General features: G+C 63.4%; 32 protein-coding genes (1 of these 32 running past the window's edge). 27 read left to right on the plus strand and 5 right to left on the minus strand.

All coding sequences use genetic code 11. From position 1 onward, the window contains the following. The 13 genes from larC to ssb form a co-directional block, all read left to right on the plus strand. The coding region (gene larC / locus BV106_RS08135) for a nickel pincer cofactor biosynthesis protein LarC (protein ID WP_038163199.1) at positions 1-1042 on the plus strand (1042 nt) is incomplete at its 5' end. After that, positions 1026-2441, plus strand: coding sequence for a DUF362 domain-containing protein (locus BV106_RS08140; RefSeq protein ID WP_265595440.1), 1416 nt, complete (start codon positions 1026-1028; stop codon positions 2439-2441). The genes larC and BV106_RS08140, both read left to right, overlap by 17 nt. A gap of 17 nt (positions 2442-2458) precedes the next feature. Then, positions 2459-3865, plus strand: a complete 1407-nt coding sequence (locus tag BV106_RS08145) for a phenylacetate--CoA ligase family protein (RefSeq protein ID WP_038163200.1) — start codon at positions 2459-2461, stop codon at positions 3863-3865. A gap of 699 nt (positions 3866-4564) precedes the next feature. Further along, a complete protein-coding gene (locus tag BV106_RS08150) occupies positions 4565-6730 on the plus strand; it encodes a bi-domain-containing oxidoreductase (protein WP_265595441.1) in 2166 nt (721 codons plus the stop codon). Positions 6731-6745: 15 nt separating this feature from the next. Continuing rightward, on the plus strand, positions 6746-8569 hold the full coding sequence (locus BV106_RS08155; protein ID WP_265595442.1) for a heparinase II/III-family protein: 1824 nt from the start codon (positions 6746-6748) through the stop codon (positions 8567-8569). A 35-nt stretch (positions 8570-8604) separates the two neighbouring features. Beyond that, a complete protein-coding gene (locus tag BV106_RS08160; RefSeq protein ID WP_038163204.1) occupies positions 8605-9906 on the plus strand; it encodes a nucleotide sugar dehydrogenase in 1302 nt (433 codons plus the stop codon). A gap of 5 nt (positions 9907-9911) precedes the next feature. Next, on the plus strand, positions 9912-11102 hold the full coding sequence (locus BV106_RS08165; protein ID WP_038163206.1) for a glycosyltransferase family 4 protein: 1191 nt from the start codon (positions 9912-9914) through the stop codon (positions 11100-11102). 17 nt (positions 11103-11119) lie between these two features. Continuing rightward, entirely contained in the window at positions 11120-13015 is a 1896-nt protein-coding gene (locus tag BV106_RS08170) for an O-antigen ligase family protein (RefSeq protein WP_038163208.1), read from the plus strand. Positions 13016-13131: 116 nt separating this feature from the next. Next, complete coding sequence (locus BV106_RS08175) at positions 13132-14070, plus strand: ribose-phosphate pyrophosphokinase (protein WP_038163211.1); 939 nt, start codon at positions 13132-13134, stop codon at positions 14068-14070. A 69-nt stretch (positions 14071-14139) separates the two neighbouring features. Further along, entirely contained in the window at positions 14140-14814 is a 675-nt protein-coding gene (locus BV106_RS08180) for a 50S ribosomal protein L25 (protein WP_038163213.1), read from the plus strand. Between the two features lie 20 nt (positions 14815-14834). After that, positions 14835-15464 carry an aminoacyl-tRNA hydrolase gene (pth, locus tag BV106_RS08185; RefSeq protein ID WP_081891599.1) on the plus strand — a complete coding sequence of 210 codons (630 nt, stop codon included), beginning with the start codon at positions 14835-14837 and terminating at the stop codon, positions 15462-15464. Continuing rightward, a complete protein-coding gene (gene rpsF / locus BV106_RS08190) occupies positions 15461-15745 on the plus strand; it encodes a 30S ribosomal protein S6 (RefSeq protein WP_038163216.1) in 285 nt (94 codons plus the stop codon). Before pth ends, rpsF begins: the two co-directional genes overlap by 4 nt. A gap of 235 nt (positions 15746-15980) precedes the next feature. Next, the gene (ssb, locus tag BV106_RS08195) at positions 15981-16589 is read left to right on the plus strand and encodes a single-stranded DNA-binding protein (protein WP_038163218.1); all 609 of its coding nucleotides are present in this window, start codon (positions 15981-15983) and stop codon (positions 16587-16589) included. A 357-nt stretch (positions 16590-16946) separates the two neighbouring features. Here the strand turns inward: ssb and BV106_RS08200 are convergent, their stop codons facing one another. The 3 genes from BV106_RS08200 to zwf form a co-directional block, all read right to left on the minus strand. Beyond that, on the minus strand, positions 16947-17858 hold the full coding sequence (locus tag BV106_RS08200; protein WP_051945405.1) for a methyltransferase domain-containing protein: 912 nt from the start codon (positions 17856-17858) through the stop codon (positions 16947-16949). Between the two features lie 285 nt (positions 17859-18143). Further along, positions 18144-19199, minus strand: coding sequence for a glucose-6-phosphate dehydrogenase assembly protein OpcA (locus tag BV106_RS08205; protein WP_038163224.1), 1056 nt, complete (start codon positions 19197-19199; stop codon positions 18144-18146). A gap of 52 nt (positions 19200-19251) precedes the next feature. Further along, a complete protein-coding gene (gene zwf, locus BV106_RS08210) occupies positions 19252-20793 on the minus strand; it encodes a glucose-6-phosphate dehydrogenase (RefSeq protein WP_038163284.1) in 1542 nt (513 codons plus the stop codon). A gap of 284 nt (positions 20794-21077) precedes the next feature. On the opposite strand from zwf, the gene BV106_RS08215 reads away from it, so the two are divergent. The 8 genes from BV106_RS08215 (at position 21078) to BV106_RS08250 (ending at position 40622) form a co-directional block, all read left to right on the plus strand. Beyond that, positions 21078-22169 carry a winged helix DNA-binding domain-containing protein gene (locus BV106_RS08215; RefSeq protein ID WP_038163228.1) on the plus strand — a complete coding sequence of 364 codons (1092 nt, stop codon included), beginning with the start codon at positions 21078-21080 and terminating at the stop codon, positions 22167-22169. A 96-nt stretch (positions 22170-22265) separates the two neighbouring features. Continuing rightward, positions 22266-24767 carry a M64 family metallopeptidase gene (locus tag BV106_RS08220; protein WP_038163231.1) on the plus strand — a complete coding sequence of 834 codons (2502 nt, stop codon included), beginning with the start codon at positions 22266-22268 and terminating at the stop codon, positions 24765-24767. Between the two features lie 73 nt (positions 24768-24840). Next, positions 24841-25311, plus strand: coding sequence for a hypothetical protein (locus tag BV106_RS35265; protein ID WP_051945407.1), 471 nt, complete (start codon positions 24841-24843; stop codon positions 25309-25311). Between the two features lie 239 nt (positions 25312-25550). Further along, positions 25551-28151 (plus strand): M64 family metallopeptidase, encoded by a 2601-nt coding sequence (locus BV106_RS08230; protein ID WP_038163233.1) that lies wholly within the window; start codon positions 25551-25553, stop codon positions 28149-28151. Positions 28152-28172: 21 nt separating this feature from the next. Then, positions 28173-31619 (plus strand): DUF6603 domain-containing protein, encoded by a 3447-nt coding sequence (locus BV106_RS08235; RefSeq protein ID WP_038163234.1) that lies wholly within the window; start codon positions 28173-28175, stop codon positions 31617-31619. Next, on the plus strand, positions 31616-34411 hold the full coding sequence (locus tag BV106_RS35270; RefSeq protein WP_051945409.1) for a hypothetical protein: 2796 nt from the start codon (positions 31616-31618) through the stop codon (positions 34409-34411). Before BV106_RS08235 ends, BV106_RS35270 begins: the two co-directional genes overlap by 4 nt. Positions 34412-34442: 31 nt before the next feature. Next, the gene (locus BV106_RS08245; RefSeq protein WP_038163241.1) at positions 34443-38891 is read left to right on the plus strand and encodes a hypothetical protein; all 4449 of its coding nucleotides are present in this window, start codon (positions 34443-34445) and stop codon (positions 38889-38891) included. An 18-nt stretch (positions 38892-38909) separates the two neighbouring features. Further along, positions 38910-40622 (plus strand): hypothetical protein, encoded by a 1713-nt coding sequence (locus tag BV106_RS08250; protein ID WP_038163244.1) that lies wholly within the window; start codon positions 38910-38912, stop codon positions 40620-40622. Positions 40623-40658: 36 nt separating this feature from the next. On the opposite strand, the gene BV106_RS08255 is transcribed toward BV106_RS08250, so the two are convergent. Continuing rightward, positions 40659-41486 carry a DeoR/GlpR family DNA-binding transcription regulator gene (locus BV106_RS08255; RefSeq protein ID WP_265595443.1) on the minus strand — a complete coding sequence of 276 codons (828 nt, stop codon included), beginning with the start codon at positions 41484-41486 and terminating at the stop codon, positions 40659-40661. 129 nt (positions 41487-41615) lie between these two features. On the opposite strand from BV106_RS08255, the gene BV106_RS08260 reads away from it, so the two are divergent. From BV106_RS08260 to glpX, 5 genes are all read left to right on the plus strand, one after another. Next, on the plus strand, positions 41616-43367 hold the full coding sequence (locus BV106_RS08260; protein ID WP_038163246.1) for a PTS fructose-like transporter subunit IIB: 1752 nt from the start codon (positions 41616-41618) through the stop codon (positions 43365-43367). Then, on the plus strand, positions 43364-45895 hold the full coding sequence (gene ptsP / locus BV106_RS08265; protein WP_265595444.1) for a phosphoenolpyruvate--protein phosphotransferase: 2532 nt from the start codon (positions 43364-43366) through the stop codon (positions 45893-45895). The genes BV106_RS08260 and ptsP overlap by 4 nt, the downstream gene beginning before the upstream one ends. A gap of 33 nt (positions 45896-45928) precedes the next feature. After that, positions 45929-46858 carry a 1-phosphofructokinase gene (gene pfkB, locus BV106_RS08270; protein ID WP_038163249.1) on the plus strand — a complete coding sequence of 310 codons (930 nt, stop codon included), beginning with the start codon at positions 45929-45931 and terminating at the stop codon, positions 46856-46858. 185 nt (positions 46859-47043) lie between these two features. After that, positions 47044-48342, plus strand: a complete 1299-nt coding sequence (locus BV106_RS08275) for a carbohydrate porin (protein ID WP_051945410.1) — start codon at positions 47044-47046, stop codon at positions 48340-48342. 35 nt (positions 48343-48377) lie between these two features. Beyond that, the gene (glpX, locus tag BV106_RS08280; RefSeq protein WP_265595445.1) at positions 48378-49454 is read left to right on the plus strand and encodes a class II fructose-bisphosphatase; all 1077 of its coding nucleotides are present in this window, start codon (positions 48378-48380) and stop codon (positions 49452-49454) included. 715 nt (positions 49455-50169) lie between these two features. Here the strand turns inward: glpX and BV106_RS08285 are convergent. Beyond that, complete coding sequence (locus tag BV106_RS08285) at positions 50170-51333, minus strand: prenyltransferase/squalene oxidase repeat-containing protein (RefSeq protein ID WP_038163251.1); 1164 nt, start codon at positions 51331-51333, stop codon at positions 50170-50172. Positions 51334-53642: 2309 nt separating this feature from the next. Between BV106_RS08285 and BV106_RS08290 the strand changes: the two genes are divergently transcribed. Then, on the plus strand, positions 53643-57671 hold the 5' portion of the coding sequence (locus tag BV106_RS08290; RefSeq protein WP_038163257.1) for an autotransporter-associated beta strand repeat-containing protein. 828 nt of this gene lie beyond the right edge of the window; 4029 of the gene's 4857 nt are visible here — the first part of the coding sequence; the start codon lies at positions 53643-53645; the stop codon falls past the right edge of the window.

Genomic DNA, 57671 nt, shown 5'->3' on the forward strand with positions numbered 1-57671 from the left:
GAATTGCTTCACCGCCACCAAGGTGGACGTGCTCGTGAGCCCCCAGCCTCACTCACGCCCCCTGCCTGAGATCGAGCGGGTGGTGCGGGAGAGCACGCTGAGCGACACGGTCAAACAGCAGGCCTTGCAGGTGATCCGCATCATCGCTGCCGAGGAGGCTCGCATTCACGGCATGCCGGTGGAGGAGGTGCATCTGCATGAGGTAAGTGGTGAAGACGCGATCATTGACATCGTGGGCACCATCGCGGGCATCGAACTCCTGGGGATTGATCGCGTGCACTGCAGTCCGCTGCCCTTGGGACGTGGCTTCATTCAGGGGGCTCATGGATCCATTCCACTGCCCTCACCGGCGACGGTGGGCATCTTGAAAGGCGTGCCCATTGTGGGATCGCCCATTCAAGCAGAACTGGTGACGCCTACGGGAGCGGCTCTGCTGAAACATCTGTCCTCGCGGTTTGGAGAGTTGCCCGCCATGCGTCTGGATGCGGTGGGCTATGGCGCGGGCACATGGGATCTTACCATCCCCAATCTCTGCCGCGTGTTCATCGGCGAAGGCTCCGGTGATTTGAAGTTCGACACGGACACGGTCGCGGTGTTGGAGACCAACATTGATGACCAGACGGCTGAGGAACATGGCCACATCATGGAGCGGCTGCTGGAAGCGGGAGCCCTGGATGTGACCATGACGCCCACGCACATGAAGAAGAACCGCCCGGGCGTGATCTTGAACGTGATCGCGAAGCCGGAGGATCAGCCAGCCATGCGGGATTTGATTCTCACGGAGACGAGCTCGCTGGGCGTACGTGAGCAGAACATGCAGCGCAGTACCCTGCCGCGCGACTGCATCCGGGTGAAGACCCAGTTTGGCGAGGCCATCGTCAAGGTCTCCCACCTGCCGGGCGGAGCGCACAAGTATGCGCCGGAGTTCGAGGAATGTCGCATCCTGGCCCGCAAGGCAGGGGTGCCTCTGCGTGATGTGTATGTCGCGGCTGAGGCTGCGGCCCGGTCCGTGCATGAAGGAGCACATGGACACAAACACTGACATGGGCACTCCCACTGAGTTGATTCCTGGTTTCGGTGTGCCTCTGGTCTCGGTAGAGCAGGGGGGCGCCAGCTATGCGGACGGGCCTGAAGTGGTGGCCATGACGCGACGGGCGCTGGAGGCGCTTGATCTGGCTCCGGACTTCATCCGGCCTGGCGAGAAGGTCGTGCTCAAACCCAACTGGGTGAAGGAGCATGACGAACGTCATCCCGGCCCGGATCAATGGGAGCATGTCGTGACTCATCCTTCGGTGATCGAAGGGGTCATCCGTTGGGTGGCACCGTTGTTGCGCGAGAGCGGCTCCATCATCATCTGCGATGCCCCTCAGACCGACTCCTCCTTCGCCACGCTGCGCAAATACTGCCGCCTGGATGAGATGGTGGCTCGCTGCCAGCAGGATTTCCCGGGGGTAAAGATCGCCCTGCTTGACCTGCGGCCAGAAGAATGGCACGCGGTGGACGGCGTGACCGTCAGCAAGACGGAGCTTCCTGGTGATCCTCTGGGCTCCACCCATGTGCGATTGAATGCGGACAGCGAGTTTGTCCGCTTTCACGGGCTCGGGAAGCTCTACGGAGCCTCCTACAACATGGCAGAGACCAATGAACGCCATCAGGAGGAGACGCACGAGTACATGCTCTGCCGCACGCCGATGGATGCGGACGTGCTCATCAACATCCCCAAGCTCAAGTGCCACAAGAAGGTGGGGCTCACTTGTGCGCTGAAAAACCTGGTGGGCATCAATGCCAACAAGAACTGGCTGCCGCACCATACCGAGGGCACGCCCGATCAAGGCGGCGACCAGTTCCCTGCAGCGACGGTGAAGGCGAAGCTGGAGCATTCGCTGATGGGCAAGATCAAGAAGGTGCTCTTTGGCAAACACCTCCTGAGCAAGCTTTTTGTCCCGTTGAAGAAAGTGGGACGTCTTATTTTCGGTGATACCCAGAAGGTGGTTCGATCCGGCAACTGGCATGGCAACGACACCTGCTGGCGCATGGTGGTGGACCTGAACAAATGCCTCTTTTATTTCGACGGCTCCGGCGCGCCTCGCACGAGCCCCCGTCGCTATCTCGCGGTAGTGGACGGCATCGTGGGCGGGGAGGGGAACGGGCCGATGGCTCCTGATCCCAAAGCCTGTGGCGTGATCGTGGCCGGGCAGAATCCGCTGGCCGTGGATACCGTGTGCGCCGGGTTGATGGGCTTCGACTGGCAGAAGGTGCGCATGCTGGCCGGAGCGTTTGATGTGAATCGCAAGCCGGTTTCCGGATTCAAGTTCGATGACATCACCGTGCGGTCCAATGATCCTCGCTGGAGCCGCTCCCTGAACCGGTTCGAGGCGGCGGACACGTATCATTTCAAGCCGCACTTTGGCTGGGTGAACCATGTGGAGCGCAAGTCGTAGCGTTCCAGATTGATTTCATGTCCCTGGAAGACAAGCTCTATCCACTTCTGCGGGTGTACGAGGCGGCCCCCCAACCGGTGAAGTCGCTGGTGGGACGGGCCTACCGGGCCATTCCGGCGCGCCTGCGTCACGGCAAGGAGTATGAGCGCTTCCAGCGCGAGGCTGCGGCGTCCGAAAGCTGGTCGCCTGAGGAGATCGCGACGTACCAGTTGAAGGAGCTGCGGGAGACGTTGCTCGCGGCTGGTGAGTCGTCCTTCTATCGGGAGCGATTCCAGGCAGTTGGCGTGGATCCTCGCGAGCTGGAATCGCTGGAGCAGTTGAAGGACTATCCGCTGCTCACCAAACAGGATTTGATTGCGAGCCGCGAGGAGATGGCAAACCCACGTTATGGTGCGGCGGACCGCCTCCACATCACTACAGGCGGCAGCAGCGGCGTGCCGGTCGGTTTCTACCTGCAAAAGGGAGTCAGCCGGCCCAAGGAGCAGGCCTATCTGGAGGCGCAATGGTCACGGCGCGGCTACCGGGTGGGCGACAAGGTGGCAGTGGTGCGGGGGATGGTGACCTCATCCAAGGCTCGTGGCGGCATCAGCTACTATGACGCCACGCGGAACTGGCTGGTACTTTCATCGTACCATCTTACCCCGGAGCGCATGGATGAGTATGTGACAGCCCTGAACCGGTTTCAGCCGCGCCATCTTCACATGTATCCTTCGGCCGCGCTGATCCTGGCGAGGTTGCTGGAGCAGAAAGGGCTGCAGCTTGCATTCAAGCCGGTGTCGCTGCTCTGTGGTTCTGAAAAGCTGACGCTGGAAACGCAGCAGTATCTGGAACGGGTGTTTGGTGCTCCGGTGTTCCATTGGTATGGGCACAGTGAGCGGGCGGTGCTGGCGGGCCAGGGGCGGCAGTCCAACCTGCTGCATTTCTGGCCGGGCTACGGCTACGTGGAATTCGGAGCGCCCACTGAAGAAGGATTTCAGGAGGTCATTGGCACCACGTTCCACAACCACGTGATGCCCTTGGTGCGCTATCGCACCGGTGACTACGTGAAGCTGGCGCCCCAAGGTGCAGGCGAGTGGCCGTGGCCCGCCGTGGAAGCCGTGGCTGGCCGGGAGTATGAGTTTCTCGTCAGTGCCACGGGCCGACAGATTTCATTGACCGCCATCAACATGCACGACCGGATCTTCGACGGCCTGTGCGCCGTGCAGTTTTATCAGGCAGAACCCGGGAAGGTGGAGCTACGGTATCAAGCCGGCCCGGGGTGGGGCGGTGCGACTCAAGGCATCCAGGATGGTCTTTTGCGGAAGTTAGGAGATGATTTTGATCTGGCTCTGCGGGAAGTGAAGGAAGTGGAAAAGACCACCGCGGGAAAGCACAAGTGGCTGGTGAAGGGGGAGGGGCTGGGAAAATTAGGAATTAGGAATTAGGAATTAGGAATTAGGAATGCGGGAATGCGGGAATGCGGGAATGCGGGAATGCGGGAATGCGGGAATGCGGGAATGCGGGAATGTTACGCTGTGTTTTGCCTTGAACCCGGAGGGTTCGCCATGAATAGCCATGGGTCGGCCGAGCATAGCGAGGACTACCCATGGTAGAGGTAGAGCAACTTGAACCGCGGAGCGGTTCGCCCATCGCAGCCAACCACCCCTGATGTCCATCTACACCCAGATCTTGTGCCACGTGGTGTTCCCGACCAAGGACCGGGAACGGGTTCTCGCCAAAACCGTCGGACACGGCGCAGCGGCCTCAGGGATGAAATGGAACGGTATCGGTGCATGTTCGTTTGGCCTTGATGCGAAAGTCAATGAAATGAGGACGTCACCCCAGGGGACGGTGTGCGCGATGGGCGAACCGCTCCGCGGTTCAATGCTCGCTACGCCAACCATAGGTAGTCCTCGTTTCACTCGGCCGACCTATGGCTATTCATGGTGAACCCTCCGGGTTCGAGTTTCGCGGTGCCATATAGGTTGACGCTAGCCAAATGATTTCTGCCGAGTTGAACTGAGCTGACTTGATATAGTCTCTGTCCCGTCCTCACCCTCTCCGCCCCAATCCTGTTAATCTTTTAAAATCTTGTTAATCCTGTCTGAAATACCGTCCACTACCCCCTCCACTTTCTCCCTACCTTGAAACAACTCGCACAATACCAGGACGGTCGGCTTGAACTGCAAGAGGTGCCGACACCGACTCCACCGCCCGGGGGCATCCTGGTGAGGGTCACGCATTCGGTGATCAGCCCGGGCACGGAAAAGATGAAGGTGGAGCAGGCGCGCATGTCGCTCCTGCAAAAGGCGAAGGCGCGGCCGGACCAGGTGAAGAAGGTGCTGGACACGGCCCGCACGCTGGGCTGGAAGGCGGCGATGGAGAAGGTGAAGAACCGGCTCGAATCGCCTTCACCTCTCGGCTACAGCGCGGCCGGGGAAGTCATTGCGGTGGACGAAGGCAACGCGAGGTTTCGTGTGGGAGATCGTGTGGCTTGTGGCGGCGCAGAGTGTGCGTTTCACGCCGAACTGGTGGCGGTGCCAGATCTGCTGGCGGCCCCAGTGCCGGATGGCGTTGCGGGCTGGCAGGCGGCCTACACAACACTGACCTCCATCTCCCTGCAGGCGGTTCGCCAAGCGGACGTGAAATTGGGGGATAGGGTGCTGGTCATGGGGCAGGGGTTGGTGGGGCAACTGGCCACCTCTCTCCTCGCTGCGAGCGGCGCGCGCGTCATGGGCGTGGACTTTGTGTCGTCACGTCTGGAGGTGGCCCGGCAGATGGGGGCCGAGCGAGTGGCGCATCCCGGTCAGACGAAGGTCGAAGATGCCGTGCGCGAGTGGACAGAAGGACTGGGTGTGGATGCGGTGCTGCTGTGCGTGGGGGGCAAGTCTCCGGCTCCGGCAGAGCAGGCTATCACCTGTCTGCGGGATCGTGGTACGATGGTGATCGTCGGCATCTATGACGCCACGCTGGAGTGGAAGACCGCGTACATGAAGGACATCCAGGTGCGCTACTCCCGCAGCTATGGCCCAGGGCGCTATGATCCCCAGTATGAATGGGGCGGGCGGGACTACCCGGTGGGTTATGTGCGGTGGACCGAGAACCGCAACTTCGAGGCGGCGCTGCACTTGATGAAGTCCGGCGGATTGAATCTTGCTCCGGTGACGACCCGTCGGGCCGCCTTTCATGATGCCGTCTCGGTGTACAATGATCTGATGGCTTCAGACAACGCGGACATTGGCGTGGTTCTGGAGTACGCATCATCTTCCTCGGGATCGGGCGAGATCGTGCCAACGATCAACACCCGCCCGGCACCGGAGGTTCGAGGAGAGAAGAGACTGACGGGGTCCGTGCCCGCGCTTCACGTCATTGGGGCGGGCAACTTTGCCCGCACCATGCTGCTGCCACATCTGAAAGGGCGGGTGCCCTTCGGAACCATCGTCAATCAGACCAGCCTGAGTGCCCGGCATGTAAAGGAGAAGTTCGGCTTTGCCGAGGCGGCGACGGATGCCGCATCCGTGCTGGCCGCCTCACCGCAGAACGCGGGGGTTGTCATTGCCACCCGACACCATCTGCACGCGCCTCTGGTGCTCCAGGCGCTGGCGAAGCAGGCACACGTCTTCGTGGAGAAGCCGTTGTGTCTCACGCGTCAGGAACTCACGGAGATCGATGCGGCCATGGCCTCTTCCTCCGGCAGTGTGCTGGTGGGTTTTAATCGTCGTTTTGCCCCGGCGACGGCGGAAGTGAAAAAGGCTCTCTCTGGCATTCCTGGACCGAAGACGCTGGCCTTTCACGTCTTCGCGGGCAAGCTGGCTCCGGATCATTGGTACGCGAACTTGGATGAAAGCGGCGGGCGGGTGCTGGGGGAGGCGTGCCATTTCTTTGACTTTGCGTGCCATCTGCTGGGACGTCCCATTCAGGTCTCGGCGCAGACGGTGTGGCCGGTACGAGGAAGTCACAGTTTCCCGGACTCTGTCACAGCGCAGATCGCCTTCGAGGACGGCTCCTGTGCCCAGATCATCTACACGGCGGAAGGCGACTACGCGTTCCCCAAGGAGACGTTCCGCGTCTTTGCCTCGGGTCTGGTGGCGGAGTGTGAGAACTTCCAAAAGCTGACGCTGTACAAGGGCCGCAAGGCGGTGACACACAAGTATGGCTCCAAGGGGCACGCTGAAGAGATGCAACAGTGGGCGGCCTTCCTGAGCGGCGGCGGACCGCATCCGCTGCCGTATGCGGACGCCCGTCAGAGCATGTTGCTGACCTTTGGCGTGCTGGAGAGCCTCCAGCAGAATGCTCCGGTCAAGCTGTAGGTCTGGTTTCAAATCATGTCGATAGGATGGTATCTGCATCGCCTCCGGGCGATGAGCGCCCCGGAGCTTTGGCACCGAGTGACGGAGCGCTGGAAACACCGGTCGGATGCGGGCTTCGCGGAGCGTGTTCGCCCGGTGAAAACAGGCGCACGCGCGCCGGGTGTTCCTCATTTGCCAGAGGCCACCCAGGCTCCGGCATCGCTGAAACAACGGCTTGCTGAAGATGCCGCTGGTCTTCAGGCAGGCCGATGGCATCTCTTTGGCTGGCGGGAGGTGCAACTGGCCTGTCCGCCTTCATGGCATCGCGATCCCCTGGGCGAACATGTGACGTCCAAGGACAGGCTGGCGCATCGATTGAATCACCGATCGTTGCCCGCGGGGGTGGATGTGCGCACCCTGTGGGAGATCAGCCGGTGGTCCGAAATGGTGCGTCTGGCCATGCACGGCTGGCTGAACCAAGATGCTGCGGCCATCTCGACTGCCCGGGATTGGCTGGAGGACTGGGTTCAGGAAAATCCGGCAGGCTATGGCATTCACTGGACGAGCCCGCTTGAGGTGGGGTTACGGCTCATCAACTTCACGTGGTTCGATGCTCTGGTTGAGGCCACGGGAGACGCGACCCTCCAGGAGCGGCAATCCCGTCTGACCCAGCTGGTGGTGGTGCCCCACGCCCTCTGGGTGTGGCGATACTTGTCCTTTGGCTCCTCTGCCAACAATCACCTGCTGGGGGAGCTGGCGGGGCTGTTGCATGCGGTGAAACGCTGGCCGGTGCTGGAGACGGTGGTCTGCCCGGCCGGACGGTTGTGGTCCGAGGTGGAGCGTTGTGTCCTCGAACAGTTCGCGCCGGACGGGGGCAATCGTGAGCAGGCGCTGCACTACCACCTCTTTGCCTGGGAGATGGCGTGGCACTGTGCCCGCCTCATGAAAGTGGAGCGTGGTGAGGCCTGGCAGCGTTTGTTGCGGGCGGCGACATTCTTTACCCATGCCGTGCAAGCCACCGAGCCCTGGCACTATGGCGACTCCGACGACGCCGAGGTGGTGCCGCTTTGCCTGGACCGACATCTGGCGGAGGGGGAGTGGCAGGCCTGGCTGATGGGTCGGACGTCTGGGGAATCCCTGCGCTTCTGGTTGGGAACTCCGCCGAAGGCCGCCATGGCGACCTCCGGCTGGTGGGTGGCACCCGACAGCGGGATGGCGGTCTATGAAAATCACGGGTGGAAGCTCCGGGTGGATGCCTCGCCGCTCGGATACGGGGCCATGGCCGCCCACGGGCATGGGGACGCGCTGCATCTCTCGGTATGGGATGGTGATCTCGCGTTGCTCATTGATCCGGGGACCGGCGGCTACTACGGGATGAAAGAGCAGCGCAATGCCCTGGCCGCCTGGGAGGCTCACAATGGCCCCCAACCAACGGACGGCTTCCAAACCCCGCGTCGCCTTGGCACCTTTCTGCTTCTGGACCATCATGGGGTGCCCCGGTTGGAGGATGAAGGCGGCAGGTTGACCGCCAGTCTCCAGCACGAGGGCAGGGACTGGAAACGGTCTGTGACCCTGGTCGGGGATGACCAGATCACCATTGAAGACACCGTGACGGGAGGGGCCGCCTTTGACCTGCGCACCCGCTGGCACTTTGCTCCTGAGGTGGAGGTGACTCCGGCCGGTCAGGCGGAGTTCCTGTTGCAACGGAATGGCAGGCGCTGGCGGGTTGTGTTCGAGAATGCCACCTCCTGCGCCTTGATGACCGGACTGGCCTCCCGTCGTTATGGCAGCTTTGAGGACTGCCCTGTGATTGAGGTGGTCGGAGAATTGAACGTAAAAAGTGTTTGGACGCGGGAGTGATCTCGTGATGGTGGGCGCGAGCACTTCACAGCACTATGCAGGTTAGCATTTTTGGACTCGGATATGTCGGCGCCGTCACCGCAGCCTGTCTTGCGGACAAAGGTCATGGAGTCATCGGAGCCGATGTGCAGCAGGCCAAGGTGGACGCCTTCAATGCCGGGGAGTCGCCGATTGTCGAACCCGGTCTGGATGCCCTGATGCAGGCAGCCCGGCAGGCCGGACGCCTGCGGGCCACCACGGATGTGACGGAGGCCGTCTCGGAGTCGGAGGTTTCGATCGTCTGTGTGGGCACGCCCTCGCTGGAGTCCGGGCGGTTGAATCTGGACTTTGTGCGGAAGGTCTCCCAGCAACTGGTGGACGCCGTGAAGGAGAAGGACGGGGCGCATACCATCATCTTCCGCAGCACCATGCTGCCCGGGAGCACCCGCTCCATGGTGCACGATTTCTTCCAGCCGCTGCTCGATGCCGGGCTGGTGACCATCTACTACTGCCCGGAGTTCCTGCGGGAAGGCACGGCGGTGCGCGATTTCCGTGAACCCTCGCTCTGTGTGGTGGGCACGCATGATGGCAGTCCTCCCGCCGGCACTGAGCCGCTGGAGCTTCTCGGGGAGAACGCGGAGATCCTTGCCTGGGAAGGGGCGGAGACCATCAAGTATGCCTGCAACTACTTCCACGCGCTCAAGGTGGGGTTTGCCAACGAGATCGGCCGCGTCAGCAAGCACCTGGGGGTGGACGGCAGCCGCATCATGGATGTGGTCTGTCGGGATGAGAAGCTGAACATCTCCCGTTATTACATGAAGCCCGGCAACCCCTTTGGCGGCTCCTGCCTGCCGAAGGATGTCAGCGCCTTGAGCTCCTTCGCCCGCATGGAAGGGGTGAGCCTGCCGGTGCTGGACAGCGTGCTGAGCAGCAACCAGTCTCACCTGGATGCGCTGCTGAAGCTCATCACCAGCAAAGGTTCCCGGAAAGTGGGCATCCTGGGCCTGGCCTTCAAATCGGACACGGATGACCTCCGAGGCAGCCCCATGGTGGCGGTGGCGGAGACGCTGCTGGGCCGGGGCTACCAGTTGAGCGTGTATGATCCGCAGCTCAATCTCTCCCGCCTGATGGGGGCGAATGAAGCGGAGATGCAACGTCGCATGCCTCACCTGGCGCAACTGCTGCGGCCGACGGCGGCCGAGGTGGTGGCGCAGAGCGAGGTGGTGATTGCCGCGCAGAAGTGCGCTCCTCTGGAGGAGCTGGCCACTGCGGCCACGCCAGACCATTGGGTCATCGACGTCAACGGATGGCGGGACCTCCAATCGCTGTCCTGGAAGTACGAGGGAAGCTGCTGGTAGAGCCCATGTCGAAGCCCTTGCGCATCCTCATTGTTGTCGAGAACCTGCCGGTGCCTCTGGACCGGCGGGTGTGGCAGGAGGCCTGCGCGCTGCGGGATGCCGGGCACGATGTCACCGTGATCTGTCCGCAGATGCGGGGCTACACCACGCCGGAGGAGGTGCTGGATGGCATCCAGATCTACCGCCACTGGATCACTGAGGAGGCCAAGGGCATCAAGGGGTTCCTGGGCGAGTACGCCAGCGCTCTGTGGGGCGAGTTCTTCTGCGCGATCAAAGCCTGGCGACGCAAGGGGTTCGATGTGGTGCATCTGTGCAACCCGCCAGATCTGTTGTTTCTCGTGGCGCTGCCCTTCAAGTTGATCGGGGGCGTGAAGGTCATCTTCGATGTGCATGACCTTTGGCCGGAGATGTTTGAGGCCAAATTTGGCCGCCGGGGGCTGCTCTACTGGGCGGTCCGGATCGCGGAGCGATGCACCCTGGCCCTGGCCGATGTGGTGATGGCCACGAACCAGAGCGTGCTGGCGGCAGTGAAGCAGCGTGGCGGGAAACAGGACGATGACGTGTTCGTTGTTCGTACAGCCCCGAACCGCCTCAACACTTCCCTGCCTGTGGACGAAGGCCTCAAGAAGGGGCGCAAGCACCTGGTGGGCTACATCGGGGTGATGGGCAATGCCGATGGCGTAAACTACCTGGTGGATGCCGCCCGCTACATTGTGCGGAACCGCAAGCGGGACGATGTGCAGTTTCTGCTGATGGGCTCAGGCCCTGAGCATGCGGATTTGGTGAAACAACGGGATGCCCTGGGGCTGCAGGATCATGTGGACATGCCGGGCCGGGTCAGCAACGAGTTCCTGTTCACTGGGCTGAAGACGATGGACCTGGGCGTGGCGTGCGATCCCATCAATGACTACAACGACCACTGCACCATGAACAAGACGCTGGAGTACATGGCGTTTGGCAAGGCGCAGGTCATGTTTGGCACGCGGGAGGGACGCTATTCCGCCGGGGAAGCGGCCCGCTACGTCATGGAGAACTCCGCCGAAAAGCTCGGGGATGCGATCTTGGAAATGCTGGATGATCCCGCTGCCCGGGAACAGCTGGGACGCACGGGTTACGAGCGTCTGACCAGGGAGCTGAGCTGGGAAAAGTCCGTCGAGCAGTTGCTGGCGGCTTATGAGCGGGCCGTCCAGCCCTGAGATTCACAAAAGACACGATGGCTGCACGATTCATCACTGCTGTCATAGTAGGGCTCTTCCTTCTGGGCCTGCTGCTGACGGGTGTGTTGGGCACGGAGACGCGCCTGCTTTTCTACTGGCCTGCGTGCGTGGCGTTGGGCCTCGCGGCCGTGGGAGCTTCCTTGAGGTGGCGCTGGCGGCTGAAGTTCGCTCCGGCTGATCTCTGTCTGGCATCGGTGCTGGTGCTCGGGGCCTATTTGGTCGGGCGGCAGCTGACTTCGCCGGTGGTGGCGCATGCCCGGGAGGATCTTTTCATTCTGCTGGGCTGTCTGGTGACCTACACGCTCTCGGCCACCGTGCTGAGTCATCCGGGGGCCCGGCTGTGGGTTCTAGGAGTACTGCTCTTCACCACGCTGGGAAATCTGGTGGTGGGGTTCATCCATTTCTCCGGTCGGTGGTCGTTTCACGTGGTGCCCAGCTACATGCGGGCCTTTGGCGACGAACAACGCATCGGTGGGTTCTACAACAACCCCAACCACCTCGCGGCTTTCCTGACGATGATGTCCCTGGTGCTGGCCGGTATGGCGCTGTTCGGCCGCGGTGGGGCGGCGCGGAAGCTCCTGCTTGGGTTTGTGGCGCTGGCCGCGGCGATCGGCGTGGCGCTGACGGTGAGCCGGGGCGCGCTGGTGGGGCTGGCTGCCGGTGGGGTGGTGCTGGCCGCGCTGAGTCTTTTCATCTTGTGGAAGACCTATCCGCATCTGGTGGGAAAGCTGCTGATCGCGACGGCGGTGGTGCTGACCATGGGGGGCATGGTGCTCTTTGGTGTGTTTTCGGAGCAGTTGCAGCGCCGCTTCGGCATGTCGGTGTTCTCGGAAGGAGAGCCCCGGATGCAGATCTGGAAGGCAGCGCTGGAGCAGCATCAGACGCATCCCCTGATCGGCGCGGGCGCCCGCATGTTCTATGAAGGTTGTGTGACCTACCGCCAGGCCATTGCCCCGCTCTGGCTGCAGGAGGCGGAGTTTGTGCACAACGAATGGCTCCAGATGCTGGCGGACTACGGCTGGGTGGGGCTGGTGCTGCTGCTCGTGGTTCTAGGCATGCACTTGCGCAATGCGGCCGGATTTTTCCGGTGGTTTGTCACGGACAAGTTCGATCGCACGGCCACGCTCATGAGCAACGGGCTGGGACTCGCCGTCGGTGCCACGGCCGCCATCGTGGCCACCATGGCGCATGCGGGGTTCGAGTTTCATTTTCATGTGGCGGCGCCGGCCCTGCTTGCCGCCTACCTGTTGGGAGTGCTGGCCAACCCCGGCTTCTCTCCGGTGGGGCAGAAGCCGCTGCGGGTGCCTGGATGCCGGCCGTTGCTGAAGTTCGCCCTCCTCGCGGCCGGGGTGGTCATGCTCTTCGGTTCTTGGAAATATGGTCGTGCCGAATTCTACGCGGAAAAGGCCTCGCTGCTTGAGAAGGACAAGAGCCCCGAGGTGACGATGGAGCGGCTCGACTGGCTGACCCGTGCCCTGGAACTGGATCCCGATAACGGCGACTACTGGTACCAGCGAGGACTGGTGAGGCTCGAGACCGCAGCCGGGCAGCCCGTGACGTTGGCGAAGAGTCTGTTGAAAAGGGGCGCTGAAGATCTGGAGCGCGCCCACCAGATCAATCCCTACAGCATGTACCCCTCCCTGGCTCTGGCGGATGCGTGTGACGCCCTTGATGAACCCGTGCAGGCGCTGCAGGCCATCGATGATGCGCTCCGCGTCGCGCCGTTGTATGAGATGCCCCGGCTGGCCTATGCCCTCCATCTGCACCGTCAGCAGCGCTGGGCGGAGGCGGAAGAGGCCTACTTCTGGGCAGATCAGGCCGCAGCCGGACGGACCGGGGAGGCGCATCCTTTTTATTTGAGGATGCTCAAGGATGCCGCCGCGGCCCCGTAGCGAACGATTCAAGGTTCAAGATCACGCCCAAGGGGCCGGGACTCTCCCGGTCCTTTTTCGTTTCCCTGCATCGTCGGGTTGATTTGTCAGGGATTCTTTGTTCACTGCGCCCTTTCATGAACAGCAAGCTCAGAATCCTCAGCGGTACCGCCCATCCTGCCTTGTCCCAAGCCATCGCGGACAACTTGGGGGTGCCCCTGGGTTCGGCAGTGGTCGAGACTTTCCCAGACGGTGAGACCTTCGTGCAGATCAACGAGAACATTCGTGGTCGTGATGTCTTCATCGTCCAGCCGACCTGCCCGCCGGCCAACCAGAACCTGATGGAGCTGCTGATCATGGTGGATGCCGTGCGGCGCGCCAGTGCCCACCGGATCACGGCTGTGCTGCCGTTCTTCGGCTACGCCCGTCAGGATCGCAAGGACCGTCCCCGCGTGCCCATCACCGCCAAGCTGGTGGCCAACCTCCTGGTCGCTGCCGGGGTGAACCGCGTGCTCACCATGGACCTGCACGCTGGGCAGATTCAGGGCTTCTTCGACATCCCGGTCGATCATCTCTACGCTTCTCCCGTGCTTATCAAAGCCATCCGCGAGCGGGGTCTGGAAGACATTGTGGTGGTCTCCCCGGACGTGGGCGGCCTGAAGATGTCCCACGCCTATGCGAAGGCCTTGGGGGCTCCGTTTGCCATCGTCGCCAAGAATCGTATCAGCGCCGAGGAAGTCGAGGCCCTGAGCGTGATCGGTGATGTGAAGGATCGCAACGTCCTTCTGGTGGATGACCTCACGGAATCCGCCGGCACGCTGACCGCCGCCGCCCGCTTGCTGGCGGAGAAGGGGGCCAAGAACATCTACGCCGGCGTTTCCCACGGCGTCCTGAGTGAAAAAGGGCATGAGCGCCTGAAAAATTCACCGATTATTGAGCTCTTCTCCACGGACTCCGTTCCGCAGGCGCATGGCAATAAAGTCACCGTATTGAGCGTGGCACCCCTGCTGGGAGAGGCGATCAAGCGCATCCATTCGGACGAGTCGGTGACGTCACTCTTTGACATCAGGGGTTGACAGTTTTCGGAAAGCGGGTAGCTTCCCCGCCCTTTTCCCAAAACCGATATACCTCAGGAGACCTCGATCATGGCCAAAATTCTCGATTTGCAAGCCAAGGTGCGCACCGCCGAAGGCACCAGTGCCGTTAAGCGCCTGCGTAAGGCCGGCAGCATCCCTGCCGTCATCTACGGCAAGAAGCACTCGAACGCCAAGGTCGAAGTGAACAGCAAGACGTTCACCTCCATCATCGAGCACAGCGCCTCCGACAACATCCTCGTCAACCTGAAGATTGACGGTGAAGCCAGCGACTCCCTTGCCTTGGTGCAGGAAGTGCAGCATGACTACCTTCGCGGTGGCATCCTTCACGTTGACTTCCACGCTGTGAATGCTGACGAAGATATTCACGCCTCCGTTCCTGTGGTTCTCAGTGGTGTTGAAGCTGCCGAGAAAAAAGGCGGCAAGCTCGAGTTCGTGCTTCACAGCCTGGAAGTGCATTGCCTTCCCAAGGACCTTCCTGAGTCGATCGCCCTTGACGTGGCTTACCTGAACGTCGGCGAAGCCACTCACGTGCGTGAACTCACCCTTCCTGAAGGCGTCTCCACCAAGCTGGAAGGCGACGTTGTTGTGGCCATCTTGAAAGAGCCTCTCGTGGCTGAAGAGACTGCCGCCCCGGCCGCTGACGCCAAGGCTCCAGCCAAGGGCAAAGCTGCTCCGGCTGCCAAGGCCGCCGCTCCGGCTGCCAAGCCTGCCGCCAAGAAGTAATCAACTTCTTCTGACTGGATGTGTCCGGGGGTGGTCAAAAATTGCTGATTCGGCCAAGGCTGATTGTCGGCTTAGGCAACCCCGGACGCGAGTACGCCGAGACGCGCCACAACATTGGATTCATGGTCGTGGACGCGCTCGCCGGTCAATTCTCCGCCCCTTGGGGGCACGAGAAGCGCTGGGATTGCGCTCTCGCCAAGTTTTCGGGTGGATGGCTCCTCAAGCCATTCACCTATATGAATGCCAGCGGCGAGGCGGTGTCTTCCGTCTGCCGCTTCTACAAGATTCAGCCGGAGGAGGTGCTCGCCGTCTATGACGACGTGGATCTGTCCCTCGGCTCGATGCGTTTCCGGATGAACGGCCGACCAGCTGGTCACAATGGCGTCAGATCTCTGATTTCCCACCTTGGCACGGAGGAGTTCCCCCGTCTGAAAGTGGGCATTGCCGGGGAACAGGGCCGTCCTGCGGGTGACCGCATGGTGGGCCATGTGCTCGGCCGCTTCAGCGAGGCTGAGCAGCCCCAGGTGCAGACTGCCGTGAGCCGGGCCGTGGAGGCCGTGCGCTCCGCACTCAACACCGGCCTGGAAAACGCGATGAATCTCTACAACCGCAAAGAATCAACCACGAACCAAACTACGCCAAAACCATGAGCCGCAAATACGAAGCGATGATTGTCCTCGACATGAAGGGCAAAGAGGAAAACGTCGAGACCCTGGTCAGCCAGCTGGGCCGCGAGTTCGAACAGAACGGTGCCAAGCTCGAGCAGGTGGACAACCTCGGGAAGAAAAAGTTCCCCTACGCTCCCCGCCACGTGGAGTCCGGCTACTACATCAATTTCCAGTTTGAAGCTGCTCCTGAGGCCATCATCGGTCTTCAGACGAAGCTCAAGCTCAACGAGAACATCTATCAGCAGTACTTCCAGCGCCGCTAATTGCGGTGATCTGGGCTGCGGCTCCTCCGCCTTTGGATCTTCCGGATCCCGGGCAAGGAAGTGAGGTGCCCGCTGCTGTCTGTTTTGCAGTTCCTCCAGCGGGCGGATTGATGATCCGCCCCGCCCTCCAGCCAGCATTCTGCTGCGCCCGGGCGGGTCGTGTCTAGGAGACACGGGTCGCAAAGTCCAAAAACCTGTCGCCAAACTGGGCGGCGCCCGCTAACTTCACCGCGCTATGGCTTCGTACAACAAAGTGATGCTCATGGGGAATCTCACGCGAGATCCCGAAGTCCGGTACACCCCCAAAGGCAGCGCTGTGGCTGATTTGGCGATCGCGGTGAACCGTGTGTACACGGCCGAGAATGGCGAGAAGCGCGAGGAAGTGACCTACGTGGACGTGGTGTTGTGGGCTCGTTTGGCTGAGTTGGCCGGTCAGTACCTGCACAAGGGGCGTCCGGTCTTCATTGAAGGTCGTCTGCAGATGGACCAGTGGGAAGACAAGCAGACCGGCCAGAAGCGCAGCCGACTGCGTGTGGTGGGCGAGGTCATGCAATTCCTCGACAGCAAGCGTGAAGGCGGCATGGACGATGGCGGCCAGGGCGGTGGCGCAAGCAGCAGTGGTCCCGGCGGCGGCGGTGGTGGTGGCGGTTATCAGCAGCGTCCTCCGCAGCAAGCGCGTGGCGGCGGCGGTGGTGGTGGTTATGGAGGCGGCGGCGGTGGTGGCGGCAGCGGTTACAGTTCCCGTCCGCCCCAAGGTGGCAATCGCCCTGCTCCCGCAAACAGCGACGACTTCGGCGACGGTCCCATTACGGACGGCCTGGAAGACGACGATATTCCGTTTTGATCGGCGGAAGCGCGATTCGCGATCTTGATTTCAGATAGAAAAGGACCGGCTCAGGCTGGTCCTTTTTTGTTTGGGGTGCGGGCGTGTGGCGAAGGCGAATGGGGATGGCGAGACGTTGGCTGGTAGGGTGGTCATGGTGGTCAGGGTCTGGGTTGGCAGGAGGTTGTTTCATCCCTTCGGCGCCTGAGCCGATGGGGACCATCGGACTACTCCTGTGGCGTCGCTGAAGGTGTAGTCCGGACGTGCCGTCCGGCTGTGGGAGCGTGAGAGGGAAGGCTTTCGTTGGTCGAGGGCGCGTGAGCTTGTGCCCGCATCCTACTTCAGGGAAGAATCTCGACTGGTTCCGTCTGCCGTTCCCTACCGATCCGACTTCGGCCTCGAACCCGGCTCGGCCCGGTCCCAGATCTCCACTTCCTCTTTCTTCAGCACCATGATGACCTCGTGGCCGTTGCGCAGCAGGCCTTCAAACTCCCAGGGAAATCCGAAGTCTGCCTTCAGCCTCATGAACATTTCCAGCATGTCGAACTGGGTCCAGACGTGGAAGTGGATGTCCAGGTGGGGTAGGGCGTGAACTTCCTCTTTGGTGAGGAGTTCCTTGGTCATGGTATTCGAGCCGATCCCTTTGATGGCGTTGTGGCGGTGCACGTCCAGATAGTGGTCGTACAAGCTTTGGGCCGGGCCTTCCTGGTGATCTTTTACCAGGTGTTCGTAGGGGGTGATGGGCCGGTTGAAGTCGAAGCTGTAGCGCTTGTCTGGGAGGGTGATGAAGAGGTGGCCTCCCCACTTCAGCTTGCTCATGAAGACCTTCAGCGTGCTGATCACATCCTGGCAATGCTCCAGCATGTGGTTCGCAATGAGGTGGTCCAGGCTGTCGTTGGGGATGAGCTCCAGCTTTTCGCCGTCGCCCACATAATCCACATGAACGAGTTCGTTGCCCTCAGCCACCAGTTCAGGGCAGCGGGCCTTGTTGTCCTCGGCGCTCAAGTAGTCGTAGTACTTCGTCACCACGCCATCGGCGGTGGGGGTGGGGCGATGCAGGGCACCGATCTCCAATCCTTTTCCCCGCAGGAAACGGATGCTCATGAAGGCGCGACCCTCGTCGATCATGGGGCCGACCCCCTTGTTCCTGCCCAGGCGTTTCCTCGCCGCGTTCAGCTCCTTTTTCAGGGTCCCCAGTTCCTTTCGGGCGGCATCGAGTTTCTGCCGCGTGTCGTCGAGTTTCTGCTGCAACGAGCTGGCAGTCTTGGCTTTAACGAACGGAAATTTCATGGAACAGCAAGGGCGACTGCCGTGCTGAGCGGGGCGTCTGTGGGGCACCTGTAGCAGGGGCCATGACCGGGCACTGGGAGCACTGGAGTCCTCCCTCCAGAAAGCATTTTGCATGCATTTTGACAAGTGCATTCGCCACGGTTGTGACTGTTGCCATCAGACATGATTCGGCGCGGTCAATCATGCCGCTCCAACGGGTTCGGCGGTCCGTCGCAAACAAAAGGCCGCAGTCCGAAGACTGCGGCCTAAGCGGGGAAATTAAAGGGAGCAGAGGGGAGACCGAACCTAGCCCAGCATCTGACGGAGCACGGGCACCATCTGCACGTACAAACTCTGGCCACCCAGGCGGCTGAGCTGATCCGTGATGAGGGCGGGATCGTCTGGAAGGTCGGCCGGCAGGCTTTCTTCGTTAACGTGCTCACCCAATTGTACGCGGGTGCAGATGCGGTTGCCGCCGCAGGCGCGGTTCACGGTGAACTTGCCGCCCGCGGTGACCAGCGTCATTTCCTGAAGCGGTTCGCTGCCGGTGCCTTCATGCACATTGACCGTGACGATCTGTCCGTCCTGAAGCACGAGAGCGAAGCGATCGCTTTCGCGTTTCAACTCACACTTCATGCGGACGGCCATCCAGGCGACTAGCAGCAGGCCCGCGATGCGCTGGCCGGGGGCGTGTACCACCTCGATGCTCTGGAGTTGCTGAAGTTCGGCGATCGCGGCGGCGGACTGGAAACAGGATGCCAGCGCGGTGCGGAAGAGGTGGGAGCGCAGCCAGCTCAAATCATAGCTGCGGAACCGGGCGGTCTTCTGGCTCTGGGCTTCTTCCAGGGTGGAGAAGGCCTTCGCCGGGTCGGTCCAGGTGGAGCTGTCCACAAAGAGCAGGTCGAACACACTGTAGAGGCGTTCGCTGAAGCTCTGGGTCAGGTCCCCCTGCCACCAGCAAACCAGCGGAAGGTCGGAGTCCAGGTGGGCAAAGACGATGTTCCGGACCTCGTCCAGATTGCCGCCCTGCAGCAGGAAGGAAATCTGCTCACTGCAGACGGACTTGTGGCCCTCATGCAGCTGGCAGTGGGCGGTGATCCAGGCGCGGGGCTTGGCGGCGGTCTCACCCGGCTGGGCCAGGATCAGCAGGCCACGACAGGCGTGCTCCTGGGTGATCTCAGCCAGAAGGGCGGTGTTCTTCTCCAGGGAGGATGACTCCTCGCTGTAGATGGCAAAGTTCATCAGGGAGGCCTTGGTGCGCGCGTTGTCCGCGCCCCAAAGTTCCTTCAGCGCCTTGTCCACCCGGCCCAGGGGGACTTCCTGGCCCAGGATGGCTAGCGAATCTTCCGTAAGGGTGCTCATGTGCTCAGTCAGTCAGGCAGCAGGGTAGCTTAGCAGACAGGGGAAGAGACGACTAGAGGCGACGCCAGACGCGGCCATCGCTCTGGAGGAGCTCGTCCGCTTCTTTCGGGCCCCAGGATCCGGCAGGGTACTCGCACATGGGCGGCTGCGCGCCGTCATTGTGCCAGGCGTGCTCGATCTCGTCGATGAAGGCCCATGCGTTCTCCACTTCGTCACGACGGGCGAAGAGGGTGGCATCACCGGCCATGGCGTCCAGGAGAAGGCGCTCGTAGGCTTCCGGGCTGGCCTTGCCGAAGCTGGTGCTGTAGCGGAAGTCCATCTTCACCGGCTGCATGAGGAGCTGCACGCCGGGGAGCTTCGACATCATGCGCAGGGAGATGCCCTCATCCGGCTGGATGCGGAACACCAGCACGTTGCGGGTGCCGCCCTGTCCCTTCGTGGCGAAGGGAACTTGCGGCGGGTGGTTGAAGTGCACGGAGATTTCGGTCGCCTTCTTCGGAAGCTGCTTGCCCACGCGCATGTAGAAGGGCACGCCCTGCCAGCGCCAAGTGTCGATGAAGAGGCGCAGAGCCACGTAGGTCTCCGTATTGGACTGCGGATTCACGCGGTCTTCCTGGCGGTAGCCGACTCGTTCCACACCGTCCACGCTGCCTTTGGTGTACTGGGCGCGGATCACGTTTTTGGCGATCTCGTCCGTGCCACGCCAGCGGCGCAGGGAGCGGATGACCTTTACCTTCTCATCGCGCACGGCGTCGGCGCTCAGGCCAGTCGGAGGCTCCATGGCCACCAGGCTCAGGAGCTGGAAGAGGTGGTTCTGCACCATGTCACGCAGGGCGCCGGCGGTATCGTAGTAGCCACCGCGGCCGCCTTCCATGCCGAGGTTCTCGGCACAGGTGATCTCCACGTGATCAATGAAACGGCTGTTCCAGAGCGGCTCAAAGATGTGGTTGGCAAAGCGCATCACCATGATGTTCTGGGCGGTTTCCTTGCCCAGGTAGTGGTCGATGCGGTAGGTGTCGCTCTCGTGGAAGGTGGCGTTCACCACTTCGTTGAGGTGGCGGGCGGTCTTGAGATCCTTGCCGAATGGCTTTTCGCAGACCACACGGGCCCACTTGCCACCCGCGCCTTCGTTCAGGCCGCTTTCGCGGAGCATGAGCATGATCTGGTCAAAAAACTCAGGGGCCGAGGCGAGGTAGAACAGGCGGTTGGCGGGAGCACCACGCTCGGCATCGAACTTTTCCAGCAGGACCTTGAGGGCCTTGTAGCCTTCCAGGTCCTGGAACTCGCTCTTGTGGTAATGGATGCTGCTGCCGAAGTTGGCCCAGACCGTCTCGTCGTGGCCCTGGCGGGAATGCTTCTTGTTGGCCGCTTCCAGCTCGGTGCGGAATTCTTCGTCGCTCTTGTCGCGGCGGGCAAAGCCCACCACCTTGAACTGCGGGGGCAGGTCGCCACCCACGGCCAGATTGTAGAGGGCGGGAATCAGCTTGCGGTGGGTCAGGTCCCCGGTGGCACCAAAGATCACCACGGTGCAGGGCTCGGCGCTGTGGCGTTGAATGAGCGTTTCCTGGAAGGGATTCTCGAAGTCTTCGGACATGTGCTGTGGCAGAGGGGAGAGGGAGATTGGAAGCACCTGAAGCCCGGAGGCCATCAGGGGTGGGCAGACTACGCCGCGAAAAACCGCCGTGCAACCACGGAGCGAGCCCCCCGCAAGTCAGGGCAATGAAAGGTTTTCATGCGGGTGATGAGCGGGAACTGGCGGATCATGAACGGGTAACGACTGGGAGGGGGATGGGGGATGCAGGGCGAAAGTGTCGGAAAAGCTCCACTGGCACCCTGCTTGCAGATTCATCGGGGGTGGTGCAGGTATCGGGCCACGCCATGACGCCCGCTGAAGCTGCCCGCATTCGATCCGGTTCCCAAGGTCTGGCCCCCGGAGGTCCGACCTTCCCATCCGCCGGGGCGGTGGTGGAGCATCTGGGCGGGATGCAGGCGCAGGATTTCCTCCAGGCCCTATGGGCGCTGGGCTCGCGGTTGCCGGAGGGTGCCACGGAAACCCAGGTGGAGGAGGCCATCGCCCGTCGGGAACTCGTCCGCACCTGGCCCATGCGGGGCACGCTGCACTTCGTCCCCACGGCGGATGTGCACTGGATGCTGGAGCTGCTTACTCCGCGGGTCATCGCGGGCACCGGCACCCGGCAGAAACAACTCGAGCTGGATGCCTCCGTCTTTGCCAAAGCAGAGAAGGTGCTTCTCAAAGCCCTGCGCGGTGGCGGCATGCTGAGCCGGGAGGACATGCAGGCGACGCTGGACAAGGCGGGCATCTCCACGGCGGGACAGCGGGGCTACCACATCCTCTGGCGCCTGAGCTCCGAGCGCCTCCTCTGCGTCGGCCCGCGCACCGGTAAATCGCAGACCTTTGTGCTGCTGGATGAATGGGTGACGGCACCCCGCAAGCTGGACCGGGCGGCCTCGATCGCCCTGCTGGCGGAACGTTATTTCCTGAGTCGAGGTCCGGCGTCCCTGGCCGACTTCGCCGCCTGGTCGGGGCTGACCATGCCGGACGCCCGCGCCGGGCTGGAGGCCGTGAAGCCGAAGCTGGCGAAGGACACGCTGGAGGGCACGGAGATCTGGTACTCACCGGATGTCGCCCCGCCTGCCGCGAAGAAGCCGCAGGTGCGGCTGGTGGCCGGGTTTGATGAAATGATCCTCGGCTACAAGGACCGCAGCCCCTCCATCACCGATCCAGCCCATGCCGCGAAGATCGTCCCTGGTGGCAATGGCATCTTCAATCCCGTGATGCTGGTGGACGGGCGCGTCATCGGCATCTGGAAGCGGACGATCAAGAAGAAGTCGGTGGAGGTGCAGTTGCAGCCCTTCAGCCCGCTGAGCCAGACGCAGCGCAAGGCCTTTGCGAAAGAAGCGGACCGCTACGGTGCTTTCTTGGGTCTGGCGGCGAGTATCGCGGAGTGAGTTTTTTCCATTTCGTGGCGACCAGGGCCTGGATCGACTGCGTTTTCCTACTGCGGCGTCCCGGCACGCTGAAGAAGAAGAGGAGGTGTTGTTGCCATGGCTCTGCTCCCTTTGAACTGGAAAGAAGGTGAAGGCTACGACATCCACGTGCTGCGGGGTGGTCCGCCGTCACGCTCGCTCATGGATGCGATCGAGGTCCCGGCAGATGTGCCCAACACCACGGCCTCGCTCACGTTTACCCCTTTGTTCGCCGGACCTCCGGGTGCCCAATCCATCGCGGTGGATCTGTTCACCGGCAGCGTGACGGCCACGGTGCCCGCCGATCCCACGCGCCCCAAGCTGAACAACTTTCTCGTGAACGTTCAGTTCCGGGACACGCTCGATCCCCAGGCGCGGGACTTTCGCGCGGAGTACCGCGTGCATGTGCATGATGGCATTGAAAAGCTGTGGCTGACGCCTTCCGTGCTCACGGCCCACCTGGGTGCTGATGAAATCCGATACACGGTGTTGGCGCTGTTTACCGATGGCGTGGTGGGGGACATCACGGACTGGGAATCGTTGCAGTACATCAGCGACACGCCGTCCGTGATAGGTTTCAGCTCTCAGGGGGTGCTCAGTGCCAAGGCTGCCAGTGGATCCGCGAACATCACGGCCCGCCTGCAGTTGAGCTCGCCCTCGGTGAACCTCACCTCGCCCCCCGCCCGGGCGCTGGCGGCACCTTCGTGGGTGGATGTGGCGGGGAGTGCGCGCTTTCACTTCATCGCCGGCCCCTGTGCTCCCAATGCGGCGGATCCCAGCAGCGCCGCGCGGGACAGCGTGCAGACGGTGGTGGACAGCGCGACGAACATCCTGTTTGTCGCGGAAGGTTTCAGCGGTCCATTGCGGGGTGACTTCAACAATCTGGTGGCCACGATGGTGGAGGATTTGAGGTCCAAGTCACACCTCGAACCCTATCCCCTGCTCAAGGGGGCGATCAACTACTGGTCCGTCTATCTGCCATCGGAGGAGAATGGGATCACCGCGCTGGGTGATCATGTCTATGAAGGGGCGTCGTTCACCGCATCGCTGGTGCCGCACATCGCCTTTGGTCCCACCACCGCGACATCATGGAGCCTTTCCCAGATGCTGCGGGAAGTGGGCTTTCCCACTCTGCCGGAGGTGGACACCCCGTTTCTACCGTCTCACGTGAACCGCTGGCAGAGGTTCTATGGCCCTCACGTGACACAGGACAAAACGCGGGCGGCTTATCCCGCGTGGACCAATCTGGCCTTGAGGACGCTCATCAACGAACGCTCCACAGCGTTTGGTCTCGCAGTCTCGGACCGGCCCCGGGCCCATCCCGCCACGCGGCTGGAGAACTCGCTGCGGTATGACTTTCGGCGGACCAGTGAAGTGAGCCTGCGGACTTTTGTGGAGGCGTTAAAATACGGAGGCTATCCTGTGGGGCAGACGTGGCAGAGTGGGGCGGGGGATGACGGACTGGTTTGCTTTGTCTGTCTCTCAGACCGGATCGGTGCCCAGGCCCGGTATGGCAACGGCTACATCACCGCAAGCACGGGGAGGAGGCGATTCGACAAGTTGGAGAAGGTGACTTCAGGAGGCTGGCAGGCGCAGGTCTCGCCGCCCATCACACACTCTCGCACTTTGCTGGCCTCCGTGATTTCCCATGAGCTCTCGCATGCACTGGGTCTGTGGGATGAGTACGGCGATGGTCGGGGGACCCGGCTGCTGGTGAAGCCCGCCGATCTGGATGATTTTCCCAATGCGGAGGCCGGCAATGACATCACGACCCTGGCCTCCACCGGAGTGGTGCAGTTCGACAAGTTGCAGCGGCTGAAGTGGAACTGGCCGCGACTCACCAAGGCGGGGGTGCTGACGGATCTGCCGCGCCGGTCGCTCAACGGCTATCACCTTGCGGTCGTTGGCGGACATGGCACCCAGTTCGCCTTGGGAGATGTGGTGCGCTTCCGGGAGTGGCCGGTGGCGAAGCGTCCAGCCGATGATCCCTTCACCGCCTTTCACCGCACCTCGGGCCTTCAGTTTCAGGTGGTGGCGCACGATGCTGATTCTGTCTCGGTGGTACCGCTGAACTCCGGGGGCCAGCCGGTGGATGTGGACAGTCCCCGGCCGGGGCAGATGGATCCGCGAAGCTGGACGGAGATTCTGCACGCGACGTTCGTCCCTGATGTCGGCCATGCGGTCGTGGTGCCATTGCAAGCCAGCGGTGCCGATGTCGGGCTGGTGGCCCCGGTGATCCTGCAACACATCGTGTCCAGCAACGGGCCGCTCAATGCGCCGGAGCTGCAGCCTGCGGCGGTCTGCGTGGCAGCGCGGAGTTCCAACTCGGTCATGACGCCCACCAATCTGCCTCGCCTGACCCGCAGCCCGAGAACGAGAGCGGACATTCTGGGCGTGTATGAAGGAGGAAGTTATAACGACTGCGGCGTCTACCGGCCCGCAGGCAGGTGCAAGATGCGCAACACGGACACGACCATCCCGTTCTGTCATGTGTGTCGGTATGCCTTGGTGGATCGGGTGTCGCCACCGCATCATCCTGTGTTGGATGCGGGTTATGAGCGCGTGTATCCGCAGGGGTAAGTTTTCGCGATGCATTCCCGCTGGCAGAGGCATGTGAGGGGTGTATCTTGGGGCAACCACCCCGAAGCGACTTATGCTGACCTGCCTGCCCAAGTCCTTGTGCTCACGTGACTTCCGCATCCTTGGTACCTCCGATGCCGCGGCGGTGAACTTCAACCCCTTCACGGAGCAGGGCAGCATATCGTTGGGAGACTCCGAGTTCGCGATCCGCAAGCATGGACCGATGAGCGGGCACTGGACGCTGGAATGCAACGGGCAGGCGGTGGCCGATGCCCGGAAGCCCCGCGCGATGTATCGTTCCTTTGACGTGAAGGTCGCAGGGAATCAATTCACCTTGAAGGCGCATTCGTCGTTCAACCGCGCCTTTGACATCCTGGTGGGGAATCAGCCGGTGGGGGTGATCCGGCCTGCTCACGCCTTCACCAGAAGGGCTTTTGTGGAGTGCACTTCACCCATCCCGGAACATGCGCAGCTGTTCCTCTTTTGGCTGGTGGCGCTGCTCTGGCGCAGGGATGAGGATACGGTGTATGTCGCGGGGACGTGAGTCCCATGAAGGCTGTGTTTCCCTGTCGTGAAAATTTGCACCGGGGAATTATGAAACAACTTGCTTAGGGTGAGTCTGTTTCAACGTGCAGCCGGATGCATTCGCATAAACTGCTCTTTGCGCCATCCAATAGTTTGCGTTCACAAACTGTTTGCGCCGGGGTTCCTCCGTGCGTTTGCGATTGACGCCGGGGTGCGGGATGCGTCTAATATGAAGTTCTGCATCCTTGAGCTTTGCTTATGGCCGATCCGCTCCCATGGAAGGAAGGAGGAGGGTACGATGTTCACGTCCTGAGGGGCGGACCGGCATCTGAACCGCTGGATGCGCAGCTGGAGCTCAGCCAGGATCCGAATGCGATGGCACCGGTGTTCCTGCCGCATTTTCAGCAGACTGCGGCGAATCACGGGGTGAATGTGGACCCCGGCAACGGGCAGGTTACCGCCATCACGGGGGCGGCGGCTCCGTTTCAGAACTTCAACTTCATCATGACCGCCCGCCAGGTCATCGGCGGCGTGGGCACTCTGGAGACCCAGATCCGCGTGCATGTGCACAGAGGGGTGACGAAGATCTGGTTGACTCCTGATACTTTGAGCCCGCGGGTGGGCTCGGACGAAATGAGCTTCACCGTGCTGGCGCAGTTTGATGATGGCACGGTAGGCGACATCACGGACTGGCCCCAGTTGACTTACACCAGCGCGGCTCCCACCAAGGTGAAGGTCCTGCCGGCGAGTGCGACCGTCAGAAAGGGCACCCTCTCTGCGGTGGCGGCAGGCATGGATGCAGACATCACCGTGAAACTGGTATTGAGCGCGCTGTCCATCAACCTGCAGGCGACGGGCAAGGCCTTCGCCCTGCCTTCGTGGGCGGATGCGGGCAAGGCGGCGAAGGTGGCGTTCGTGGACGGGGGCTCGGGGACGAGGCCCGATGAAACGGACCCCGATGGCAGCAATCCCACCAGCGTCCGCATTGTGGTGGAGAAGCGGACGAATGTGCTGTTCATCTCTGACGGGTTTACCGACGCTCAGGAGAGCGACTTCCGGCAGAAAGTCGTGGATGTGATCGTGAACAATGAGCTGCGATCCAGCGAGATCCTGCAACCTTTCAAACTCCTGGAGGGCGTGATCAACTACTGGTCCGTCTTCCTGCCCTCACGGGAAGAGGGAGTCGGCGTGTTGGGGGATCAAGTGGTGCCAGGTGCGGTGCCCTCGTTGATTGCCGAGGATGTGCCTTTGCCACGCCCACCTCCTGCTCTGGTGTCTCAGCCCTTGACGCTGGTGGAGATGATTCATGCAGGGGGACTGCCGGTGCCGGCCCAGCCTCAATTGACCAGTCCCAACGCGTGGTTTGCTGATCGCAATGCCATCTACGATCTACAGTTCGCACCATCGGAGGTGGACCAGGTCGCGCTGGACAGTTGGAATCTGCTCCAGCCGCGTACGCTGCTCAATGAGCGCAACACGGCATTTGGCGTGGCTCATCAGGAGCGCACCCGTATCTCTTCGGCACGGGAGCCTTCAGGGCGGCTGGTGATGGACGCGAGGCGCACTACTGACGCCAGTCTGGAGACGTTCTTGAAGAACCTGAAATTCGGTCTGAACGCCACCACGAACGTGCGAGCTGCCATTGGCGAGACCTGGGCGGATTTCAATACCAGCATCACACCTGCGGAGGGCAGGGATTTTGGCCTGGTCTGTTTCATCTGCCGCTCAGGTCGCCGCGGTGGCAGTTGGAAGTCGCTTTTTCAAATGCAGGGCACCACCCGCATGGCCTATTTTTCCGCCAGCACGGGAGGTGCTGAGAAATCGGAGGTCAGTGTCGCCACCAACGGGCATGCGATCACGCCACCCACGGTGCCCTTGTTCTCCTCGCCCATGGTAGCGTCGGTGGTCGCCTATGGTTGTGCGAGGGCGCTGGGGCTGAATGATGAGGCGGGGGACGGCCATGGGGCGGCACCTGCGCCCACGAGCCTGTCGCCCTTCGGGGAGAATCTGCAGCCCGAGAGCGTGATCAGCAATGTGATGGGCGGGGTTCGCACCATCAACGCACCGCGGATTGACTGGCTGTGGCCACGAGTCACCAAAGGCGTGCGGGTGAAGGTGGATATCAATTTTGCCGGCACCGTCGTCTCACCGCAGCTGTGTGACACGAACGGCAACCCGAACCCCGCCGGTACCTTCCTGCTCTTTGAGTATCTGGACAGTGCGCCCGATCCGTTTCCCCTGGGAGTTGAGGTGCGGTTTCGCACCAGTGTGGAGAAGCTTGGTTCGTCCTTCCACTGGACCTCACCCAAGCATGACTTGCGGTTGCTCATTCCGTTGAGGGTGCACAAGCTGCTGCAAGACAAGGTGGTGCTCTCAGATCCGAATCCTGCGGGCCTGCAGATCAATCCCACGATGCTGGTGAATGCCGGGGTGGGGGCGCTCTTCACCCTGAGCACGACGGCGGCGGGTGCCACGAATGCGCTGATTGCCCCCGCCATCCTGACTCATATCGATACCAGTGATGGCCCGCTCAACGCCCCGCCGGGTCCGGTCCCGCCTCCCAACGCCCATGTCTGCATGGCGAGCAACAATCCGCAGAAGACCATGTCGCCGACCAATCTGCCACCCGGCTTCAAGAAGCCCAAGAAGCTGCCTTCTCGTGCCGACCTCATCGGCATCTATGACGGCGGAGGGCATGTGGACTGCGGCGTTTACCGGCCCGCCGGACGCTGTCGCATGCGTCACCGGATCAATGCGACCCTGCCCTTCTGCCAGGTCTGCCGGTATGTGATCGTGGACAAGGTGGACCCGGCGTTTCAGGGCGCGCTCGATCTCCTCTACGCTCCACAGTATCCCTAGAAAAGTTGTTGCATCAAACCCATGGACCCTCCTTCCAGCACCCTGCACACCCTGGCCCGCCATCTGGTGCTGGCCTTGCGGCCGCTGAAGGCGGGCGTGGCGGATCTTCCTGCCTTCCGCACGCTCTTGTACCGCCTCGCGTGGAACGTGAATTCGCTGCCGCCGGCATACACGGCACTGGCCGCGAGAGTGGATGCGGCGGTGACTTCATTGGAGGCCCTGGGGGACGGTCCTTCGCCCGAGGAAGTCTTCGCCTTGCTGGACCAGGTGAAGGCGCTCTATGATGCCATCGGCGCTTTGCAGACCGCGCCGGGTGGCGTGCCAGCGGCGGAGTTTTTGCAGGAGTTTGGGCGCAGTCTTTTTGAGCTGTTGCTGGCGGACTATCTCAACGAAGCATTTCCAGAAGTTCACGGTGCCTTACAGGCGTTGGACATTCTCCGGCAGGAGTATCAGGAGGAGACTCCCACCCGGCCCGGCGTGCTGGTCACCCGGTTCGCGTGGGAAGAGATTCCCAGAGTCCTGGCGGACCCGACGCTGGTGGCGGAGCGGGTGTACGGCTGGGGAACGAATGATGTGGACTTCCACCGGCTCGCCGGGCACCTGCTGGAGGTCTTTGTTTCGCTTGGCTGGCCGGTTTATCTGGGGCGGTTGGAGCCGGAACTCGGCCGGGGATTCAAGGAAACTCCTGGCAACCCGGCGGTCGCCATCGACTGGGCGCTCAAGCTGCCCGTGCTGCTGGACAACATTGGTGGTGAGGAGGTGGAGGTGGGGCTCGCGCTGGTGGAACTGCCCGCCCAGGAGGGCAAGCCGGCGGGGTTGATCCTGCAACCTCTGGTGCCTCCGCAGGTGGGGAATGCCTTCCAGCTTGCCGATGACCTGAGGCTGGAGCTGCGCGCGGGTAGCGATGTGGCCAACACCTTTGGCGTGCTGCTGCGCCCCGGGGATATCTCGGTTAAGTTCCCGCTGCAATCAGGGGCTGCGCTGCCGACAGCAGGCTTCGGGGTGACCTTCAAGTATGCCCCGCAGACAGCGGCGTTGCTGCTGGGCACTCCAGGTAAGACACGTCTCGAGCTCAAAGGGGCCAGCAGCACCTTCGCTTTGGATTTCAGGAACGGACAACTGGAGCTGCAACTCTCCGCGGCGCCACAGGGCTTGCGGATGGTGCTGAATGCCTCAGATCTGGACGGCTTTCTGGGGAGTCTGCTGGGGGGAGGAGAGAAGGTCCTGCCCATCGTGCTCTCGCTTGCCTGGTCCAACCGGACGGGGTTCAACTTCACGGGCGGAGCCGGGTTCGAGGTTTCCACCCACCCGCATCTCAACGCCGGGCCGTTCCGCGTGGATCGTCTGGATCTGGCGCTCAAGTCCACCTTCAGCACGGCGCAGGCTCCGGACCTGAAGGCGGAGGCGGGCACGGTGCTCTCGGGCAAACTCGGCCCGGTCTCCTTCGTGGTGGAAGGGTTGGGGGTGTCGGTGACCGTGGCGTTTGAAGACGGCAATGCCGGTCCCTTTGACATCGATGCGGGCTTCAAGCCGCCGACGGGGCTTGGCATCCTGGTGGATGCCGGGCCCATCTCCGGGGGAGGCTTCCTGTCTTTTGACAGGGACCGGGGCCGGTACTCCGGCGCGCTGGAACTGGAAGTCTTCGGCACAACGCTCAAGGCGGTTGGGTTTGTGGAAACAAGGCTGCCCGGCGGCGCCTCGGGGTTCTCGTTCGTCATCCTCATCTCCACGCAGTTCGCACCCATCCAGCTCGGGCTGGGGTTCACTTTGAACGGGGTGGGTGGTCTGGCGGCGCTGCATCGCGGGCTGGCCACGGAGGCGCTGCAATCGGGTCTGCGCAATGGCAGTCTCGGCTCGTTGTTGTTTCCTGCAGACGCGATTGCCGAAGCACCCCGCATCGTGAATGACCTGAGCGTCATCTTCCCGGCGGCGCGGAACCGCCATGTCTTTGGCCCCATGGCGCTGATCGGCTGGGGCACCCCCACTCTCGTGCGCGCAGAGCTGGGCATCGTGCTGGAGCTGCCCTCGCCAGTGCGCCTGACCTTGCTGGGACTCATCACCACCAAACTGCCCACGGAGGATGCGGCCATCGTGGAGCTTAATGTCGCTGTCTTGGGTCGGGTCGATTTTGCCCGGAAGTTCCTGGCGATCGATGCCTCCCTCTTTGACTCAAATGTCGCAGGCTTCCCGGTCAGCGGGGATATGGCGGTGCGTTTGGCCTGGGGGGAGAATCCAAGCTTTATCATCTCCCTGGGTGGCGTGAATCCGCACTTCCAGCCGCCACCGGATTTTCCATCGCTGCAGCGGCTGACCATCGTGCTGGCTGACGGGGACAATCCGCGGCTCACCTGTCAGGCTTATCTGACTGTGACCTCCAACACGTTGCAGTTTGGGGTGAATGCCGAGCTGTATGCCGCCGCGTTCGGTTTCAATGTTCGCGGGCAGGTCAGCTTCGACTGCCTCATCCAGCTCTCGCCCTTTTCCCTGCTCGCAGAGCTGTCGGCGGAGGTGGCGTTCCGCCGGGGATCCAGCGTGCTGGCCAGTGTGCACCTGGAGGCTTCGGTGTCCGGTCCTGCTCCGTGGCATGTCTGGGGAGAGGCTTCGCTCTCGCTCTGGCTGTTCGACGTGAGCGTGAGCTTCGACGTGACCTTTGGTCGCGACAAGCCCCAGGAGCTGCCTCCTGTCGATCCGTGGCCGCTGTTGCAGGCCGCCCTGCAGGATCCGCGGAACTGGGCGGCGCAGCTTCCGGTGGGGGCGTTTCAGACCGTGTCGCTGAACATGGCGTCCAGCCCGGGCTCACCGGTGCTGGTGTATCCCGGTGGCGCGGCGACGGTGCGGCAGGCGGTAGTTCCCTTAAACCGGACGATCACGCGCTTCGGTCCGGTGCGCCCCTCCGGGCCGGATCACTACACGGTGCAGACGGTGACGTTGAACAACAACCCGGCCCCCGGTCTGGTGCCAGTGACTGATTTCTTCGCTGCAGCCCAGTTCGAGGAGCTGACGGAAACCGACCGGCTCTCCCGGGCCTCCTTCGAGCGCATGGATGCGGGGCTGAGTGTGGCCGCGGACGCGGTGACCCAGGGCGGCGCGGTGGGGGCAGGGCTGGAGTATGAGACCATCATCCTGGATGTGCCGTGGGAGCCGCGCCGGGTGCAGCGGTATGAGCTGATCCTCACGCATCAGCTCGCGTTCCTGGAGCTGGGCGCTTCATCGCTGGGATTGTTCCAGAGCACGGGGCTGGTGAAGTTTATGCCGGGAGGTGCCGCCGCCGCGCCTCTGGTGGTGCTGGAGGAGGATCTCTTTGTGGTCAGCAGCACGGAGGATGGCGCGATGTTGGCCGGCATCACGGGGCCGGTGGGGCGGGGCGTGGCCCAGGCCGCGCTGGCACGGCATCTCAAGGCCCATCCTCAAGACCGAGGACGCGTGCAGGTGGTCCCGCAGTTTGAAACCGAATCTCTTCCGTCATGAGCAGCCCGCCCGCCGCCTTCGCCTTTCTGCCGTGGCTCCGCCGCGGCATGGCCACCAGCATTGACCGCGTGGATGGCACCGGACCTGCCGCCGGTTGGGCCACATCCCGCGTGGTGGTCAACCTCAACAACCAGAGCCTGAGTGCCACGGTGCCCCTGCAACTGGCAGGCCCGGGTGAGGTGACAGGGTTGGATCCACGCGCGGTGATCCGGGTGTGGCCGCGTTCCGGGGTGCAGGATGCGGAGCCGAACTACTTCCCCCTGGTTGAGTTTGACCAGCCCGACCTGCCCTGGCGCTACAGTCCCGCCAAGGCGACGGTGGGTGACCGCCTGCGGCCCTGGATCAGCCTCATTGTGCTGCGGAATGATGAGATCGACTCCCTCACGCCTGCCTCCGCCGAGGGGCACCTGCCGGTGGTGACGGTAAAGAGTGCCGCCTCCCTGCCGCTGCTGGAGCAGTCCTGGGCCTGGGCGCACACGCAGGTGAGCGGGGCGAAGACGGTCACGGCGAATGAACTGGGGGACCTGCTCAGATCCGCCCCACGGAGAGTTATTTCACGGATCCTGGTGCCCCGGCGGCTGGATCCGCGGGTCGCGTACACAGCGTTTCTGGTGCCGTCGTTTGAGCGTGGACGACTGGCGGGCGTGCGGGAAAGGGTGCCGGACACACTGGATGGCACCGCTCCTGCGTGGACAGAGGGGCAGACCGGGGTGCGTCTCCCGGTCTACTACCAGTGGCGTTTTCAAACCGGCGTCAGCGGGGATTTTGAATCGCTGGTCCGGCAGTTGCAGGCCCGGGTGCTGCCTCCCACGGTGGGGATCCGGCCGATGGATGTGAGTGCTCCTGGCCAGGGGCTGCCTGCGGCACACAGCGGGTCTTTGGGCTTGGAGGGCGCGCTGCGGGCCCCGAGTGTGGTGCGGACGGTGTGGACGGGCTCGAACCGCGAGGTGTTTCAAACCTCGCTCACGCGCCTGCTGAACCGGCCGGAGGAGCTGCTGGCCACGCAAGGCGGCAGCCGGGCGATAGCGCCACCGCTCTACGGTCGCTGGCACGCGGCCATGCCGACGCTCGTTCCGGTGACGCCACCCGCTCCCGTACCGTGGTTTCAGGAGCTAAACCTCGATCCCCGCCATCGAGTGGCGGCGGGTCTGGGGACGCTGACGGTTCAGGACCAGCAGCAGCAGCTCATGGCCTCCGCCTGGCAGCAGCTCGACAAGATCCGCGCTATCAACGACCAGCTCCGCTACGCACAGTTGGCTCGGGAGACGGCGGTACGCATTCACGCCCGGCATGTGGCCAGCGCTGGCAATGATGCGTTGATGCAACTGACGGCCCCGGTGCATGGGCGTGTGCTTCAGGGGGAGGGGACCGTGCACAAGGCAGTGGCCGCCAGCGCGGTAGGCGCGGGCGTGTTGCAGGGGCAGTTCCGCCGGGTCTCGCGTCCCTTTGGACCGGTTTCAAGAAAGGTTTCACGCACGCCCCGACGCGGTGCCGGAGAGGTGCTGGTGCGGATGAACGTGGGCAAGCTCTCTGCTGCATCGCCGCCGCCCCTGCCCGCCTCCATGGCCACGCCGGGGCGGATTGGCGACAACCTGCCGGACTGGGGCAGCGCGGAGTGGAGCCGGCGCCTGGCGAGGGGGCGCCCCCTGCCGCAGCAGAACGCCTTCCGCACCGCGGCGATGGAGTTGTTCGGCGAGCTTGCCGCCCGTCCTGGAGATGCGCCGGAGGTTCGTGCCGTCAACATCAACCAGACCCGCAGTGTCCTCATCCAGCAGCTCGATCCCAAGGTCACGGTGGTGGAGGGCGTGCGGAAGCGGCTCAAGCTGCAGCCCGGTCTGAAATGGCAGCCCAAGGATCCGCTGGAGCCCATCATGGCTGCGCCGGAGTTTCCTCAGCCCATGTCCCAGCCGCTGGCGGCCCTCTCGCAGGACTGGCTGCTGCCGGGGCTCGATCAGGTGCTGCCCAACACCGTCTCCCTGCTGGAGACAAACCAGGCTTTCATTGAAGCCTACATGGTGGGGCTGAACCACGAGTTCTCCCGGGAGTTGCTCTGGAATGAATATCCCACCGACCAGCGGGGCTCTTACTTCCGGCAGTTCTGGAATGTCGCGGGCAGGATTGAGCCGGGCGGAGCCACGCCGGACCCGGACACGCTGAAGGACATTCATCCGATCCACGGCTGGCCCAAACAAGGACCGCTGGGGGGCAACAGTCCGCGTCCACCGCGGGCGGCCTCACCTCTGGTGTTGCTGGTGCGGGGAGATCTACTGCGCCGCTACCCCAATGCGGTGGTCTATGCCGTGAAGGCCCAGTCTGGCACCGATGGCCGTCGCAATCTGGGGACGGAGGAGCGGCATCCCATCTTCACCGGCCGGCTGGATCCGGATGTGACGTTCTTCGGGTTCGAGTTGAAACTCGAGGAAGCACGCGGCGATGATGGCGACCAGGGTTGGTTCTTCGTGTTGCAGGAGCAGCCCTCTGAGCCCCGCTTTGGCATGGATGTGGCGGGGAGCACTTTTGGCGGGGCGGTGGGAGCCTGGCGGGATCTGAGCTGGAGCCATCTGGCCACCGATGAGGCAGCGCTCTCTGGCATCACCCACATCAACCTCGATGCCCAGCTTCCTGATACCCGGTCGGTGGTGCCGGTGTCCGGTGATCCGGCGGTGGTCTGGCATGGCAACCGCGGTCTGGGCGCGGCCGGGACCAAGGCGTCAGACCTGGCTTTCATCACATTGCAACGTCCCGTCCGGGTGGCCATTCACGGCTCCCAGATGCTTCCGCCTGAGCCATGACCTTGTTTCCTAATCCTTCCTTCCTCGTTGCATGAGCGGCTCTTCATCAGCTTCCTACTCCCTGGCACAAGCCCGCCTGGCCCTTGCTGAGGCCCGTCGCAACACTGCTCGATTGCGGAGTGAGATTGCGGCGGCGGGGACGCAGTTGAAGGAGCTGGAACGTGGCCTGCCAGCACAGGATCCGCAGGTGATCGCGGCACGGCGCGCCCAAAAGGAGCGGCTGGAACGGCTGCGGGAGGCCAGGGAAAAGGAACGCGCGGCGCAGGCGGCGACGGATCGCGGACTGGCGGAGGTGTTGCGAGACAGCGTGGCCAATGATGTGGCGCAGCTCTCCGCGGAGTATCCCGTGGTGCTGCTACCCGTCCGGCTGGAGACACGCTTTGGATTCGATGTGGCTGGCGCTCCCGTGTTGAGGGTGCGCATTTTTCCCGATGAACTGATGGCGGACACGCATGAGCCGCCCCTCACGCCGAAGGAGCGGGAGGCGGGCATCGCCTACTGGCGGGCGGGCTGGGAGGCGGCCGGGGAACGGGAAGCCTGGCGGCTGCTGGTGGCGCAGTTTCCTGCAACCCGCGCGGCGTGGATCGCAAGGGTCCTGACCCCGTCGAACGTGGCCTCACGACCCGCAGGGGATCCCGTGTTTCCTCAAACTGAGGAACGGCCCCAGAGCTGGACCCGGCCTGCGGAGGCGCGGGTGCTGCCGGACCGCTGGCTGGTCACCATCTTCCGCAGTCGAAGGGCGATTCATCGGGCGACTACCCTGCCGGTGAAGGAACCGCTGGCCCTCACCCTCAGCCCTGTGGTGGAGGAGGGGGACGCCAGCATGGCCACGCTGCCGGATGGCTTGCAGATCGATGACGACATTGCCTGGACGGTGAACTATGACCGTGCGGTGGAGGCGGGCATGGCCGTCACCCTGCCGCTGTCTGCCCAGGATCTGACGCGGGGCATTGAGCGGCTCATGGTGGTGGGGGTGAAGTCGTCCCTTTCTCCAGAGGAGGCGGGGAAGCGTCTGGAAGAGCTGCTGGAGAATCATCACTACGGTCGCGGACTGGCCTTTGTGCCGCAGGGCACTCCCACCAACAACGCCAGCGAGGTTCCCTCTGGGTTCCCCGTGGTGGATCCCGATGGCGCGTTGAGTTTCGAGACGGAGCGCGGCGCTCCCCTGAGTGGACCGGAGAGCAACGGTACGCTTTTTGCCCGAGCGCTGGGCGTGCAGGAGGAAACGGCGGCCCATCTGGCCGGGGCGGGCGATGCGGAGCAGCCGCGGGCACGGGCGATGAACGAGGCGCTCTGGCCGGCCACGTGGAATTATTTCCTGGACCAGCTCATGGACCCCGTGATCACGGACGCAGGGGTGCAGCAGGCGCGGCGTCACTTTGCCTCGCATGTGCGGGGACGGGGACCGCTCCCGGCCTTCCGCACGGGGGCCACGCCGTATGGGCTGCTGCCGGTGAGCTCCTTGAACCGATGGGTGCCCGGTCAGTCGGACCCGGTGGCGGAGACGCATCTGGTTCCGCTGCTCCGCACGCTGCGGGGCATCTGGCAGGAGCAGGTGCCGCGCGTGCCGCGGGTGGGGGGCACGGGAGATCCGGATGAGGACCTGCTGGCGGTGCTGGGCATGGACGCGAGCACGCGGGAGGCGCGGCTGAGACGTGTGCTGGGCCCGCAGTTTCAGACGCAGCTCTTTGCCTCTCTGAACATCAATGCAGGCAACTGGCAGACGCGTCTGGCCTCGCTGGCGCAGAGTGTGATGAGCCGGATCGGGCATCCGGAGTGGAGCCCGCGACTGGCAAGGATGAGCTTCTCCGACAGCGCGCATCTGGTGGGCAGTCACTTCGTGGCTCCGGCACCGTTGTCTGAGACGGAGGGGTTGCCGGGGTTCAACTACATTCAGTGGATCCGCACCGCCTCGCTGACGGAGCTCCGGCAGGAGCAGTTTCCACGAGGAGTGAGCCGGCCGCCAGCACTGCTTTATCATCTGCTGCGGCACGCGGCGCTCAGCCTGTATGCGGATGCGGGCACGAAGCTGGCGATCAGACACAACCTGGCCACACGCGAGGATCTGAGGGAGGCGGAGCTACTCAATCTTGGCGGCGGCAACACTACAACGCGGAGAACGGTGTGGCAGCGGCTCGACCTGAGAATCCCGAATGTCACGGGGGACCGCACGCTGGGGGACTTCCTGCTGAAGGACCGCCAGGTGGAGGACACCAAGGCCATCCGGGCCTACCATGCGGTGCTGGAGGGTCTGGAGACGCTGCCCACCGCAGAGCTGGACCGGCTTTTCACGGAGACGCTCGACACCTGCTCCCACCGGCTGGATGCGTGGATCACCTCCCTGGCCTCCAAGCGGCTCGAGGAAATACGCGGACGGCAGCGGCATGGCAGCCATCTGGCCGCCTTCGGCTGGGTGGAAGACTTGAGACCGGACGCGGCCCGGCCCGGCGTGGAGCCGGTGGACCTGGGCGGCTTCATTCACGCGCCTTCTTCAGCGCATGCCGCCACGGCGGCGATCTTGCGCAGCGCGCATCTCACCCGCTCCGGGGAGGATCCTGCACGGTATGCCGTGGACCTTTCGTCAACGCGCGTCCGTGAGGCCTCGACGCTGCTGGAGGCGGTGAGACAGGGGCAGCCGCTCGGCGCGGTGCTGGGCTATCGATTCGAACGTGGGCTGCACGAGGGGCATCGTCCCCTGCGGCTCGACAAGTACATCGATCCCTTCCGTCGGATCTATCCCTTGGTGGCGGACAAGGGCGAGGAATCCGGTGAGGCGGCGGAGGCGATTGCCGCACGCAACGTGGTGGACGGCCTCCTGCTGCGAACCGCGTGGCAGGAGGGGACAATCCCCTGGGGGCAGCGTGGGCTTCCCGGCGGCGGAAATGACCGGACGGCGATCGAGGCGGAACTGCGCCGGCTGGACGGCGCGGTGGATGGGGTGGCAGACCTGCTCACGGCGGAGTCGGTGTTTCAAATCGTTCGAGGAAACAGCGGCCGTGCTGCCGGGGTGCTGGACAGCCTGGCCCAGGGGGCGCGGCCTCCGGAGCCGGAGGTGGCGGTGCAGCCGCGCACGGGCACCACGCTGACCCATCGAGTGGCGCTGGTGCTGGGTGGGGAGCCGGTCGCGACTGCGGATTGGGCGGGTGTGCCGCTGACGCCGCGCGCGCAGGTGGAGCCTTATCTGGACGCCTGGGCGGGGACGCTGCTGGGGCATCCGGCGAATGTGCGATGCCGGGTGGGATTCGTTGATGCATCGAACCAGGCGGTGGAGCGGGAGGTGACACTGGCGGAGCTGGGGCTGCGCCCACTGGACGTGCTGGCGCGGGCCGGAGCTTCTGTGTCGGTGCTGGACCGGCAGGTGACGGCGCTGCTTCCTGCTGATGCCACCGGAGTGGAGATCCGCTATGCCGCCGCGCCAGACTGGGATCGGGCTGTGGTGCGGACCTTTCCTGATCTGCTGGAGGTGGCGCGGGCCTTGAACGCACTGCTCACGCAAGGCCGTCCGCTGGAGCCCAAGGATCTGGTCTCCCCAGAGAATGCGCAGGCGGCAGATGCTGCGGACCGGCTGGAGGCGGAGGCCACGCAGCGGGCTGGTGACGCGACGAGCGCACTGGACGGGGCGATTGCGCAGTTGCAGGCAGGCCCGGTTTCCGACACGGTCGCGGCTCGTACGGGCATCCTGTTTGGGGTGCCGGAGACTGCTGCGACGGGCGGGGTCGAGGCCCTGCTGGCCGAGCTGTTGCGGCGCAAGGAGGCTGCGGACACGGCTACGAGGGCGAGGGACAAGGTGCGGGCAGTCTTTGGGCGTGATTTCCTCTTCCTGCCGCGTTTCAAGGGCGTGAATGCCGCCGAGCTGGGTCTGGCGCTGGCCCATGGCCCTGCGCTGGTGGGGCGGCCGCAGGTGGTGAGCCGCTGGGTGCAGCAGGTGTCTCGCGTGCGGAACCCTCTGGCCGCCTGGCGGCAGCTTTCTCTTCTGACCACCGCGCTGGGACGTCCGGCGGGTTCGTGGAATGTGGCCCAGCTTCCTCATGCGCCTACCGGGAAGTGGGTGGGGCTGCCGTTTGCCAGTGAAGAAGAGCGGCCGGAGTCGGGGCGTCTCTCCCTGGTGCTGAACCGCGCCAGCGCGCCCGCGGCGACGGATGCCTGGGTGGGGCTGATGCTGGATGAGTGGAGTGAGATTATCCCTGCCCGCCGCGAGGATACCTCGATCGCCTTCCACTACGATGACCCGGGCGCGGAAGCCCCACAGGTGGTGCTTATCGCCGTGCCGCCGGTGGAGACGCCGCAGTGGGATCTGGACACTCTGCATGACATCCTGCACGACACCCTGGATCTGGCGAAGCTCCGCGCGGTGGACGGCGATCTGCTGCCGCTGGGCCAGCTCCTGCCCGCCATCTACATGACCGCGAACACGCGCCGGGAGGCGGTGACCGCAGACCTCGGCGCGATCCTCCAGCGCGCGCCGGAGGCCACCCTTTAAGCCCTAGTTTGTTTCCTCATGCCATCCATCACCTACTGGAACCGCCTCGAAGTGAGGCCGCGCTCGGCCAACTTCGCCTCTGCGCTCTCCGCCCGCATCCGTGATCCGCTGTGGATGCTGACGCGGCAGTGGCAGTTTGGCGAGTTCAAGGGGGAGGATGCGGCGGCCCCGGCGTATGTGCAGGTGGCCACCACGCAGAGTCAACTGACGGGCTGGGTGCAGGGGGACGGCTCGGTGGCTCCGATCCAGAATGGCGACCTCATGGAGCCGATGGTGCAGGCAGAGGCGCTGACGCCGGACTACGCCTCCCGGGTGGAGGTTGGCCAGCTCTTTGAGCAACTCCTCACGGAGGCCGGAGTGCCGGAGCTGGTGCCTGACTTTCGCCGTGCCTATCCGCTGCTGGCACTGCAACCGGAGGAGATCGCTGGAGACCCGGATCATGATACGCTGAGGTTCCGGCAGGTCATGACGGGTCGGGCGCTGGATGGCATTTCCTTGAACCGGGCGGCAACCGTGGCCTTTCCCGGACTGCCCCCGGAGCCGGTGGTGGATCCGACTCAGCAGGGGCCCGTGAGGGACGCGCTGGACCGGCTGGCGGAGTGGGTGCGGGAGGTCTGGGGGGTGTTTGACACCACGGACCCCGGCATCTGGGATCCCGCGCGGTTGGAGTACAGGGTGACCCTAGTGGCCGGTGCGCCCTCGGGTGAGAGCATCGCCTTGAAAGCCCGGCCGGGCAGCAATGCGGACTTTGGCTGGCAGTCGCTGGAGGTGGCTGGGGAGAGTCCGCCCCCCTCCGCTCCGGCACCGCCGCCGGTGGAGGCGAAGAGCCTCACCGTCATCCCGGGGCGCGTTCAGTTTCGCGGCATGCCTAATCATCGCTGGTGGGATTTCGAAAACGGTCAGGTGGACTTTGGCGGCATCACGCCAGACAAGCGGGACCTCGCCCGGCTCGTGGTGATGGACTTCATGCTCGTTCAAGGAAACGACTGGTTCCTGGTCCCGGTTGAGCAGGAGACGGGCACTCTCACCCGGGTGGACTCGCTGGTGGTGCATGACGTTTTCGGCGGCACCACGAGGATCGAGCGCGCGGATGCATCACCCGGACCGGCGGGGCAGCGATGGACGCTCTACTCCACCACGGTGGAGGCGGCACCCACAGGGCTGGCTGGGTTCTTCACCCTGAGCCCCAATGTGGGGCCAGCCGTTCAACAAGGGTTAGTGCTGGAGGAGGTGAGATTTCTGCGGGATGAGATGGCGAACATGGCGTGGGCGGTGGAACATACGGCGGAAAATGGCCTGGGCCGTGCGTGGCCGGGGCATGAGAGGGATCTGGCCCTGCCCCCTCCGCTGACGAGCGGACCGGTCGATACGCCGTTGCGATATCAACTGCAAACCCGGGTGCCGCAGAACTGGCTGCCGCTCATTCCGGTGGCGATCGATCCGCAGGAAGGCGACATTGCCCTCGAGCTCGGGGCCCTGCTCACGCAGGGCGAAAATCCGCAGCCCATCCGTCCGACGGGGCGCATTCTGCAACCCTCCGCCATCGGCAGTGTGGCCTACCGCATTCGAGAAGAAGAAGTGCCCCGCGAGGGATTGCAGGTCTCTCGTGTGATGTGCCGCTGCCGGGGCAGCGATGGCTCCACGCATCTCTGGGTGGCCCGTCGCAAGCAGATCGGCCGGGGTGAAGGCTCCAGCGGCCTGCGGTTTGACCTGGCGGTGGAGGCAGAGTGAGGTTTCGGGAGCTTCAGGAGATAACGCAAAGGTGCCTTACACCACCTCGACCTCCATCCCGAGGCTCTCGATCTCCCGCCGTGCCGTGGTGGGCAGGCCGTGGTCGGTGATCAGGAGTTGCGCGGAATTAAGCGGGGCCACCCGCACCATGCCGGAGGTGGACCACTTGCTGGAGTCTCCCAGCAGGGTGACGCGCCGGGCGGAGCGGATCATCGCGCGCTTGATCTGGGCGATGTCCAGATTCGTGTCCGTCACGCCGTGATGCAGGTCCATCGCCTGCACCCCCAGAAAGAGGTGATCAACCAGCAGCTCCTTGAGCATCTCTTCTGTCCTCGAACCCAGCGTGCTTCCTGAATCCCTGCCCACCGTGCCTCCCAGCAGGATGACATTGGCGGCGGTGTGAGCGGTGGCGGCCAGGGCGACGTTCAACGCATTGGTGACGATGGTGAGCCCCTCCAACTGCGCCAGATGGGGGATCATCTCGATGGCGGTCGTGCCAGCGTCCAAGATCAGGGACTGCCCGGCGTGAATCCGCTTTGCTGCGGCAGCGGCAATGCGGCGCTTCACCTCAATGTGCAGGCTCATGCGGTGATCCAAATCTGGCAGGGAGGTGACGGTACGAGTCATCACCACGGGGAGCGCACCCCCGCGATCCCGCACCAGTTTGCCTTCGCGCTCCAGGTGATCGAGGTCCGTCCGGATGGTGACCTCGGAGACGCCAAAGCGCTTGGCTAGTTCCGTGACGCGTACCGCGCCTTCCTCGCGCACTAGCGCTGTGATCTGGCCGCGGCGCTGGGCGGTCATCAGCGTGGTGTCCGCCGCGGGGGTGGAGGCTTTCGCGGTATTTTTGGAAGGGGTTCCCATCACAAGTATTCGAAGGCGTTTACAAGAAATCGCAAGAAAAATCCCCCGTGAGCTGCCGACTTTCGCAAATTTAGGCTCGACATTTTTCGAAAACTTTCGCAAACTTTCGTTAATTCACGAAAATAGCCGATGAAAATTGCCGCACTCACATCCTGTCCCACTGGCGTCGCCCATACCTTCATGGCGGCGGAGGCGTTGAAAAAGGCAGCTGCCATCCTCGGGCACTCCATCCGGGTGGAGACCCAAGGAGCGCAAGGCACGCGAGACGCCCTCACGGAAGCGGAGATTGCGGAGGCCGACGTGGTGATCCTGGCGACGGACGTGCGGGCCGATGTGGGTCGTTTCGCTGGCAAGCCCACGCTGGAGACTTCCACAAGCGAGGCCATCCGTCATACTCGCGAGGTGATCGAGCGAAGTATGGCCATTGTGCCTGCTCGCTTGGAAAGCGCTCCGTCCGTTGAAGCCGCTGCCCCGGCTGTCGCGGCCCCGGCGGTGACGGGCGGGAAGAAGCTCGTCGGCATCACCTCCTGCCCGACGGGGATCGCCCACACCTTCATGGCGGCCGAGGCGCTGCAAAAGGCGGCCAAGGCCCTGGGACATGAGATCAAGGTGGAGACACAGGGCTCCGTGGGGGCGAAGAATCAATTGACGCCCGAAGACATCGCCGCCGCGGATGCGGTCGTTATTGCCGCCGATGCCAAGGTGGACACCTCCCGCTTCGCCGGGAAACCGCTCTACATGACGGGCACCAAGCATGCGATGCACAAGGGCAAGGAGGTCATCGAGACGGCGCTGAAACAACCCGCCAGCACCGGAGGCGATCTGGTGAGTGCGATGGAGCAGGCGAAGGCGGAGCGCTCCAAGTCCCGCACCGGCCCCTACAAGCACTTGATGACGGGAGTTTCCTATATGCTACCCATCGTGATTGCGGGAGGTCTCGCCATCGCGCTTGCGTTTGCTTTCGGAGGCATTTACGCGGGCGATCAAAAAGGCACGCTGGCGGCGGCATTGAGCCAGATCGGCGGGGGTGCGGCCTTCAGTCTCTTTGTCGCGGTGCTCTCGGGCTTCATCGCGTACTCCATCGCCGACCGGCCTGGCATTGCCCCCGGCATGGTGGGCGGACTGCTGGCGCAGAATCTGGGCGCGGGTTTCCTGGGTGGTATCGTCTCCGGTTTCCTGGCCGGTTATCTCACGCGCTTCCTGGCGGAGAAGATCAAGCTGCCCAACACGCTGGAGGGCCTGAAGCCCGTGCTGATTCTCCCCTTCCTCTCGACCATCATCGTGGGTCTGCTCATGATCTTTGTGATCGCTCCGCCGGTTCAGGGGGCGCTCAACGCGATGACGGAGTGGCTCAACAGCATGCGCGGGACGAATGCGGCGCTGCTGGGCATCATCCTCGGTGCGATGATGGCCTTCGACATGGGCGGCCCCATCAACAAGGCGGCCTACACGTTCTCTGTGGGGCTGCTGGCGAGCAAGGTGTACACGCCCATGGCGGCGACGATGGCCGCGGGCATGACACCGCCGCTGGGTCTGGCGCTGGCGTGTTTTCTCTTCAAGAACCGGTTTGATGCCGAGGAACGCACGGCGGGCACACCGGCCCTGGTGCTGGGCTTTTCCTTCATCACGGAGGGGGCCATCCCCTTCGCGGCCAAGGATCCCCTTCGCGTCATCCCGGCCCTGGTGCTGGGATCTGCGGTGGCGGGGGCCATCTCCATGGCCAGCAATGTGCAGCTCCTGGTGCCGCACGGCGGGATCTTCGCCGCGATGATCCCGGGGGCAGTGACCAATCTCGTGCCCTACCTCATCGCCATCGTGGCCGGCACCGCCGTCACCACCACCGCCCTGTTCTTCCTCAAACGTCCTGTTGTGTCTGCATGAGCTCCCGTTCTTTCCCGAAACCACCGGCCGGAACCACCGTCCTCACCGAACCTACGCACGCCATGATCACCCTCGCGCCGCAAAACATCCGCCTGCAGGCCAGTGCCCGAACCAAAGAGGAGGCCATCCGGGCCGCCGGTCAGGTGCTGGTGGACTGCGGGGCCATCGCCCCGGGCTATGTGGACAGCATGATGGGCCGCGAGCGCCAGGCGAACACCTACCTGAGCCACGGCATCGCCATTCCGCACGGCATGCCGCAGGACCGGGAGCTGATCCATCGCACCGCCATCTCTGTGGTACAGGTGCCGGACGGCGTGACCTGGAGCGACGGGCAGACGGTGCGGCTGATCGTGGGCATCGCGGCGAAGTCCGACGAGCACTTGGGCATCCTGGCGGCGCTGACGGATGTGCTGGATGATGCCGGGGCGGCGAACCGCCTCGCGCATACCTCGAACCCGCAGGACATCATCGCCGCGCTGTCCCGCCGGCAGGAGGGAGGCGGGAGTGCGACGGATCTCGCGGGGGCGCAGGAGGTGGAGGTCATCATGGCCTGCAGTGCGGGCCTGCATGCCCGGCCCGCCACGTTCTTCGTCGAGGTGGCTTCCCGGTTTGCCTCGGACATCGCGGTGAAGTTCGGGGAAAAAACCGCCAACGGCAAGGCCATGGCGTCGCTGCTGAAGCTGGGCGTGCCCGGAGGTGCCAGCGTGCGCATCCAGGCTGCAGGGGCGGATGCTACTGCCGCGCTCAAGGCGCTGGCGGAAGCGGTGGCCGCAGGCCTGGGTGACGAGGAAGAGGCCGAGTTGGTCCCTGCGGCTGGGGCGATGGAGGCCTGGACGGCGCATTCCTACGGACGGGCCATCACCGGAGTCTCGGCTTCGCCGGGCCTGGCGATCGGGCGTTTGCACATCTTCCAGCCGACCCGGTTGTTCTTCAGCGACTCGGCGCAGAATCTGGAGACGGAAAAGCGCTCACTGTGCGGTGCGCTGGATGCAGCCCGCCTCCAGCTCGACGAGATCCACGACGCCGTGATGGCGCGCTGTGGCAAGTCCAAGGCGGCCATCTTCAAGGCGCATCAAGCGCTGCTGGATGATGAGGACCTCCTTCACGAGGTGCAGGTGCGCATCGACTCCGGCCGCAGTGCGGCGTGGTCCTGGCAGCACAGTATTGAGAACCGCGTGGCAGAGATGCGCCAGATCGCGGACGAGCGCATCGCGGCCCGCTCGGTGGATCTGCATGATGTGGGGCAGCGCGTGTTGCGCCTGCTTGCCGGGGCGGATCACGAGACCTCTCTGCCGGAAGGAGAGCCGGTGATCCTGGTGGCGGATGATCTTACACCTTCCGATACGGCCAAGCTGGACCCCAGCAGAGTGCTGGGCCTGTGTACTGCCTCCGGTGGGCCGACTTCGCACACGGCCATCATCGCCCGCTCGCTGGACATCCCGGCGGTGGTCGGCGCAGGACAGGCCGTGCTGGAGCAGACCAACGGCATCCTCTGTATCCTGGACGGGGCGACGGGGCAGTTGTACATCGAACCCAGTGCGCAGGACATCGAGTCCGCCCGCCAGTACCAGCAGGATCTGCACTCTCGCCGTGAAGACGAGGCGGCGGCCCGTTATCAACCCGCGATACTGACGGACGGGCATCGCGTGGAGGTGGTGGCCAACATTGGCAAGGTGCCTGAAGCGGCGGCGGCGGTGGAAGCCGGGGCGGAGGGCGTGGGCCTGCTGCGCACGGAGTTCTTCTTCCTGGACCGTGAGGCTCCGCCTTCTGAAGAGGAGCAGTATGAGGCGTATCGGACGATGATCGAGGCACTCAACGGACTGCCGCTCATCATTCGCACGCTGGACATTGGTGGTGACAAAGTGTTGCCCTACCTGCCACTGCCGGAGGAGGAAAACCCCTTCCTGGGCGTGCGGGGCATCCGGCTCTGTCTGCGCAAGCCGGAGCTCTTCATCCCGCAACTGCGCGCCATCTACCGGGCCTCGGTGCATGGGCCGGTGAAGATCATGTTCCCCATGATCGCCACGCTGGAGGATCTGCGTGCGGCGCGGGAGATGGCCGAACAGGTGCGCCAGGAGCTGGGCGTCGCGCCGGTGGAGATCGGCATCATGATCGAGGTGCCCTCGGCCGTGATGATGGCGCATGAACTGGCGCGGGAGACGGACTTCTTCTCCCTCGGCACCAACGACCTCACCCAGTATGTCCTGGCCATGGACCGCATGCACCCTGCACTGGCGAAGCAGGTGGACGGCCTGCACCCGGCCGTGCTGCGCATGGTGGACCTCACCGTAAAAGCCGCGCAGAAGTGTGGCAAGTGGGTGGGCGTGTGTGGTGGGGTGGCCGGTGATCCTCTGGGGGCGGCCATCCTCACGGGGCTGGGCGTGACCGAGCTGAGCATGTCCGTGCCCAGCGTGGCGGCGGTGAAGGCGCGTCTGCGGGAGCTCTCCCTGCCAGCGGCGCAGAAATTGGCCCGGCGCGCCCTGGCCTGTGCCAGCGCCACGGAGGTGCGGGCCCTCGTCGCAGGCTGAGTGCAATCCACGGGAGCAACCCTACATTATTTCATGAATCCAGCGGACATCATCACCGTCACCCTGAACCCGGCGATCGACCGGACCATCACCATCCCGCAGTTCACCGCGGGGGAGGTGAACCGGGTGGAGCATGTGCGAGACAATCCCGGGGGTAAAGGAGTCAACGTCGCCTCCTCCCTGGCGGACCTGGGCCACCGCGTGGTGGCCACGGGCTTGCTCGGCCGGGAAAACAGCGGCCCTTTCGAGGACCTCTTTGCGCAGAAGAGCATCGAGGACGCCTTTGTCCGGCTGCCGGGTTCCACGCGGGTGGGAATCAAGATCCTGGACCCCGTGAAACGCCAGACCACGGACATCAACTTCCCCGGTCTGGCTCCTTCGCGTGACGACGTCGCGGCCTTGCGCGAACGCATCGAGACGCTGGCGGCCCCTTGGTACGTGCTGGCGGGGAGCCTGCCTGCGGGGCTCGATTCCAAGGAGTACTTCCGGCTGGTGCAGACCATTCACGGGCGGGGCGGTCGTATCATGCTGGACACGAGCGGCGCTCCTTTGCAAGAAGCCCTGGCCGCGTGTCCAGATGCCATCAAGCCCAATGCGGACGAACTGGGCGCCATGCTGGGCCGTTCTCTAGACTCGCATGACGAGGTGGTGGCTGCGGCCCGGGAGCTGGTGCAGGTGGGCGTGAGCCTGGTGGTCGTGTCCATGGGCGCGAAGGGCGCGGTGTTTGTCACGGCTGACGCTGTCGTCACCGCCTGTCCGCCGCACATGGAGGTGCGCAGCACGGTGGGAGCGGGGGATGCGATGGTGGCGGGCACGGTCTCCGGTCTGCTGCTCGGCTTGCCGCTGCCAGAGGTGGCCCGCCTTGCCACCGCGTGCTCCATGGATGTGCTTTCCCGCCCTGAACCGGGCCTTCCCTCTGAAGTGAATTTCGATGCGCTGCTCGCCAGCGTGACCATCACCTAAGTCAATCCACGTCCTCCGCATCCTCAAGACGGAGGCACATCCCACCCAACCCCACATCGCTCCAAGCAAAGCAAACACGGCGGTCTGCCGTGGCGGGAGATTTCGCGCCTGAATCCTGCCCCAACCGGTTTTCCCCAACTCAGACCAAAGACATCCACACACATCCACAACTGCCTCTACTGAATATGAAACCCACGTCTCTCTCACTCCTGGTCGCAGCCATCGCTGCCCTGCCTGCATCGGCGCTCCTGGCGGGAGCTCCGGCCGCTGCCGTCTCTCCCACCGAGCCCTCGTCCACCCGCTGGGTGGATGGCGATTACTTCACCGGTGACTGGGGCGGTCTGCGTACTGACCTCGCTGCCTGGGGCCTCACGGTGGACGCGTATTACGTGAACAACTTCGCGGGCAATGTCTCGGGAGGTTTTGACCAAGGGTCTGAGTATGCGGACAACGCGTATCTGGGGCTTCTTTTTGACCTGGAAAAGATCTGGGGTTGGGACGGGGCCAGCTTTCTCGTGAGCGGCATCAACCGCTCGGGCGACAGCATCACGGCCAACTACGTGGGCAGCCAGTACGACTCCATGCAGGTGGTGGGAGGGCAGACGATCTTCCTCTACCAGGTGCTCTTTGAGCAGAAGTGGGCGGATGACCGCGCTTCGCTGAAGATCGGCCGCTTCAGCGCCTCGGACGATTTCAACACGTCCTCACTCTACGGGTACTACATGAGCAATGCGTTCGATGGGAACCTGCGCGCAGTGTTGTTCAACACGCAGTTCTCCGCCTATCCCTTCGCCACCTGGGGCGCGCGCGTGCGGTTCGACCCCACGCCGGAATCGAACCTCCAGTTCGGTATTTTCCAGGCGCAGGACGATGTGTTTGACCGCGACCTGCATGGCCTGGACTTCGGCGTAGAATCTGGCGACGGCGTGTGGATGATCACGCAGCTCGGGTGGACGCCCACCTTCGGCGGCGACAAGGAGACAGGGCTGCCCGGGCACTACTGGTTCGGCGCGTACTACTCGCCTTGGGAAGGGTACACCCAGTTCCGCACCGGGGAAAAGGTGGGGGACTCGTACGGTTTCTACATCCACGGGGACCAGATGGTGTATCGCGAAGCGGCGGGCAGTGATCAGGGACTGGTGCTCTGGAGCGCGGTGACGCATGACCCGAATGAGGACATCGCCATTGTGCCGTTCCAGGTGAATGTGGGCGCGGTGTATCGCGGGCTCATCCCCGGGCGCGACCGGGACGCGACGATCCTGGGCTTTGCCTACGGCAAGTTCAGCGATGACTACGCGGATGTGGTGGAGGCCCGCGGCGACGGCCGGCCCAAGCATGAGATCGTGCTGGAAGCGGCGTACCGGTATGAACTCACCAAGTTCGCTTATGTACAGTCGGGAGTGCAGTACATCGTCCGACCTGGCGGAACCGGACAAATCGGTGATGCTTTCGTACTGGGCCTGCAAATGGGCATTAAATTTTAATGCACAAAGGTCGCATGGCGATACAACTAGGCAAAATGATGACTGAACTGACGTCCAACCGCGATATCGAGCGCCTGATCCAGCTAGACTTCCTCCGCGCCACGGAAGTGGCCTCCCTCAACGTGATGAAATGGGTGGGGAAGGGGAACAAGGAAGCTGCAGATGAAGCCGCGTGCGACGCCATTCGCGGGATGTTCGACCTCATGAACATCCGCGGCGAGGTGGTGATCGGTGAGGGCATCAAGGACGAGGCTCCCGGCATCTTCAAAGGCGAAAAGGTCGGCACCTGGCTGGCGGGCACGCCCAAGTTCCACGTGGCACTGGACCCCGTGGACGGCACCACCAACTGCAGCAAGGGCATGCCCAACTCCATCTCCTGCATCGCGGCGGTGAAGGTGGACGACGGCGAAGAAGCGCACCTGCTGGATATCCCGGCGTTTTACATGCGGAAGCTGGCCTATCCCCAGGTGGTGCGCCGTGCGTGGATGGCAGATCCTTCTCTGCCCATCAGCGTGGATGCGCCGATCAAGGAGGTCATTCCCGTGGTGGCAAAGCTGCTCGGCAAATCCGTGCGCGACGTGACGGTGATGGTGCTGGACCGGCCGAGGAACCACGATCTGGTGGAAGATATCCGGAGCATGGGCGCCTCTCTGCGCATGATCGCAGATGGCGACATTACGGCCTGCTTGGCCCCAGCGCTGCCGGGTTCCGGCATTGACCTGTACTGCGGCATCGGTGGCGCTCCGGAAGGCGTGCTCGCGGCCGCGGCGCTGCGCTGCCTGGGCGGCGGCATGCAGGGCAAGATCTGGCCTGCCAATGACCGGGAGAAACAGTCTCTCATCGACGCAGGCTGGGGCCATCGGTTGGACGAGGTCTTCCGCTCTCGTGATCTGGCCTTTGCCGATGAGATCATCTTCTGCGCCACCGGCATCAGCGACAGCCCGCTGCTCCGCGGCGTACGCGTGCAGGGCCACACGGCCACCACGCACAGCGTGCTCATGCGGGCGAAGAACCACACCGTGCGGTTCATTGAGACCCACCACGACCTGGAGGCGAAGACCATCCACCTGCGCTCCTCGAAGCAGGAGGTGTTCCTCAACCAGCCGGGTTGACGGGCTGGGGGCTGAGAGGAGGCGGGTGTGTTTCCTGAACCCGGAGGGTGGGGCTTTGCGTCCCCTCAAGGAGCGGCGGTTTGCGCTTGCGCAACCGCCGAGGGTGAGCGGAGTGGTTGACCGCCGAATGCCCACCGCTTGATGTGTTTTTGCCCGCTATCTACTTGCTTGGAAGCTCTTCTCCTCCGGCAACCACCGGCGGTTGTGCAAGCACAAACCGCCGCTCCTTGGGTCTGGTGGCGTCATGGTGTTGAACCGGCGGATGGTCACGGTTTGTAGAACTCACTTCGGAGTTCCGGTCTCATGCCCGCGTACCCAGGGTGGCGGCTCGTGCCTCGCCTGACCCTGGGCTACTTTGTATGACGCCTTTGGCGTCAGGGTGCTCGTATGGGCGGTGGTCAGACACTTGTAGTCGCCGATGCGGTACGTTTAGAACACGGGCTGATGCTCTCCTAAACGCTCTAGTTTCCTGGAATCGTAGTCTGAGGCCGGATGATGGCGATGTGATGCAAGGCCACCTGCTTCTTTGAACCCGGAGGGTTCGCCATGCGTAGCCATGGGTGAAGCGAGCGGAGCGAGTGCAACCCATGGAAAACGGCCAACCGCCTGCTACCGCGGAGCGGTAGGCCATCCGCTACGGTGAAAGGCGAAGTGTGACGCCTGATGACCGCCGAAGCGGTAGGTGGTCGCATCGCATCGGATCACCTAGCGCACCTCACTTCAGCGCCCGGTGTACGTGCTCCAGGGCCAGGACGGTGTAGGCGGTCACCAGCACGGGATCGCCCTCCATCCAGCGGCTGGAGGCGGTGTTTTTCCATGAACCGTTGGCATCCTGCAGCTTGATTAGATGGCTGGCCAGGCCGGTGCGCCAGTCCACGTTGCCGGACTTGGTCTTGATTTGGTCCAGCCCCGCCGTGGCCAGGGCCTTGGCCATGGTGTGGTAGTAGTAGAACAACCCTTCTGAGCCCATGCCGGGGTTCTCCTCCACGGAATAGTTTTCCCCCAGCCACTGGAGCGCCCCTTGCACGCGTGGGTCCTCTGGCGTGAGGCCGGCGTAGATGAAGCTGAGCATGCCCGCGTAGCTGATGCTGCCGTAGTAGCGCATGGCCACGGGTCCGCCTTTGCCGTCTTTGGCTCCACGAGGTTCGCCGGGTTCGTAGGTGAAGGCACCGAGGTTCTTCTTGTCTTCTCCCGCCCATTTCTGGTCGTTGGATTCCGGGCGGTTCTGGCAGCGCTCGATGAACTTCACCGCTGCGCCCCAGTTCAGGTCATCCTGCTTGTCCACGGGTTTGCCGGTGTCCTCCAGGAGCTTCTTGGAGAGGTAGAGCGATTCCAGGGCGAACTGGGTGTTGGAAAGGTCCGCGTGGGCCGGAGAGCCGGGCTTGGAGGGGCCGTAGCCAAACCCGCCGTCGAACGTGTTGTCCGCACTGCCCTTGGCATCGTAGTCGTTCTGCTGCCCGGCCACGAACTTGCGGGCCTTGCGGATGGTTTCCTCGTCCTCAGGACGGTTGCGCAGGACCAGCGCCATCAGGGAGATGGAGGTGTTGTAGTTGGCGCGGCCCTTCGCGTAGATGCCGCCGTCGGGCTGTACGTTCTTGAGCAGGAAGGCGTAGCCTTTGTCGACCTCAGGGCCTGCGGAGGGCTTCCCGGCCACGGCGGGATCTTGCACGATCCCCGCCAGCACCAGCGCGCTCAAGGCGGGCTCCTGCGGCGTGGTCCAGTAGCCGCCCTCAGTGTTCTGTTGGGACTTGAGGAAAGCTACCCCGCGGGCGATGGAGGCTTGCACCTCATCGCGCAGCTTCTGGGGGTTCTGGGCCTGGATGGAGGATGCGGCGGCACACAGGGTGAGAAGGAGGATGGCGCGGCGTGAGGTCTTCATGGCGGGTGAAAAGACGCGGGATACTGAGAGCGGCACCCTGGCGAGATGTTGCCAGGGCGAGGAACGGGTAGCGTAACACGGAAGCGTGTGAGCTGGGAAGAGGCTGTTTTGGGTGGGGCAACGTGGGGGCAATGCGTCGATTTCGTGCAATTCGTTCTTTTCGTACTTCGTTCGGAGAAATTCAGCGCGTGGGATGGCCTGTCGATTTCGTGCATTTCGTACTGCGTTCAATGATTGGCGGAGGCGGCGGGGCGACCAACTCGCCCCGGCCTGAGCAAGCTCTGCAGGCTGGCCAGTGAAGAGGTTTGAAATGTTGCATTGTGATGTGCTATGGAGAAAAAAACCATAGGGGAAAAACGCACGCGTTCCCCCTGACTCTCTCTTCTCTCTCTCTCTTAGAGAGACGAATTGGAGAGAAGCTGTCCAGTTGAGTTGCTTCAACTGGACAGCTTCTGGTGGAGGCCAGTGTGAGTCCAGCCCCGTCACGGTGGGAACGGGGGGCGGTCTTGGGGAGCGCTCGCATCCTTGCGTGCTGTTCGCGGTATCTTGCCGCGAACGTCAGTCAGCGTATGACATCGCAGCCGTCTGTCACGGAGGTGTTGATGGCGATGGGGAGGAAGCGGATGCAGGCGGCCTTCCCACCTGATCCTCCTCTGCGGCGTTACCCAAGGTTGACTCGCCTAAGGCTCGTTCAACCATTGGGCTGTGGTAGAGATCCCCGCTGGGGATCAGCTTCGGACTGAGGTGGGCACTTCCAGGTGGTTCCTTGGCGGTTACCCAACCGCGCGCGTTTTGGGGTGGCCGCCATGGAACTGACGCCTTCCACGCGCTCCGTCGAAGTTCTTCCTCGAAGAGGATCGGGCTACAAGCCCAACGTTGACGAGCTTCCAGCGAGTCTACGTTGGGTATGGGTGTTGGAGGTTTCTACTCCGGAGGAGTTGTGGCGGTCTGAGCCTTTCGCGCCCAGTGTGCTCCAACGCCGTGAGGCGAGGCGGCAGCGGATATTCCCCGAACGGAGTACGAAATGCACGAAATGCACGAAATCGACGAAGCGGCGCGACACGAGCCCCGAGGCATCCGCGGCGAAGGAGATTGGTGATTTGGACGTGCGCCTCTGCGGCGACTGAGCCGGTTGGGACAACCGGACTACGCCTGAAGCGACGCCGCGGGAGTAGTCCGACGGTCCCCGTCGGGTTGGGAGCGGAGGGGACGGTGTGGGACGGCCTGTCACACGGAGGAGCAGGGGAGTTATCGCATTTTGTCGCCGAGAAAGCACGGAGGACCTTGCAGACGCTTCGGCTAGTGCCTCCTTACGTCGACAACTACAGGGGCGCTGGATGGCAGGTGATCAATCACCAGTGGGTGAGACTGGGGGCGTGCGCCGTCAGGGTGTGTGCGGATCCAGAAGGTCTTTGAAGAAGCCCTCTGACATTTGGCTGTCGATGCCGGTCGTAGTTGTCGACGTGAGGAGAACGGACCAATCGCGCGCGTTTTGGGGGGCCGCCAAGGAACCACCTCGAGATGCCCGACTCAGACCGAAGTTGATCCCAGTATGGGATCTGTAACACAGCCCAATGGTTGGACGAGCCTTAAGCGAGTCAACCTTGGGTAGCATCCGCAGAGGATGATCAGGTGGGAAGGCCGACAGCGTCTGCTTCCTACCCACCACCTTCAACACCTCCACGTCAGCTCCTCAGGTTCCTTGGCAGGCACTAGCTTCCCGGTATGCGATGGGTGCCCGCGGAGTGTGAGCAAGTGCCCAAGGGGCGCTCCAACACCGCGAGGCGCAGGGACTGCAGCAGAACTTCTCCGAACGAAGTACGAAATGCACGAAAAGAACGAAATCGACCCACAACGAACGGGACGAATTACGCGTTCGCGTCAATTTAACCCCCCGTCGACAAACCCCCTCCCGAAAAATTTCCATTGGACAAATTCCCCTCCATGGTTACTTTCAATCCACACTAAACCAGTGTGAATGCATCCGGCCTCGGAGCATTTGGCCGATCCGCACGAAGGAAGGTTCACGTTTTAAACTTTCCTGCCCGATCCCACCTGGGAAGCCTGTCAGGTCTCCACCGTCTCGTGACGGCCCCGTTCCCATGTCCGTGCTCTTGATTGACTCCAACAGACCCCGCCACATCCGACCACCGGTACCGCGGGGCAGAGACTGCTGCTGACGGTCTGCGCCAAACCACCGTCCCCACTCATCTCATCAACCACCTGTGAACGCCTGCCCCACTGAGGGGCGGTGCGGATGAGCCTGCATGCCTCTGTGCCAGGACCAACCTGCCTCTGCGAGTAAATCAATGTTCTTTCCTATATCCCCTGTCTTTCCGTCACGACGCTCACCTGCCGGTGCCGGAGCTCCCATCATCATCTCCCTGCTGCTGGCGCTGTTGCTGGCAGGGACGTCCCGTTCCTTCGCGGCCCCCTTGTATTGGGATCTCAACGGCGATGTCGCAGGCAGCGGCTCCGCGACGCCCACTGGCGTGTGGGACCTGACCACGCAGAACTGGAATGCCACTGCCACAGGCGATCTCACGTTGCCCGGCGTGTGGGCCAACACCGGCACCGACACCGCCGTCTTTGCCGCAGGCTCAGATGCGACCGGCAGCTACACGGTGACGGTCAACGGAGCGCTGCTCCTCTCTGGCATCACCCTCGAGGAAGGCGGCACGCTCACGCTGGCGCAGGGCACGGATGGAGCCTTGGGCTTTGGCGCAGTGCAGGCGCAGATCAATGTCGCGACGGGGGCCACGCTGATCTCCAACGTTGCCCTCTCTGGCACGGCCGGACTCGCCAAGACTGGCGCAGGCACGCTGTATCTGAACAACGCCTCTGCTCCCTCCGGCCCGTATCTGGTCAGCTCTGGCACCCTGGTGATCGGCGACGGTCTGTCCATCAGCGGGACGACGCTGAATCTGGGCGGTGTGGCAGGGCTCTCCTCCACCGTGGCCCTGGGCACGGGCGCCGTTTACAATCTGGCGGGCGCGATCAACTTCCTCAATGCCAACACGCCCCTCGCGGCGCTCATCCAGGGCGGGACCATCACGCTCAATGGCACGCGCAACCTCTCCGCGCAGAACATCGCCGCGCTGATCGATCTGGAGATTCGCTCGGTCATCGCAGACGGCACGGCTTCCTCCGGGATTAACAAGACTTCTGCAGGGACGATCCTCCTCTCTGGCAGCAACACCTACACCGGGGTCACCAACGTGACGGCCGGGACGCTGCAGATTTCAGGCGGCGGTTCCATCGCGTCCAGCTCCGCCGTGACGGTGGCGGCTGGCACCACGCTCACCTTTGGGTCCAATACCGACACGGTGGCGGTGAACCGCGTGGGAGATGCGGCCATCATCACCCTCACGGCCGGAGGCAACAACGATGTGGCCAATCTCAACTTCAACGGCTCCGACTTCGCCACGCAGACGGTGCAAGGGGAGACCGTCGGGGGATTGGTGATGGCAGGGCAGGCTCGTTCCTTTGTCTCTCTCAAAGCAGGTGCTGGGGATGAGTACGAGCTGAGACTCGGCTCGCTCACCCGGAGCGGGAGCGCGCTGGGACTGATCCGCGCAGACGGCCTGGGCCAGAGTGCGGGAACGGCGGGTGCCGTGAGAGTTTATGTCAGCGAACCGCTCGCCCTTTTTGGCACTGCGGGCGCTATTCTGCCCTGGCTGGTGGGGGATGTCTCCACCACGGGCACGGGCACCGGATTCCTCACCTATGACTCCACGAACGGCCTGCGTCTGCTGAACTCCAGCGAGTACACGGTGGTCGCTGCCAACTCCCTGACAGCCGGGGTCAATGCCGTGAAATCCGGCGGTGCCGTGACCCTCTCCAGCTCGGTGCGCGTGAACTCATGGACGAACAGTAACACGGGAGCGGTCACTCTGGGCGCGGCAGTGACCCTGGGCATTGACAGCGGCGGGCTGCTCTTCACGGCCAACGGAACCTTCACTGCGGGTGTGGTGGATCTGGCATCCTACACGCAGGGCATCGTCCATGTGGCGAGTGACAGCAACATCACCGCCACCATCAACAGCGTGCTGGCCGGAGATTCCGGTGTGCTCTACAACGGCACCGGCAGCGGCACCAAGATCCTCGCGCTGGGAGGAAACAACACTTTCACCGGCGGATTGACAGTGATGAACGGCACCGTGGAATTGAGGAGCAACGAGGCGCTGAACAAGTCAGGAGTCAACTCGCTCAACATGCTGGGCGGCACGCTGCGACTGAATGGCTTTAATGCGACCGTGGCGTCGTTGGATGGAGGCGGAACGGTCAACAACAACGCCACCACTGCCAGCACACTCACCATCAATGGCGGAGGCACTTTCACCGGCAACCTCAACAACGGATCGACCGGCGCGCTTGCGTTGACCAAAAAGGGCAGCGGGACCCTGATCCTGGGAGGGGCCAACGCCTACACGGGAGCGACCATCGTGGAGGAAGGCATCCTCTATGTGAACCAGACCGGAAATTCGAGCACTGGGGGCACTCTCAGCGGCACCACCGCCATCACGGTGAAGCAGGGCGGCACCTTCCGCATCAACAACGGCAATGCCAGCAACAACAGCGGCAACCGTGTCAATGATGCCGCGGTGATCACCCTGGCTGGCGGTACCTTTACCTATGCTTCCAACAACACGGCGGGAGTGAACTACAGTGAATCCCTGGGTACTCTGAATCTCACCGCAGGAGCAAGTGTGCTCACCACGCAGCCTGCGGATGCGGCCAATACCTCCACGGTCACCTTTGCCAGCTTCGGTACCCGCGCTGCTGGCGCCACCTTGAACTTCACCGGTGGCAGCCTGGGCACCGCGCTCAACAAAGTGGTCTTCACCAGCGGGCTCGCCGACGGCTTCCTGGGGGGCTGGGCCACGAGCGGGAACGAGTTCGTAAAGTACGTCACCGTCACCGGCATCATCGCCATGAGCGGCACAGACTATCTTGCCACCGCCGCCACGGGCTGGACCTCCGCCGTCCACGCCAAGCCCTCGGCCGATCAGACGCTCAGCACCTCCTATGACGTTGCCTCATTGAACCTTGCCGCAGGCATTGATGTGAACCTGGGGACCAATACCCTGGCCACAGTCAGCGGCGGCTTGATCAAGTCCGGCGGCACGGTGGATGGCACCGGTACCAGCGTCAGCAACATCACGGGCACGGGCAAATTGACCGCAGGAAATACAACGGCGGCGGCCGAACTGTTCGTCCGGGTCACCGGGGCCAACCTCATTGTGAGCGCGGTGGTGGGCGACAATGCAGCAGGCGGTGCTGTCTCGTTGGTGAAGGCCGGAGCGGGAACGATCGACCTGAAATCAGCCAATTCCTACACAGGCAGCACCTACTTCAATGAAGGCACGATCCTGATCAGCCATGCGGATGCCTTGGGAGTTGGCGGCTCGCTGGTCTTCAACGGCGGCAAACTCAAGTATGCGGATGCGGCGAAGACGCTCGATGCCTCAACAAGAAGCACCTTGTTCCTGGGCGATGCGATCTTCGATACGCAGACATTCACAGTCACTTTTGCCAATGCGATCGGGGGAGGCGGGAGCGGTCGCTTTATCAAGACAGGCTCGGGAGTTCTGAACTTGTCCTCCACCACCAACGCCCTGAACTACGGGGGCACCACACGTGTCACTGAAGGCACGCTGCGCTTCACCGGCATGGGGGCGGTGCATGGAATGAATGGATTGATCCTTGGGGGGACGACGGTGAAGGCGGTGCTGGATGTGGGGGCGGGTAATCTCCTGAATCTGAATGGCAACATCGCCGCATTCGCCGATGGAAAAGATACCGCGGCTCTGATTCAAAACGGAACCATGGCCCTTAACGGCAGCCGGACCGTGGACGTGGCCCTCAGCGCCGCGACGGAGGCTGCCAGCATCCTGGAAGTAACTTCCACCATCACCGATGGCACTGTAAGCGGCTCCCGCGTGACCAAGACAGGCGCTGGCACCTTGAAGCTCCTGTCTGACAACGGCTACACGGGCCGCACCGAGATCTGGGACGGCAAGCTGGTGGTGACCGACCTCGAAGCCCTGGGCATCACCTCCGGTGACGAGAATGCCCTCGTGCTGGGGAACGCCGCCACGACCGGCACCTTCAGCTATGAGGGGACGGAGGATGTGTCCTCGAACCGCAGCCTGCTGCTGAACGGTGAAACCGGCGGCGGGGTGTTGCAGTCTGACAAGACAGGCGCGCTGGACTGGTCGGGGGCCGTGACCATCTCCCAGACGGGCACCAAGACGCTGACCCTGGGCGGCGCTGCGGCTGCCTCCGTGCAGAATCAGGTCAGTGGAGTAATTTCCGACAACCTCGCCGTGCAGGCC

It is taken from the genome of Verrucomicrobium sp. BvORR106 (assembly GCF_000739655.1).
In the GTDB taxonomy this organism is placed as follows: Bacteria; Verrucomicrobiota; Verrucomicrobiia; order Verrucomicrobiales; family Verrucomicrobiaceae; genus Verrucomicrobium.

What these genes read in the sequence shown, in the direction of transcription:
- BV106_RS08140 (WP_265595440.1), top strand. Translation starts at nt 1,026, where the DNA reads ATGGACACAAACACTGACATGGGCACTCCCACTGAGTTGATTCCTGGT.
- BV106_RS08145 (WP_038163200.1), top strand. Translation starts at nt 2,459, where the DNA reads ATGTCCCTGGAAGACAAGCTCTATCCACTTCTGCGGGTGTACGAGGCG.
- BV106_RS08155 (WP_265595442.1), top strand. Translation starts at nt 6,746, where the DNA reads ATGTCGATAGGATGGTATCTGCATCGCCTCCGGGCGATGAGCGCCCCG.
- BV106_RS08160 (WP_038163204.1), top strand. Translation starts at nt 8,605, where the DNA reads ATGCAGGTTAGCATTTTTGGACTCGGATATGTCGGCGCCGTCACCGCA.
- BV106_RS08165 (WP_038163206.1), top strand. Translation starts at nt 9,912, where the DNA reads ATGTCGAAGCCCTTGCGCATCCTCATTGTTGTCGAGAACCTGCCGGTG.
- BV106_RS08170 (WP_038163208.1), top strand. Translation starts at nt 11,120, where the DNA reads ATGGCTGCACGATTCATCACTGCTGTCATAGTAGGGCTCTTCCTTCTG.
- BV106_RS08175 (WP_038163211.1), top strand. Translation starts at nt 13,132, where the DNA reads ATGAACAGCAAGCTCAGAATCCTCAGCGGTACCGCCCATCCTGCCTTG.
- BV106_RS08180 (WP_038163213.1), top strand. Translation starts at nt 14,140, where the DNA reads ATGGCCAAAATTCTCGATTTGCAAGCCAAGGTGCGCACCGCCGAAGGC.
- rpsF (WP_038163216.1), top strand. Translation starts at nt 15,461, where the DNA reads ATGAGCCGCAAATACGAAGCGATGATTGTCCTCGACATGAAGGGCAAA.
- ssb (WP_038163218.1), top strand. Translation starts at nt 15,981, where the DNA reads ATGGCTTCGTACAACAAAGTGATGCTCATGGGGAATCTCACGCGAGAT.
- BV106_RS08200 (WP_051945405.1), bottom strand. Translation starts at nt 17,858, where the DNA reads ATGAAATTTCCGTTCGTTAAAGCCAAGACTGCCAGCTCGTTGCAGCAG.
- BV106_RS08205 (WP_038163224.1), bottom strand. Translation starts at nt 19,199, where the DNA reads ATGAGCACCCTTACGGAAGATTCGCTAGCCATCCTGGGCCAGGAAGTC.
- zwf (WP_038163284.1), bottom strand. Translation starts at nt 20,793, where the DNA reads ATGTCCGAAGACTTCGAGAATCCCTTCCAGGAAACGCTCATTCAACGC.
- BV106_RS08215 (WP_038163228.1), top strand. Translation starts at nt 21,078, where the DNA reads ATGACGCCCGCTGAAGCTGCCCGCATTCGATCCGGTTCCCAAGGTCTG.
- BV106_RS08220 (WP_038163231.1), top strand. Translation starts at nt 22,266, where the DNA reads ATGGCTCTGCTCCCTTTGAACTGGAAAGAAGGTGAAGGCTACGACATC.
- BV106_RS35265 (WP_051945407.1), top strand. Translation starts at nt 24,841, where the DNA reads ATGCTGACCTGCCTGCCCAAGTCCTTGTGCTCACGTGACTTCCGCATC.
- BV106_RS08230 (WP_038163233.1), top strand. Translation starts at nt 25,551, where the DNA reads ATGGCCGATCCGCTCCCATGGAAGGAAGGAGGAGGGTACGATGTTCAC.
- BV106_RS08235 (WP_038163234.1), top strand. Translation starts at nt 28,173, where the DNA reads ATGGACCCTCCTTCCAGCACCCTGCACACCCTGGCCCGCCATCTGGTG.
- BV106_RS35270 (WP_051945409.1), top strand. Translation starts at nt 31,616, where the DNA reads ATGAGCAGCCCGCCCGCCGCCTTCGCCTTTCTGCCGTGGCTCCGCCGC.
- BV106_RS08245 (WP_038163241.1), top strand. Translation starts at nt 34,443, where the DNA reads ATGAGCGGCTCTTCATCAGCTTCCTACTCCCTGGCACAAGCCCGCCTG.
- BV106_RS08250 (WP_038163244.1), top strand. Translation starts at nt 38,910, where the DNA reads ATGCCATCCATCACCTACTGGAACCGCCTCGAAGTGAGGCCGCGCTCG.
- BV106_RS08255 (WP_265595443.1), bottom strand. Translation starts at nt 41,486, where the DNA reads ATGGGAACCCCTTCCAAAAATACCGCGAAAGCCTCCACCCCCGCGGCG.
- BV106_RS08260 (WP_038163246.1), top strand. Translation starts at nt 41,616, where the DNA reads ATGAAAATTGCCGCACTCACATCCTGTCCCACTGGCGTCGCCCATACC.
- ptsP (WP_265595444.1), top strand. Translation starts at nt 43,364, where the DNA reads ATGAGCTCCCGTTCTTTCCCGAAACCACCGGCCGGAACCACCGTCCTC.
- pfkB (WP_038163249.1), top strand. Translation starts at nt 45,929, where the DNA reads ATGAATCCAGCGGACATCATCACCGTCACCCTGAACCCGGCGATCGAC.
- BV106_RS08275 (WP_051945410.1), top strand. Translation starts at nt 47,044, where the DNA reads ATGAAACCCACGTCTCTCTCACTCCTGGTCGCAGCCATCGCTGCCCTG.
- glpX (WP_265595445.1), top strand. Translation starts at nt 48,378, where the DNA reads ATGATGACTGAACTGACGTCCAACCGCGATATCGAGCGCCTGATCCAG.
- BV106_RS08285 (WP_038163251.1), bottom strand. Translation starts at nt 51,333, where the DNA reads ATGAAGACCTCACGCCGCGCCATCCTCCTTCTCACCCTGTGTGCCGCC.